Origin of the sequence: Phenylobacterium sp. (genome assembly GCF_030651185.1) — a bacterium.
Classification (GTDB): domain Bacteria; phylum Pseudomonadota; class Alphaproteobacteria; order Caulobacterales; family Caulobacteraceae; genus Phenylobacterium.
The window spans coordinates 168,728-222,919 of record NZ_JAUSCJ010000029.1; the positions used below are offsets into that span (position 1 = coordinate 168,728).

The window sequence follows — 54,192 nt, forward strand, 5'->3', positions numbered from 1 at the left end:
GGGTTCCCACCCCCACCAGCAGGCCCGCGGCGATCAGCAGCGGCGTCCCCGAGGCCGCCAGGGCGGGCGGGGCAGGGTGGCGCAGCCAGGCCGCGGCGACGCCCACCGACACCAGGCCGGCGAGGAAGGCCCAGCGCCACAGGCCGGGCCGCAGGGCCGCAGCGTTGGAGAGGATGCCGCTGATCCCGGCGATCCGGCCGTTGGTCAGCAGCAGTCCGGCGCTGGCCAGGCCGATCAGGCCGCCGCCGATCAGCGACTGGAGGAAGGGGTGCATGGTCGGTTCCGCCCTAGTGCTTCCAGCCGAAGCTCACCCCGACCACGGTCTCGCTCATCGAGAGGTCGGCGTTCCCTCCGCCGAAGGCCGGCGGGATCGAGCCCGCGCCGCGTAGGGTCTTCTCCGGCGCATACATGGCGTAGCCGCTGATCTCCAGGCCCGAGGGCCGGGTCCAGGTGGCGCCGAGGGTGAACTGGTCGGTGACCACCGCCGGGGCGACGATGTTCAACAGGGTCTGGTCGGCGGGGATCGGATTGTCGCTGTGGTCGTAGCCGGCGCGCACCTGCCACTGGTCGTCGATCTTGTAATTGACGCCCAGCTTGATGACGTCGGCGTCGCGCCAGCCGAAGCCGGGGCCGTTGTCGGCCCCGAAGGCATGGCCGGCGAACAGGCCGGCGATGGGCGTCCCCACCGACTTGACCTTGCTGAACTCGATCCGGCGCCAGTCGGCGACGAGGTCGAGCTTCGGCGTCGCCTTGAAGGCCACGCCGAGGCCGTAGGTCGAGGGCGCGTCGAAGTCGCCGCCTTCGGCGAACAGGCCGCGATACTTCTCGAAGGCGTCGAACTTGGTCTCCGACTGCCAGAAGGCGCCCAGCGACAGGCGGTCGGTCAGCTGGCCGAGATAGCCCAGGCGCAGGCCGTAGCCGAAGGCCTTGTCGACCCCCTGGTTGCTGAAGTGGGCGGGGTCCTGGGAGAAGCCGGCGAAGGGGCCCAGGCCGCGGGCGCGGAAGGTCTGGCCGGCCAGATTGACCGACAGGCCCAGGCTGTGGCCGTCTGCGAACCGGTAGGCGACCGTGGGGGAGATGAAGAGCTGCTGCAGCTCCACCCCGCCGGCGCCGGTGGCCCCGAAGCGGGCGAAGGGGTTGGTCTTGTAGTCGGTGACCATGCCGCCATTGCCGTAGGCCGCGATGCCGACGGCGAGGCGGTCGGAGACCTGCTTGACCCAGCCGGCCTCGGGGATGAAGGACACCGGATTGCCGTCGCCGTCATAGGCCCGGTCCTGGGCCGTCCCGCGGAAAGCGGCTGTGCGGGTCGGCTTGAAGACGTCGAGGCCCACGTCCCAACGGTTCCCCAAGGCCGTGGCGGCAGCCGGGTTGGTGGCCAGGGCCAGGCTGTCCTGGGGATAGGCCAGGCCCGCGCCGGCCATGCCCTTCGAGGCCGCCCCGTAGCCGTGGGCGAAATAGCCGTCCGTCGCATGGGCCGGCGCCGCGGCGAACAGCAGGGCGGCCAGGGCGGTGGCGGACAGCAGGCGCTCCGCGCGCTGGCCGGGGCGGATGAACTCGGACATTTCTATTCCCACAATTTCGATGGGGGAAAGACGCCGATATGGTCCCGCTGCGCCATGCAGTTTTTCTATGCACCCTTGCAGGATTGCGCGGCCGGGCGGGCAATCCTCGGCTTGTGCCGGGAGCCATTACACCTTTAGGTATTCTCTTGCGCCAGGGTCCTCGCCACCCCCAGGCAGATCCGCAGTTGCCCCGCGAAGTAGAGGGCCCAGACCGCCGGGCTGACCCAGGCGAGGCCGGCGAGCGGGCCGGTGCGGGCGAAGATGAAGAGGTCCGAGGCCACGAACATCAGGGCGCCGAGGCCCACGCTCATGCGGGGGAAGCGGCTGATCCAGGCGGTGGCGGCCATGGCCGCCAGGCCGGTGGAATAGAGGGCGATGCCGGGGGCGCCGGCGCGGTCGGCGGGCAGCAGGTAGGCGATGACCACCGTGGCCGGGATGATCAGGATCGCCAGCAGCAGTTGGCTGCGCTGCAGGGCCGGGCGGCGGTTGCGCAGATAGAGGGCGATGGCCACCAGGTGGCCGGCCAGGAAGGCCACGGCGCCGGTGATCAGGCCGTGGGTCTCCAGCAGCACGTCGCCGGTGGCGCCCAGCGCCATGACGGCGGTGAGCAGCCAGCCGTCGAGGGTCTTGGCGCGGGTGGCGGCATAGACCGCCAGCAGGGCGACGCCGGAGCCTTTCCAGACGATCATGGTGGTGTCGGACAAGGCGAAGCGGTTGGCGGCCAGGAAGCTGACGCCGCCGAGGATGGCCGCGGCCATGATGAGTTTGGCAGGCAGGCTGGGCCGGTCCATGTTCGTGTCTTCCCCCAAGGCCGTCATCCCGGCTCTGCGCTGCGCTTGGCCGGGATGACGCGTGTTATGCGCCACTCTAGGCAAGTTGACGCTTGGGCGCCCAGGGGCGGCGCCGAATTCGCCGGAGGGGCGAGGCGGCGGTGTGCTAGAGTCGCGGCAACGCACCACCTGATGAGGACACCGACATGGCCAAGGGTCAGAAGAAGAGCAACAAGGAAGTCCGCAAGCCCAAGGCTGAAAAGCCCAAGGACAATGCGCCGGCCGGCTGGACCCCCAACGTCCTGAAGAAGTAGGCCGCGCGTGGCCATCGAGACCGTCCACCTGGTGCAGTCCTACATCGCCGGCAAGGGCAAGGCGCTGAAGGCCGAGCCGGTGGTCATCTGCAAGTCCGCCGAAGAGGCCCGGCGCAAGGCCGACCGGCTGTCGGACACCCGGCTGGGGGTCGTGGCCTTCTCGGCCTCCGCCGACGCCGAGCTGGGCGACTATGACGAGAATCCGGTGATCCTGTTCAAGGCGGGTCAGCTGCCGCCGCCGTTTGACGAAGCCTAGGCTTCGTCAAACCAGTCTTTGCCGACGCGGGCCTGAGCCTCAGGGTTCCTCGGCCATCATCTCCGCCGTCATGACATAGGCGCCGTCCAGGAAGGCGACGATCTCCCGCGCGCCGGGATGGTCGAAGGCGGCGTAGCGGGCGCGCAGGGCCGGCAGGGCCTCGCCGAGCCGGTCGCGGCCGGTGTCGTGCAGCAGGGTCAGGTGGCCCTGGACGCGGCGGGCGAGCTCTGGCCCCAGCACCTCATTGGCGGCGGCGAGGAAGGCCTGGCCGTACTGGTAGGCGTCACCCTCGCGGTAGCTCTGGGCCAGGCTGATGGCCGGGATGCGCGACAGGATCGGCTGCAGGGCGGGGTTCACCGCGTGGGCGGCCAGGTGCGGCGCGAGGCTGGCCGGGCGGCCGGTCATGGCCCGCAGGTGCAGGTGGGGCGACATGCGCGGCCCGTCATTGACCGGATAATTGTCCCAGAGGAACGGCTTGCGGCCCAGCTGCCGGGTGACGCGGGCCAGGTGGCCCGGGGTGTATTCCCGCGAGCAGACCTCCTCACCGGTCCAGAAGACCTCGATGGCCGGGTCCAGCAGCCGCCCGAAATCTTCCAGATAGTCGGCGGGGCGGGCGCCGAAGGCCCGGTCGAGGCCGGGGTCGTCGGAATAGTAGGTGGGGCAGGCGACGATGCGGGTCGCCGTGGTGCGCTGGGCGATCCAGTGCAGGATCTCAACCTGGGTGGCGGCCAGGTCGGGCAGGTCGCCGCGCATGTCGTCGAACAGGATGCCCAGGTCCTGGACGCCCAGAACCTCGAAGAAGGCGAGCTTTCGCGCCAGGGCGGCCTGGGCGTCGGCGTTGAAGTCGCGGTAGAGCTCGAAGGGGCTGAGGCCCACCCCGAAGCGGACGCCATGGTCGGCGCAGACGTCGGCCAGCGCGATCAGCTCGGCGCCCATCTCCGCCGGATGCTCCTGCTGCCAGGCGCGGCGCAGGTAAGGGTCGGCCTTGGGGGCGTACATGTAAAAGCCGTAGCCGTGGGGGGCCAGGGCGGCGACCTGGTCGCGGCGGTCCTGCCAGCTCCAAGGATGGCCGTAATAGCCCTCGATGATGCCCAGCTCGATGGTCATGGCGGGATCCTTGAGCTTGGCGACGGGCTGGCTCGGGATGCCGGCGCCGCAAGCTGGCGGAAATCGGCCCGGCTTGTCCAGGCCTCCCTGTCGAGCAAGCCTCCGAGCCCGGCGCGCGGCCGGGCTCGGAGCGCCGGACTATCCCTTCACGGGCGGGGGCGGGGCGCAGCGCCCGGCGCGGGCCTGGACGACGAAGAACAGGGCGCGGGAGTCGGCGAAGTTGCGGTGTTCGACGATGGCGCTGGTGGGTTCGCCGGTCACCAGGCTGATGGCGTCGGCGGGGCCGGCGGGGCCCGAGAGCGAGGCCTGGTTCCACCTGGAGATCGCCGAGCTGCAGGCCGCGACGGCGGCGTCGGCCACCACGTCGGCGGTGTCGTCGGCGCCGGCCAGGCTGTAGGCCCATCGATGCAGGCAGTCCTCCACGGGCCCCGCGCCATCGACCACGGCGACCGGCGCCAGGGCCGGAACGCCGGCGGTGGTCGGCGTGGCGGCCGGGGCCGCGGCGAAGGGCGTGCAGATGCCCTTGGCCACCCGAGGTCCGTCGTTGTCGCTACAGGCGGTGAGCGACAGGGCGGCCAGGATCGCCAGGCTCACGGTTTTCATGCCGGGGGTCACTGGCCGCACACGCGAGTCTGATAGTAGCTGACCTGGCCGCGGTCGTCATAATAGGGCTTGCTGACCATGCGGCAGGCGTTGGAGGCCTGGCGGTAGTCGGAATTGCGCGACGTGGCGCGGTTGCTGGCGCGGGTGTAGGTCCGGCCGGTGTCGCACTTGGTGCGGGCCAGCTGGTTGCCCACCACCGCGCCGCCGATCCCGCCGATGACGGCGCCTTTGCCGTCGCCGACGGCGTTGCCGATCAGGGCGCCGCCGACCGCGCCCAGCACGGTGCCGGTCACCTTTCGGTCGTGTGCGCGCTGGTCACAGGCGCTGCGCGCGCTGGCCAGGGTGGGTGCGGCGGCGGCAGCCGCCACCAAACTGCAAATCAAAAGCGTACGACGCATAGCCAAGCCTCCAGAATCCTTAAGTCCCTCAGCCGACACAACGCCTCGCGCGTTGGATGGATGCGCCGGCCTTGCTGACGCCTTGATTGGCCTCAAGAAGCGCCGCCCCGAACCGATGCGGAGAGACGCGCGTGCATAGAGTCTGGATCCTGGCGGCCGCCGCCGTGCTGGCGAGCTGCAGCCCCAAGGCCAAGAGCGGCGCCGAGGCCAAGTATGATGGCCTGGACGGGGCGATCCTGGCCTGGCGCCAGGAGATCTTGAAGACCGACAAGGCCTGCCTGGCCAAGGCCGAGGGCTGCCAGGCCTTCGAGGTGCGGTGCAAGGGCGAGCGGGAGATCACCGCCACCGATCAGGCCAAGGGCGTCACCGCCAAGCTGGTGGTGGCGATGAGCTGGGAGGGCTGGGAGGCCGTGCGCAGCGAGTACAGGCCTCAGTCGGGGTTCTCGGAGTTCACCAAGGTCGATGGCGACTGGCTCCGCGCGGCCGCCGGGCCGGTCAATATGAGCACCTGCGTGAGCTCCTAGCGGCGCCGTTCTCGGAACCTCACCGAAATCCAGGCGTAATCCGGCCATGTTTGCTATCAGACTTTTCCGCCAGACCCAGGCGCAGAAACGGAAGCTGAGCCGGTGATCGAGGCGCAGAGCAAAGACGCGCGGATCCGGTCGCTGACCGCCACCGGTATCCTCGACACCGAGGCCGAGACCGCCTTCGACGATGTCGTGCGGATGGCGGCGCTGGTCTGCAAGACCCCGATCGCGGTGGTCAGTTTCGTCGACGCCGATCGCCAGTGGTTCAAGGCCAAGATCGGGCTGGAGGTCAGCGAGACCCCGGTGGAGATGGCGATCTGCCGGCATGTGCTGGTCTGCGACGATATCGAGGTCTTCCCCGACCTTACGATGGACGCCCGGACCGCGGACAATGCCCTGGTGACGGGGCCCCCGTCGCTGCGGTTCTACGCCGGGGCGCGGGTCGACAGCCCCGATGGCGCCCCGATCGGATCGGTGGCGGTGATCGACACGGTGGCGCGGCCGCAGGGCTTGACCGCCGAGCAGACCGAAACCCTGCTGGCCCTGGCCCGCCAGGTCATGGCGCAACTGGCCCTGCGCGCCCAGGCCGCGCGCCTGAAGGACGGGGAAAGCCGGTTCCAGGCCATCGCCGATTCCATGCCGCAGATGGTCTGGTCGACCCAGCCGGACGGCCATCACGACTACTATAACGCCCGCTGGTACGAGTTCACGGGCATGGAGCCCGGCTCCACCGACGGCGAGGCCTGGAACGGCATGTTCCACCCCGAGGACCGGGATCGGGCCAGGGCGCTGTGGAGCCTCAGCCTGCAGACCGGCGCGCCCTATGAGATCGAGTACCGGCTGCGGCGCCATGACGGGGTCTATCGCTGGACCCTGGGACGGGCCCTGCCGATCCGCGACGCCGCCGGCCAGATCACCCGCTGGTTCGGCACCTGCACCGACATCGACGACGCCAAGCGGCTGGCCGAGGAGCGGGAACTGGTGAGCCAGGAGCTGAGCCACCGGATCAAGAACATCTTCGCGGTGATCTCGGGCCTGATCTCACTGTCGGCGCGGACCCATCCGGAGTCCAAGGGCTATGCCCTGGCGCTGCGCGACCGGGTGATGGCGCTGGGCCGGGCCCATGACTTCGTGCGGCCCCACAGCAGGGTCTCGCAGCCCAATGCGCGGGCGGCGACGGTCTTCGCCCTGCTGGCGGAGCTGTTTGCGCCCTATGACGGGGCGGGTGGCCTTCGGATCAGCCTGGCGGGGGATGACATCGCCATCGACGACCGGGCGGCCACGCCCCTGGCGCTGATCTTCCACGAACTGGCCACCAACGCGGCCAAGTACGGCGCGCTGTCGGTCGCCGGCGGCCATGTCGCAATTACCGCGGCGCTGGTGGGGGACGACTACCAGGTGGTCTGGCGGGAGACCGGTGGCCCGGTGGTGGCGGGCCCGCCCGCCGTGGAGGGGTTTGGCTCGACGCTCTCGAAGGTGTCGGTGGAGGGGCAGCTGGGCGGGACCCTGATCCGCGAATGGGCGCCCGAGGGGCTGCTGGTGACGATGACCGCGCCGGCCAAGTCCTACACGCGGCCAAGCCGGGCGAACTGAATCCCGGCCTGCGGCAGAAGGTTGTTATCTAGGCAAAGAGCCGCAGCTCGCCCGGAGGCGAGAGCATGGGGCTGCGGGCGCCGGCGTACTCGACGACGTCGGCGACGGCCTTGCGGGAGGCGGGCTTGGGCAGGACGCCGATCGTGCCGGCGACGCCATCACGCAGCATGGCAGGATTGGCGGTGATGAAGACCACGGCGGCGCGGCGATCGGCCAGGGCGCGACCGATATCGACACCGGTGGCGCCATCCCTCAGGTTCAGGTCCACGAGGGCGACGTCGATGTGTTCGGCGGCGAAGGCGTCGAAACTGCGGCGGTCCGGCGCGATGCCCACGACGGTATGGCCCAGGTCGCTGAGGGTTTCCTCAAGCTCCATGGCGACCAAGATCTCGTCTTCGACAATCAGCACCCGCACAATTCAGCTCCGCAGTCCGGCGTTCTCGCCGTGCAGGGAGAATGCGGTCAGTCGCCGTTGGTTGCGCCCAAAGTGTCAGATACCCGACTTTTGGTTCCATGTGGATTTCGCGGCACAGTAAGGGTTTGGCGGGAGGCCGGGATGCCTGACGAGAGCAAGCCCCACTGGGATGGGCCGCCCCTGGAGGCGTGGGATGCGTGGACGCCGGAGCAGGTCAGCGCGCGGTTGGCCGGCGTCGATGCGCCCTGGTGCGTGGTGGGGGGATGGGCGCTGGATGTGTGGCTGGGCCGTGAGAGCCGGGTCCACGAGGACCTGGAGATCGCCGTCCCCAAGCCGTTCCTCCCGCAGATGCGGGCGCAACTGGCGGCGTTCGATCTCTATTCGGTGGGGGACGGCGAGGTTCTCACCCTGATGCGCGGGGCTGACCCGCCCGAAGACAAACACCAGATCTGGGTGGCGGAGGGTGGCGCCTGGCGTCTGGACGTCATGGCCGAGCCGGGTGACGCCGCGACCTGGGTTTTCCGGAGCGACGAGAGCGTGACAGCCCCAAGGGCGCAGATGATGGGGCTGTCGCCGACAGGCGTGCCCTATCTGAAGCCGCAGGGCGCACTGCTGTACAAGGCCGCCAAGCGCCGGCCGAAGGACGAGGCGGACTTCACGCTGTTCGCGCCGTTGCTGGACCCGGCCGCCAAGGTCTGGCTGCGGGGCGTCATGTCCCGACTGTATCCGGGCCACCCCTGGCTGGGGCGGCTGGCGGCATAGAAAAGGGCTCCGGTCGGCTGGAGAGACAACCGGAGCCCGATCTGGAAACCCTCGTCGGTCGCCGTGAGGCGTCCGCCGTCAGGTCTTACTTCTTGGTCGGCTCAGCGGCGGCGTCGACCTTGGCTTCGGTCGAGGCGGCGGCGGCGTCGCCGGCGGCCTGCATGGCGTCGCCGGCCTTGTCGCCGGCTTCCTTGGCGGCGTCGGTGGCGGTGTCGGCGGCGTCAATCGCGACGTCGGCGGCCTGGTCGGCGGCGGCGGCGGCCTGGTCGGCGGTGGCGTCAGCGGCGACCGGGGCCGGAACTTCTTCCTTCTTGGTGCAGGCGGCGGCGGCGAGGCCCAGGGCGGCAACGGTCATCAGGGTGGCAAAACGCATGGTGGTCTCCGAATTTGGGGGGATATGGCTTGGGCTGCACACCACCCCCGCGTGGCGTTCAGCGCTCCCGCCAAGGCCGGAGCAACACCAAAACGCAGCCATCACGATCGCGTTCCCGGTTCCATCACATATTCGTGCCGAGGCTGTGGATAAGGCACGTCGGACACTCAGGGTCTGAAGGCGAGCCCCGCGTCCTCCAGCCGCGCCCGCAAGACCTGCAAGGCCTTGGGACCCATGCCATGCAGGCTGGCGACCTCGGACTCGGCGACCTTGGCGAGGTCGGCGAGGGACATGTAACCGGCGGCGGCCAGGGCGCGGCGGGCCGGGGCGGAGAGGCTGTCGAAGTCGTTGCTCATGAGTTCCTCCAGGATGCGGTCCTAGGACGAAGAGGGCCGCCGCCTTCCGACAGGCGTGGTAGGCATGGCGTTTACAGCGCCGGGAACAGCCATGCATATCGACGACACCCCCCGGATCGCGGTGCTGGCCGCCATGGCGAGCGAGCTGACGGCCCTGCGCAAGGCGCTCACCGAGCCCGCCGAGCATGGGGTGGCCGGCGCGGCCTTCACCACCGGCATGCTGGCCGGCAAGGCGGTGGTGCTGGCGGGCTGCGGAGTGTCGATGGTCAATGCGGCCATGACGGCCCAGCGCACCCTGGACCTGTTTAACGTGACCCATCTGGTGGTGAGCGGCTGCGCGGGCGGGGTCGATCCGGACCTGAAGGTGGGCGACGTCTTCGTGGCCAGCCAGTGGGGCCAGTACCTGGAGGTGGTGATGGGCCGCGAAGGCCCCTCAGGCTACGAGCCGGCCTCGGGCATCCCCAGCGGCTACGGCAATTTTGGCATGATGTTCCCCAAGCCGGTGACGGTGACGGGGCCGGACGGCGAGACCGAGCGGCGGTTCTGGTTCCCCGCGGCGCCGGCCATGCTGGCGGCGGCGCGCAAGCTTTCGGCGGCGGTGGTGCTGTCAAAGGGCGCTGGCGCGGCGCAGTTGGACAAGGCGCCCAAGGTGGTGGTGGGCGGCAATGGCGTGTCCGGCGCGGCCTTCGTCAACAACACCGAGCTGCGGGACTACGTCTTCGCCACCTTCGAGGCGGGCGTGCTGGACTGCGAGAGCGCGGCGGTGGCCCATGTCGCGTGGTGCAACGCCAAGCCGTTCGTGGCGGTCCGTGGGTTGTCGAGCCTGGCCGGCGCGGGGGACGGAGACAAGCTCTATACCGCCTTCAACCAGCTGGCCTCAGACAACGCGGCCCTGGTGACGATGGGGATCCTGCGGGCGCTATAGTCGCGCTAAAGAGGAGACGCCGATGATCAAGCTGACCTTCGCCCTGGTGCGCCTGCCGAGCCTGAGCCGGGAGGACTTCCAGGACTATTGGCTTAGGACCCACGCGCCTCTGGTGGCCAGCGTGCGCGAGGTGCTGGGCATCCAGCGCTATGTGCAGATGCACAGCCTGCCCGACGAGATGTCCGAGCCCTTGAGGACCAGCCGCGACGCGCCGGCTCCTTATGATGGGGTGGCGCAGCTCTGGTACGAGAGCCTGGAGGCCCTGGGCGAGTTGATGGTGACGCCCGAGGCGCAGGCGGCGGGCAAGCTGCTGTTGGAGGACGAGCGGAAATTCATCGACCACGCCCGCTCGCCGCTCTGGTGGGGCCAGGAGCGGGTGATCTTCTAGGCGGCGACGTCGAACCGCGCGTTGGTGGCGTCGGCGTCGGCGAGTCGATCCTGCGAAAGGTGAGCTCCCCGGCAATCGGCGAAGCGCAGCTGCGCGCCGGACAGGTCGGTGGGGGTGCTGCGGGGCCCGATCACCAGGTCCTGCAGGAGAGCGCCGCGCAGGTCGGCCCGGACGAGATTCGCGCCGCCGAGCCGCGCGCCGCGAAGGTCGGCGCCGCGCAGGTCGGCCGATCTAAGGTCCGCCCCTTCGAGATTGGCCGCCTGCAGGTCGGCGCCCTGGAGGTTGAGCCGGATGAGGATCGCGCCGGGCGCCTGCAGGCCGGTTAGCTGGGCCTTCAGCAGGGCGTCGCCCACCACCCGCAGGTCCGCGCCGGCCAACTGGGCGGCGTCGCCCTGCTTGCCCGCGGTGAGGCACCAGACCTGGTGGCCGGCCAGGGCCTCCATCAGGGCCGGGCGACGGGCCATGGCCTCGGCGTCCGGCGCCTTGAGAGCCCCGGTCAGGCAGGCGTCGGTGAGGATCGAGCCCGTCAGCTGCGCGCCCTCCATCACGGCGCCGCTGAGGTCGGCGCCCTCCAGATTGACGTCGCGAAAATCGGCGTCCTCCAGAAGGGCGCCGCGCAGTATGGCGGACTTGAGCTTCGCGCCCCGCAGATTGGCGCCGCGCATGGAGCAGTCGGAGAAGTCGGCGGCGAAGGCCGAGGCCTCCTCGAACCGGGCCCGGTTGAGATTGGCGCCGGCCAGGTTGGCGCCGTCGGCCACGGTCGCCCGCTTCTGGCGGCGGGTGGAGGAGGAGGCGAAGCCGTCGACGGTATGGACGGCCAGCTGGCCCGGACGCAGGTCGGCGTCCTGTAGATCGGCGCCCGAGAGGTCGGCGCCGCTGAGCACCACGCCGCGCAGGTCGGCCCGCCTCAGTACGGCCTTGGTGAGGATCGCCCCGGTGAGGTCGCAGCCGAACAGAATCGCCCGGTCCAACCGCGCACCGGCGAGATTGCAGTTGGTGAGGTTGGAGCCGCTAAGGTCGGCGTCGGCGAGATCGCGCTCGGGGGCGGCAAGGCCCGACAGGTCGGCGAAGCGCAGGATCAGCCGGACCCCGCCGGCCTTCCGGGCGATGAACATCTCGTGGGCGACGATCCGCTTGGCGAACTCGGCCTGGGTCAGGGACTGGGAATTGACGGCCATCTTGCTCACCGTCCGAGCCGCGCGCTCAGGAATGCTGAAGCATGTCGACGGTCGATCAATCAAAGATGAATTCAATGGCAGTATAGATGGGGCGTATTGTCGCAGAGCAGGTGTCGGTGTCAGGATCCCAGAGTCGAGTACAATGAAGAGTTGTGTAGCGTAGCCTCTATTATTTGGCTTCGTCTTGCCGAGTCCCGTCGCCGTATTGGCGACTCGCTGAAGTCTGGCCTCAGGCGGCCCGGTCGAAGCGGGCTTCGGCGGCGTCGGCGAGGTCGAGCTGGCCGGGGGAGAGTTGGGCGCCGCGGCAGTCGGCGTAGCTGAAGCGGGCGCCGGTGAGGTCGGTGGCGGTGGTGCGGCCGCCGATCTCCATGTTCGTCAGGATCGCGCCGCGCAGGTCGGCCCGGGCGAGGTTGGCCCCGGCCAGGCGGGCGCCGCGCAGGTCCGCGCCACGCAGATTGGCCCCGCGCAGGTCGGCGCCCTCGAGATTGGCGGCCTGCAGGAAGGCGCCCTCCAGATTGAGCCGCACGAAGCAGGCGCCGGTGGCCTGCAGGCCGGTGAGCTGGCCGGCGGCCAGCGCGTCGCCGACCACGCGGAGGTCCGCGCCCTCGACCTGGGCCGCGCCGCCCTGTTTGCCGTTGGTGAGGCACCAGACCTGGTGGCCGGCGAGCGCCTCCAGCAGGGCCGGGCGCCGCGCGAGCGCCTCGGCCGAGGGGGCGTGGACCACGCGGTCCATGATGGCGTCGTGGGTGGTGGAGCCCATCAGCTGGACGCCGGACATCACCGTATTGGTGAAGTCGGCGTTCTCCAGGTTGGCGCTGGTGAAGTCGGCCTCCTCCAGCAGGGCGTTGGTGAAGTTTGCGGACTTCATCTTGGCGCCGTTCATCCGGGCGCCGCGCAGGGTGGCGTCGGAAAAGTCCGTCGCGTAGGCGGTGTTCACGTCGGCGCGGATGCGGCTGGAGATGCCGTCTGCCATGCCGGCCCGCTGGCGCTGGGAGACCGAGATGAAGCCCTGGGCCGAGTGGGCGGCGATCTGGCCGGGGCGGAAGTCGGCGTCCTGCAGGTCGGCGTCGGAGAGGTCCGCGCCGCAGAGCACCGCGCCGCGCAGGTCGGCGCGGCTGAGGCTGGCGCCGACCAGGTTGGAGCCGCGCAGGTCGCTGCCGAACAGCATGGCGCGGTCGAGGATGGTCCCGGACAGGTCGCAGCCGCGCATGCTGGCGCCGCTGAGGTCGGCGTCGGCGAGGTTACGGCGCGGCATGGCCAGGCCGGTGAGATCGGCCATGGGCAGGATCATCCGGCGCCCGCCCAGACTGCCGGCCAGGAACTTCTCATGGCTGAGCACGTGGCCCACCAGCTCGGCCTGGGTGAATCGTTCTACGGCTTTCTGCACCAAGACCCCACGCGCGTTCGGCCATTCGGGCCGTTCGTGATGAAACCTCACGTTGCGGGCAGAAGATGAAAAAAACTGAACGGGACTTGGTGAAGAACCTGGGACGGATTGACGCACCAAGGCCGGGCTTTGAGGCTCAGGCGGCCTGGCCGGCGCACCAGCCCGACGACCAGGCCCATTGGAAGTTGTATCCGCCGAGCCATCCGGTGACGTCCACCACCTCGCCGATGAAGTAGAGGCCGGGCACGGCGTTCGCCTCCATGGTGCCGGGGTTCAGGGCCTGGGTGTCCACGCCGCCAAGCGTAACCTCGGCGGTGCGATAGCCCTCCGAGCCCACCGGCTTGACGGTCCAGCGGTTCACCGCCGCATCAACGCGGGTCAGCACCTTGTCGGGCAGGTCGGCGATGTTTCCCAGCGCGCCCTCTTCCTCGGCGATCATCTGAGCCAGGCGCTTGGGGAGGTGGTCGGCGAGCACGGTGGCGGTGGCCTGCCGGCCCCGGGTGGTCTTGGCCAGCTTCATGGCCGCCATCAGGTCGACGCCGGGCGCCATGCTGAGCGTGATCTCCTGGCCCTCGCGCCAGTAGGAGGAAATCTGCAGGATCGCCGGACCGGAGAGGCCGCGGTGGGTGAAGAGCATGGCCTCGGAGAACTTCGTCTTGCCGCAGGCCACGACGGCGTCGACCGCCACCCCCGCCAGGGGCTTCAGCCGTTCCAGGGCGCCGATCTCGAAGGTCAGGGGGACGAGGGCGGGGCGGGTTTCAATGAGGGGCAGGCCGAACTGGGCGGCGATCTCGTAGCCCCAGCCGGTGGCGCCCATCTTCGGGATCGACTTGCCGCCGCTGGCCACCACCAGGGACGAACAGGCCACGGTCCCGCCGGGCAGGGCGAGCTCGAAGCCGGTGGCGGTCTTGCTGACCTTGGCGACGGCGGTCCCCAGGCGGAGTTGGACGCCGGCAGCCTTCATCTCCGCCAGCAGCAGGTTGATGATGTCCTTGGCGCTGTCGTCGCAGAACAGCTGGCCCAGGGTCTTTTCGTGCCAGGCGATCCCGTAGCGGTCCACGAGGGCGATGAAGTCTCTGGCCGAATAGCGGCGCAGCGGCCCCTTGGCGAAGCGGGGGTTGGCGGAGATGAAGTTGTTGGGGTTGGCGCCCAGGTTGGTGAAGTTGCAGCGGCCGCCGCCGGAGATGCGGATCTTCTCGCCGGCCGCCTTGGCGTGATCGATCACCAGGACCGAGCGGCCGCGCTTGCCCGCCTCGATGGCGCACATCATCCCGGCGGCGCCGGCGCCCACCACCACGACGTCGAAGGTTTCCATGGCTAGTTGAGCGGTCCGGAGAGCCAGGCTTCCAGCATCGGCACCACGGCGCTTCCCGGCTGGTAGCCGCGGGTGACGACGCCATAGGCGCCGGCCTCGGTGGGGCCGGCGATCAGGGTCGGGAAGCCGGTGACCCCGGCCTGCTGCGAGGTCCCGTAGTCGCGCCAGGTCTCGTGCTTGAGGTCGTCGGTGTCGAAGATGTCGAGGAACCGCTGGCCGTCCATGTCGCGCTCGGTGATCAGGGCGGCCAGGACCTCGGGGTCGGTGATGTTGCGGTTCTGCGCATAGAAGGCCGCCTGCAGGTCGGCGAGGAAGGTCAGGGCCAGCTCGGTGTCGTGGCGGCGGACGAAGACCACGGCGCGGGCCGCCGGGTCGCTGTCGTAGAGGAAGCCTGGGGTGTCGAGGACGGCGGGATCGAAGGGCAGGCCGGACGCCTCCGTCACATGATGCCAGTGGCCGGCCAGTTCAGTCTTGGCCTTGTCGGTCATGGGCGTGTCGGTCCCCGGACGCAGGCCGCCCATGATCAGCTGGATCGGCAGGGCGCGGCCGAAGGTCCTGCGGATGTCGGCGATCACCGGTGAGAAGCCGTAGCACCATGAGCACATGGCGTCGGCGAAGTAGATCAGGTGCGGCGTTTCCATGGTGGGTGAGTGTAACACCAGGGGCGGGGGCGTCGTGAGGGGGTTTGTGCGGCGCGATCCTTCTCCCCTTGCGGGAGAAGGTGGCCGGTCGGAGACCGGTCGGATGAGGGGTCACGCTCCCCTCTCCGCGCGAACTGCAACGCCCTAACCCGAGAGGCCTATCAACCCCTCATCCGACCCTGCTCCGCAGGGCCACCTTCTCCCGCAAGGGGAGAAGGAAACTCAATTGGGATGCGCGCCCGCAGCCTTGGCGAGCTTGAGGGCCTCGTCGAGGGCCTGGTCGGTGGGAACGGCGACGTCGGGGGTGACGCCCTTGCCCTCCCAGTCCCAGCCGGTGTCCTGATCATAGGTGCGGCCGATCGGGATGAAGGCGGCGAAGCGGGTGTCGAGGTTGATGGTCCCGCCGTAGTGGCCAGCGCCCCGGGTGGTCTCGCCCACCAGGGTGGCGCGGTGGGTGCGCTTGAAGGCCAGGGCCAGGTGCTCGGCGGCCGAGGCCGAACGGCGGGAGGTCAGGTAGTAGACCGGGACCTTCTGCAGGCGGGTCTCGGTGGTGTCGGGAATGACGACGTGGTCCTGGGCGACCACGGTGGAGGCCGAGGGCTGGCGGACCAGGGTGGGGCCTTCCTCCAGGGTCCCGCCGTCGTCGACGCCGGCGCGGGTCTCCATGCGCACGAGATGGGTGGTCCTGGCGTAGAGCAGGGGCAGGATGGCGTTCATCTCGTCCAGGCCGCCGCCCCGGTGGGGGCGGGCGTCGATGATCACCGCGCGCGCGTCGGCATGGGCCAGCAGGAAGCTCCGCGCGCCCTGGACGCTGGCGGGTTCGCCGGTGAACTGGTTGAAGCGCAGATAGGCCACGTCGCCGATCATTCGGGTCTCCTCCAGGCCGGGCGGGCCGGAAGGCCGGGCGCTCATCGGCACGTCGGCGGGGGGCGGTCGGCGGGTCTGGAAGGCGCTCTCCAGGGCCAGGCGCAGGTGGCCGTCCGGGGAGACGGCCTGGAGGTCGGCGGTGACCTTGTCGCCGAAGGCGACGGGATCGGTGAGCTGGTCATAGGCGCCGGCGGCCTGGTTGGCGCGCAGCATGGCGGCGTAGCGGGCGCCGACCTCGGGGAAGACGAAGATCTGGTCCAACTCGTAGGCCAGCTTCTCGATCACCCGGGCGCGCTCGGCCGCGTCCATGGCGGGCGGCGGTGAGGGCGGGATGGCCAGCAGGGCCTGCATGAGGGGCGGCAGGGTGGAGGTGTCCTGGGCGGCGGCGCCCGTGGCCACCAGAAGGGCCGCGCTGGCGGCCAGCAGAAGATGACGCATGACGGAATCCCTATCTCCCTGGCGGCTTAGAGGCGCCTGGGGCGGCGAGCAAATTAAGCTCCGGTAAGCTTGGCCGAGCCCGGTTTCCCCTTGATCGCGCGGGCGTGACGGCCACACTCCGCGCCTTGAGTTTGGAGAGTGATCGAATGCGCACGATGAGGGTTGCGATGGCGGCCGTGGCCGCCCTGCTGGTTGGCGCCGGTCCGGCCCTGGCGGCGGGCAAGGACGCCAAGGTGTGGGCGGCCGCCGAGGCGGGGCGCGCGGGTCAGCTGGAGCTGCTGAAGCAGGTGGTGAACATCGACAGCGGCACCGGCGACATTGAGGGCGGGCGCAAGGTCGCCGCCGTGCTGATCCCCCGGCTGAAGGCGCTGGGCATGACCATCGAGAGCGTGCCGGCGGAAATCCCCGGCCTGCCGGAGAACACGGTCGCCACCCTGACCGGAACCGGCAAGGCCAAGATCCTGATGATCGGCCACATCGACACGGTGTTCGGGCCCGGCACGGTGGCCAAGTGGCCATACTCGGTGGAGGGCGACCACGCGCGCGGCCCCGGCGTCGCCGACGAGAAGGGCGGGGTGGTGGAGGGGCTCTATGCGCTGCAGATCCTGCACGACCTGGGGTTCAAGGACTTCGCCAAGATCACCTACCTGATCGAGACCAGCGAAGAGCGGGGCTCGCCGGGGACGCGGGCGCTGATCGACAGGCTGGTGCGGGCCCACGACGTGGAGCTCAACCTGGAGCCCGGCGACGCGCCCGATGTGATCACGGTGTGGCGCAAGGGCTCCTCGACCATGAACATCGACGTCAAGGGCCGCGCGGCCCATGCGGGCGTGGCCCCGCAGGACGGCCGCAACGCCGCCGTCGAACTGGTGAACCAGCTGGCCACGGTGGAGAAGTTCCCCCACTCCGGCGACGGATTGACGGTGAACCTGACCATCATCAACGCCGGCTCGCGCTACAACATCATCCCCGAGGACGCCCGCGCCCAGATCAATATCCGCGCCCGCCAGAAGAGCGACTTCGACAAGGTCGAGGCGACGCTCAAGGAGAGCGCCGCAAAGACGGTGGTGCCCGACACGGTGGTCACGATCACGCGGGAGAATTCCTTCCCGCCCCTGGCCAACAACCCGGCGACCGACGCCCTGGCCGTGCGGGCCCAGGCGATCTATGCGGGCCTGGGGCTGAAACTGGCCACCGGCGGCAATGGCGGGGCCTCGCAGTCGGCGCTCGCCTATGAGGCCGGGACGCCGGCCCTGGACGGGCTGGGTCCGGTGGGCGGCGGCTTCCACTCCGAGAAGGAATATATGGACCTCAAGTCGGTGACGCCGCGGCTCTACCTGCTGACCAAGCTGATCATGGACCTGAGCGCCAACCCGCCGAAGAAATAGCGCGCTTTCCCTCGCGCGCGGGCGTCGCTAGCCTGCCCTGATGATGATCGGTTTCGTCGCGGTCTGACCGCGCCTGCAGTTGGTTCGACCTGATCCCGCGTGGCCCCCTGGGTCGCGCCAGAGCGCCTGTGCGCGCATCATCTGAAAGACGAAAACATGGACCTGATCATCCGCGGGGCCGCGAACCCTGACGACGCCTACATGCCTATCTGGGCGCCCCTGCTGGCCTTCAACCAGAAGACGGTGGGGGACGCGCAGGGGCTGCCCTTCGCCTTGACCATCAACCAACCCGACAGCGAGGAAGTGCTGGGCGGGCTCTGGGCGCTGTCGCTGTGGGGCTCGTTCTATATCGGCCTGGTGGTGACGCCGGAGGGCGGGCGCGGCGAGGGGCTGGGAACCGAGCTGATGGCCCGGGCGGAGGCCGAGGCGGTCGCCCGAGGCTGCCGCAACATGTGGCTCGACACCTACGCCTTCCAGGCGCGGGCCTTCTATGAACGGCTGGGGTTTGCGGTGTTTGGCCAGATCGACGGGCCGGCGCCGATGTTCCCCAGGTACTTCATGCGTAAGGACCTTTAGCAGTCAAAAAGAAGGGCGGCGTCCTTGGACGCCGCCCTTTGAGTCAAGTTCTCGAGGGGGAAGAACCTCTAGAACTTTTTGGTGACGCCCAGCTTGAAGTAGCGGCCGAGCGGATTGGCGGTGAAGGGGTCGTAGCTGAGGTCCAGCCGCGCGAAGGACGGGTCAGCGTCGAAGACGTTGATCACCGAGGCCGTCAGCGTGGTCTCCCAGGGCAGGAAGACCCGGTAGCTGAGGTCGTTGGTGATGAAGGCGTCGATCTTCTGGCCCAGCGGGCTGGCGGCCGTGAAGGTCGAGGTGCCAACGCGGGTGTCGATCATCCCGTCGATGTAGCGCAGGGTCCAACGGAGGTTGTGGTCGCCGTTGGTGTATTCGCTGAAGACCGTGGCCTTCCACTGCGGCTGCGAGCCGTAGCCGAGATAGTCCATCGTGCCGGCATAGTCGCGGGCCGGCTTGACGGTGACGCCCTCGATGACCGTGGGGGCGACCTCGTACTTGAGCACGTAGGTCATATCCAGGCCGAAGGAGAGGTCGCCGCCGGCCAGCACGTCGCGGGCCTTGTAGCTGGCCGCGAAGTCGATGCCGCTGGTCTTCAGGTCGGGGCCGTTGACGACGTTCAGACGGGTCCGGTTGATCGCCGAAGGCAGGCAGTCCGGGGTTCCGTCGGAGTTGATGTCGTTGAAGGTGACCCGGTTGCGCAGGCCGGCATAGGAGGCCACCAGGCAGTTGTTCGGCAGGCTCGTCGACGTGCCGTTCGGGAACAGCGCGTTGATGATGCCCGAGCCGCTCTCGTTGTCGATCGGGCCGGCGAAGTCGAAGGACCAGTAGTCGAGGGTGGCGTTGAAGTCGCCGACCTCCAGGATGGCGCCGACGTTCAGGGTGTTGGCCTTTTCCGGCTCCAGGTTCGGATTGCCGTAGACGTCATAGGCCCGGTAGCCGGCCGCCGCGGTGGTGTAGGCCAGCGAGGTGGTGACGGAGGGGGCGATCTGGGTCTGCGGCGGGGCGCGGAAGGTCGAGCCGGCCGAGGCGCGGAAGGCCAGCCAGTCGGTGGCCTGCCACTTCACGGCGACCTTGGGGTTGGTGGTGGCGCCGATGTTTCCGCCGTAGTCCTCGTAGCGCACGGCCAGCGTGGCGGTGAGGCTGTCGAAGATCGGAACCTGCAGCTCGCCGAAGCCGGCGATGACGCCGTAGTCGAGGTTGTAGTCGGTCAGCGGGCCGAAGAACGAGAAGCCGCCGTACCGGTTCACGCAGGTCGCCGCCGGGTTCACCGGAGAGTCGGTGCAGGGGGTGACGGCGATGTTGGTATAGTCGCTGGTCTGACGCTCGATGGAGCTCCAGCGGTATTGCGTGCCCGCGGCCCAGGCCAGGGCGCCGGCGCCGAAGTCGATCGGCAGTTCGCCGTTGAAGACCAGGTCGGCGGCGAACAGCTTGGTGCGGGTCTCGTAGGAATAGTCCTCGAACAGGTAGTCCAGGATCGCCTTGTTGTTGGCGGTCGAGGCCACGTAGTTCGGGTTGGTCCGGTCATCCAGGACGTTGCCCGTCGTGCCGGTGGAGAAGGGGTTGAAGTAGGCGCAGGCGCCGACGCCGGCGACGCCGGTGGAGGGATTGCAGCCCGCGCCGCCCAGGCCGCGCAGGGCGAGCTGGAGACGGGAGATCAGGATGTCCGGAGTGGCGATGTCGCTCCAGTCTTCCATGTAGGTCAGGCCGGCGTCCCAGCCGATGCCGTTCTCGAACTTGCCCTTCAGACCCGACGACAGGCGATAGGCGGTGAACTTGCGCTTATCTTCCTTGCCTCCGTACTCGTAGAGGCCGTTGCCGCCCACGCCGATCGGACGCCAGGCGATAGAGGTGAACAGGCCGGCGGTGGCGGCCGAGGCCGGGGCCAGGCCCTTGGCGATCAGGGCCTGCAGGCTGGGGTTGGACGCCGGGATGAAGAAGCCGTTCCCCTGGGCCTTGGTGGTCAGGCCCGAGGTCGGGAAGTTGTTCGGCGGATAGGACGGCGAGGAGTTCTCTTCCGGCACGTCGTGGCCGGCATAGAGAGCTTCCATGTGGAAGGTGGTGGTGTCGGTCAGCTCGAAGTTGATCTCACCGTAGAGCTGATAGTGCTCTTCGCGTTCCGTCAGGTTGTCGAAGCCGATGTAGTTGAAGTTGCAGCTCGCCGCCGTGCCGGGGCCGGAGATCGCGTTGCAGGACGGGTCGACATAGGGGGTGGTGTAGCTCAGCCCGCCGTTGGAGCTGGACAGGTACAGGCCCGGGTTGCCGAAGCTGGACCAGCCGCCCTGCGGGTTCTCGGTGATGGAGCGAACGGTGTAGTCGCGCTCCAGGGCGTTGAGCTCGGAGCGGTGACGGTAGCCGGCGGTCAGCAGGATGTTGCCGCGATCGCCGCGCCAGCCATAGGCGACGGACGTGCCGTAGTCGCCGTCGGACCCGTCGATCAGCGAGTAGTCGCCGCGGACCTCGAAGCCGTCGAGGTTGGTGCGGGTGATGAAGTTGACCACGCCGCCGATGGCGTCGGAGCCGTAGGTGGCGGCGGCGCCGTCCTTCAGGACTTCCAGGCGGCCGATGGCCGCCGTGGGGATCAGGTTGGTGTCGACCGAGGTCCCGCCGGGGGAGACGGCCATGCGGCGGCCGTTCATCAGCACCAGGGTGCGGGTCGCGCCAAGGCCGCGCAGGTTGATGTTGCCCGAGCCGGTGGTCTGGCCGGCGCCGAACTGGTTGGATTCGCCGATGGCGCCGCTGACCGCGGGGATCGACTTGATCAGGTCTACCGTCGAGGGGGCGCCCTGCTTCTGCATTTCATCGGCGCCGATGACGTTCACCGGCAGGGCGGCGTCTTCCGGGGACCCGGCGATGAAGGAGCCGGTGACCACGACTTCGGAGACTTCGACGTCGTCCTGCGCGAAGGCCTGGCCAGCGGAGAGGGTGATGAGGGTGGCCAGCGCGATAGACGAGGCCCCTGCAAGGTATCTGGTGTTAAGCACGCGTTTCCCCTGTTTCAATATAACTGCGTTATCTGTCTGAATGATGACAGATCGCATCGGGGGTAAGACCGGCAACAGTTGTAAAACTCAAGTCTCTTTTCTGTACGACTTGACGATGTTGGAAGTTATCCCTGACCGTTATGTCAATACTAGTTGAATCTCGCGGTTCAATTTTCGACGTTACGTCAAAAGCGTACTCAAGTTTCGAAAAGGTCATGGAAAAGACGTTTAAAAACAGTCCAGCCGGTCGGTAAAAAGTTGACGCAGGGGCCGAAAGGCCAGGCTGTCGTTTTTTCGCAACAGGGACGCGCAAAACCGCCCCCGGAGTCGGTTCGACAGCCGGGGCGGTTCGCTTACAGCGTCAGAAAATCGAGCGGTGTCGGGTTACCGAGTCGGGGCGTCGGCGCCGGAGGTCTCCGGGGCGGGCTCGACAGGGGTGGGTTCGGGCGCCGGCGTGGGCTCCAGCTCGGCGGGGTCGGTGTTCACCTGGAAGGTCTTGCCCATCAGCTTGGCGCGGTCTTCCAGGGCGTGGGCCGTGGGGACGCAGCGGACCGGCAGGGTCCAGCCCATCCAGTTCTGGGCGACCTGGCGCTTGGGCATGGAACTGGCGGCGTTCCAGGTGGCGTGGCCCTTCTTCACCGCGGCGGCGCCGACGATGTTGATGGGCTTCAGACTGGCGCGCTCGGCGGCCTCCATGGAGCGGGCGAACAGCTTCATGTCCTTCTGGGCCTGGGCCTGGATGGTGGCGTAGGCCGCCAGCTTCTGGGCCAGAGTCGTGTCGGGGTTCACCGGCGGAGCTTTCTCGATCTCGGTGACGTCGGGCATCATCTGGTCGTGCAGATCGACGTAGCCGCGCAGGGCGCCGTAGCACCAGCCCACCAGGCCGTAGTCGTCGCGGGGCGCGCCGGCGGGATAGGGCATGTCCTCGGTGAGCGCCCGGTCGTTGTAGGCGGGGGCGGAGCCAGCGGCGGGCTCGGCGGCGGCGAACAGGGTGAGGGCGGCGATGAGTGCGGACATGGAGCCTTGGAACCTTGAAACTGTGTCGATCAGGAGGCGGGGCGTGATCCGAACCCTCCGCCCCCCGGGGTTTTGATCTCGATCACGTCGCCAAGCTGGACCGTAACGGAGAAACAGCCCGGCAGTTCCTTTACCGCGCCGTCGGATGTGATCAAACGCTGCTCGCCCATCAGGGCCGGGCCGCCGCCGGCGATCCCCTGGGGCGCGTTCTCGCGACGGGTGGAGAGCAGGGCGGCCTCCATGGGCGCCAGGAAGCGGATACGGCGCACGGCGCCGTCGCCCCCCCTGTGTGCGCCGTCGCCGCCGGATCCCCGGCGGATGGCGTAGGTCTCGACGCGGACCGGGAAGCGGCGCTCGAGGATCTCCGGGTCGGTGAGCCTGCTGTTGGTCATGTGGGTGTGGACGGCGCTGGCCCCGTCCGCCTGGGCCGTCGCGCCGGCCCCGCCGCAGAGGGTCTCGTAGTACTGGCGGGTCTCGTCGCCGAAGGTGAAGTTGTTCATCGACCCCTGCGCGTTCGCCATCACGCCGAGCGCCGCATAGAGGGCGTCCACCACATGCTGGCTGGTCTCCACATTGCCGGCCACCACGGCGGCGGGCGGGGCGGGGGCCAGCATGGAGCCGGGCCGGGTCAGGATGTTCAGCGGCGCCAGGCAGCCGGAATTGAGCGGGATGTCGTCGTCCACCAGGGTGCGGAAGACATAGAGGGCGGCCGCATCGACGATGGCCGAGGGGGCGTTGAAGTTGGAGGGCAGCTGGTCGGCGGACTGGCGGAAATCCAGGGTCGCCTCGCCGCCGGCGGCGTCCACCGTGGTGACCACGACGATCTGGCCGCCGCCGTCCATGGGCACGCGGGCCTCGCCGTTGGAGAGTTTGCCGATGGCGCGGCGCACCGAGGCGGTGGCGTTGGCCTGCACGAAGGTCATGTAGGCGGCCACCACCGCGCCGCCAAAGCCGTCGATCATCCCGGCGACCGCCGCCGCCCCCGCCTGGCAGGCGGCGATCTGGGCCTTGAGGTCGGCGATGTTGCGGTCCGGGGCGCGGGAGGGCCAGGGCCCGGTCGCCAGGGCCGCGCGGGTCTCGGCCTCCAGGAAGCCGCCGCCCCGCATGATCGGGATGGCGTCCAGCATCACGCCCTCCTCGTCGATGGTCCTGGAGAAGGGCGGCATGGAGCCCGGCTGCACCCCGCCGACATCGGCGTGGTGGCCGCGGGCGGCGACATAGAAGGCCGCGCTCGCCGCGCCCGGCATGAAGACCGGCATGACCACGGTGATGTCGGGCAGGTGGGTGCCGCCGGCATAGGGGTTGTTCAGGGCGAAGGCGTCGCCGGGCCGCAGGGTCGGGTGGCGGTCGCGGACCGCGCGGACGCTGGCGCCCATGGAGCCCAGGTGAACCGGCATGTGCGGGGCGTTGGCCACCAGGCCGCCGTCCGCGTCGAACAGGGCGCAGGAGAAGTCCAGGCGCTCCTTGATGTTCACCGAATGGGCGGTGCGCTCCAGGGCCGCGCCCATGGCCTCGGCGACGCCCATGAAGCGGCGGTTGAACAGCTCGAGCGTGATGGGGTCGGGGCGGTCGAGGGCGATGGCGCGGGCCTTGGCTGCGCCGGCGCGGGTGAGGCGGATCAGGCCGTCCGCCTGCGCCGTGGCGCGCCAGCCGAGGGGCAGGGCGATCTGGGTGTCGGAGCGGACGATGAGGGCCGGGCCGTCGAGGCTGGTGAGGGCGTCCGCGGCGACGATGGGGGCGGTGACGGTTTGCCCGTGGGCGAACATGCGCACCTCTCCCTCCCCGACCTGGGGAGGCGCAGATCGCGAAGCGATCGGGGTGGGGGAGTGTGGCGGTATTCCCCACCCGTCCGGAGCTTCGCTTCGTCCACCCTCCCCATGAAGGGGAGGGAGGGCGACAGCCTCGGCCTCCACGCTGGCGATCACGATCGTCCGGTCGGGCTCCACGAAGCCGAACAGGCGGCGGTGGGCGGTTTCGAAGGCGGCCCTGACGTCGGCGACCGGGCCCGGCGTGGTGGGGAGTTCGGCGTCGGCGCCGTCGTAGCGCAGGCGCAAGGTGCGGGTGAGCGCGCCGTCGTCGGCGCCCTGATCGGCCAGGGCCTGGCGGGCCTGCGCCTCGACGCCGTCCAGCAGGGCGGCGGCGCGGGTCAGCCCGGTGTCGTCGAGGGCCGCGTCGAGACCCGCCTGCTTCAGGGCGGTCACCCGCGCCTGGCCGATGCCCCAGGCCGACAGCACGCTGCCGTAGCGGGGGCAGAGGACCTCGTCGACGCCCAACGCCTGCGCCACCTGGCAGCCGACCTGGCCCGCCGCGCCGCCGAAGGCCACCAGGGCGTGGCCGCGGGGATCGAAGCCGCGCTCGGTGGAGATGCGGCGCACGGCCTGGGCGGTCTGTTCGACGGCGATGGCGACGAAGCCCTCGGCGGCCGCCTCGACGCTGGCCGCGCCCATGGCCTTGGCGAGCTCTGCGAGGCGCGCGCGGGCGGCCTCGACGTCCAGGGGCGCATCGCCGGCGGGGCCGAAGATGGCGGGGAAGAAGCGCGGATCGAGCCGGCCCAGCACCAGGTTGGCGTCGGTGACCGTGGCGGGACCACCCCGACCATAGGCGGCGGGGCCGGGATCGGCGCCGGCGCTGTGCGGGCCGACCCGGGCGCGCAGGCCGTCGAAGAACAGGATCGAGCCGCCGCCGGCCGCCACGGTCTCGACGTCGAGCATGGGGCTGCGCAGCTTCACCCCGGCGATGGTCGCTGTGTCCCGGCGCTCTAGCCGTCCGGCATAGCGGCAGACGTCGGTGGAGGTGCCGCCCATGTCGAAGCCCAGGGCCTGTTCGGCGTGGGCCGCCCGGGCGGTCTCGGCCACCCCGACCACGCCGCCCGCCGGGCCCGAGACCACGGCGTCGCGGCCCCGGAAGGCTGAGGCCCGCACCAGGCCGCCGGCCGAAGTCATGAAGTAGAGCGGGGCGCCCGCGACGGCCCCGGCCACCTTGTCCACATAGGCGCGCAGCACCGGGGTCAGATAGGCGTCGGCGACGGTGGTCTCGGCGCGGGGGATGTAGCGGGGCAGGGGGGAGACCTCGTGGCTCAGGGCCACGAACTCGAAGCCGGCGGCCCGCGCCAGTTCCCCGGCGGCGATCTCGTGGGCCGGGTTGAGGTCGGCGTGCAGGAAGGCGATGGCGGCGGCGGTGTAGCCCTCGGCGACGGCGGCCTTCAGCTTGGCCGCGAGGTCGTCGTGGTCGAGGTCCGTCACCAGTGCGCCGTCGGCCGCGAGGCGTTCCTGGGCCTCCACGACACCCGAATAGAGCGGTTCGGGGCGGACGATGTTGAGGGCGAACAGGTCGGGCCGCGACTGGTCGCCGATGATGAGCGCATCGGCGAAGCCCTGGGTGGCCACGAACAGGGTCCTGGCGCCGCGCCGCTCCAGCAGGGCGTTGGTGGCGACGGTCGTGCCCATCTTGATGGCCTCCACGCGGTCAGCGGGGAAGGGGGCTCCGGGGCCTGCGCCAAGCACCCGGCGCATGGCCTCGACGGCGGCGTCCTCATAGGCCGGAGAGCTGGACAGCAGCTTCAGCGAGACCTCTTCGCCGTCGTCGGCCTGGCCGATGACGTCGGTGAAGGTGCCGCCCCGATCAATCCAGAAACTCCAGAGTCTGTCCAAAACTTAACCTGCCTGCGGGATGATGCGCGTTGTGTTTGCCGCACTGCGGAACTAGGCTTGTCGATACTCCCATGAGTTTCTGGCGCAACATTGCTGGGCTCGCCGTCCGCCGCCCAGATGGTTGCGAAGACTGCGACGAGTGTCCTCCGGGCCTGCCCGGCGAGGACCCCACCTTCACGACTGCCGTCACGGCCCTGGGCGCCAAGCTCGCCAAGGCCGACGGCCGCGCCAGCGTCGGCGAGTTCGACGCCTTCGCCCAGGTGTTCCAGACCGACGCGGCGTCGGAGCGCAACATCCACCGCCTGTACGATCTCGCCCGCCAGACGACGCGGGGCTACGAGAGCTACGCGATCCGGCTGGCCAAGCGCTACCGCAATTGCCCGACCCTGCTGGAGGACGTGCTGGACGGCCTGTTCCACATCGCCGGCTCCGACGGGGCGGTGAGCGCCGACGAGTTGGTCTATCTGGAACACGTGGCGGTGCTGTTCGGCTTTTCGCCCCTGGTGTTCCGCCGGCTGAAGGCCACCCATCTGGGGCTCAGCGCCGAGGATCCCTATGGCGTGCTGGGGGTGCCCCATGACGCGCCCGACGACGAGGTCCGCAGCGCCTGGAAGGGCGCCTTGATCGTTTCCCACCCGGACCGCGCCCGGGCGCGCGGCCTGCCCTCGGAATTCATCGAGGTGGCGGAATCCAAGGCCGCCTCCATCAATGCCGCCTTCGACACCATCATGCGCGAGCGCCGGGAATTGGCGCTCGAAGGGGTGGCATAACACTGGTTTCGTTGTTTTTTACGTTTTGAAGCGTTGACGACGGGCGCCGCCCGAACAACATAATCGTGCAGCTGCCGGAAGAGGCGGCGCCAGAGGAAGCCATGGTCAGGGAATTCGCCCGCAAACACGGTTCAGCGCTCCGCAGCTTTGCGGTGCTGGGCGGCGCTCTGGCCACCACGGCGGCGGTTGTCATCGCCGCGGCCCTGGCCCTGTTCGCCGCCGCCACGGTGGTGGTGATCGCGGTGATGTCCTCGGCCCTGCTGGCCTTGGCCGGCCTGGCCCTGCGCGCCAAGCGCACGGCCCACGCGCGCCGCGACGACGGGATCATCGAAGCCCGCAACCTGGGCGGCCATCACTGGGTCGCCTACGGCTGGAACGAGCGGCGGTAAGTTAAAACCGCTCATCCCGGCGACGGCCGGGACTCAGATACATCCACCGCATTCCGGATTCCTGGCACAGGCCATGACCTACGACCTGGATCCCGGCCGTCGCCGGGACGCGCGGGGAGGGGAGTGGCCGTCCTCTCAAGCTGACGCTGCGTAGGGCTTGCGGCTCTGAACCACCCCCTCTACCGTCGCTTCAAACAAGCGTTGGGAGAGAACGAGATGATTGGTGTGATCGCGGTCCTGAAGGTCGCCGAGGGCAAGAACGCCGAGTTCGAAGCCATCTTCACCGACCTGGCCAAGCAGGTGCGGGCCAATGAGCCCGGCAACATCGCTTACCAGCTCACCAAGAGCCGCACCGATCCCCAGATCTACAAGGTGCTGGAACTCTATGCCGACCAGGACGCCCTGACCGCCCACGGCGGCACCGACTACTTCAAGGCCGCCGGCGCCAAGATGGGCCCCTGCATGGGCGGCCGTCCCGAGATCGAATACCTCGACGGCGTGTAGGGGAGGGCGCAATGGACCTCGACTTCTCGCAGGGTGACCTCGCCTTCCGCGACGAGGTCCGCGCCTTCATCGCCCAGGCCTTCGACGACGACATGCGGGCCCATATGGGTCAGTCGAAGAACGCCCATATCGACAAGACCGGCCAGGTCCGTTGGTGGAAACGCCTGAACGAGAAGGGCTGGATGGCGCCCGACTGGCCCGCCGAGTACGGCGGGACCGGTTGGACCCATGCCCAGAAGTACATCTTCGACATGGAGATGGCGCTCGCCGGCGCGCCCGACACCTCCAACATGGGGGTGCGGATGTGCGCGCCCGTGGTGATGGCCTTCGGGACCGACGCGCAGAAGACGCAGCACCTGCCGAAGATCCTCGCGAGCGAGGTCTGGTGGTGCCAGGGCTATTCCGAACCGGGCTCCGGATCAGACCTCGCCTCGCTCTCCATGAGGGCCGAGCGGGACGGCGATCATTATGTACTGAGCGGTTCGAAAATCTGGACGACCTATGCCCAGCACGCCGACTGGATGTTCTGCCTGGTGCGGACCTCCAACGAGGCGATCAAGCAGATGGGGATCTCCTTCCTGCTGTTGGACATGAAGACGCCCGGGATTTCCATCGTGCCGCTGCCGACGCTGGACGGGCCGCCGGACGGCGAGCAGGAGATCAACCAGGTGTTCTTCGAGAACGTCCGGGTCCCGGTGGCCAACCGGATCGGCGAGGAAGGCCAGGGCTGGACCTACGCCAAGTATCTGCTGCAGTTCGAGCGCGGCAACGCCTATGCGCCGGGCCTGACCAACATGCTGGCGCGGGTCAAGATGATCGCCGGGGCCGAGCGGTCCGATGGCGGCCAGCGGATGCTGGATGACAGCGATTTCCGCCGCAAGCTGACCGAGACCCAGATCAAGGTCGATGCGCTCAACGCCACCGAGCTGCGGATGTTCGCAGCAAGGACGGCGGGCGAGGCGATGGGGGCGGCGTCGTCGATGTTCAAGCTGGAGGGCAGCCAGGCTCAGCAGGCGATCACCGAACTGGCCCTGGAGGCGGCGGGGATCTACGCCCAGCCCTTCGTGCGCGACACCTTCGCCGAGATCCGCGGCGAGCGGAACGAGCCCCGCGCGGGCCCCGACTACGCGGCGACGGTGGCGCCGATGTACTTCAACTACCGCAAGACCTCGATCTATGCGGGCTCCAACGAGATCCAGCACAACATCATCGCCAAGATGGTGCTGGGGCTGTGAGCTTCGGGGCCTTCGAAGCGGCGCTCGCCAAGTCCGTCGCCGAGGGCAAGATCGCCGGGGCCGTGGCCCTGGTGACCGACCGGAACGGCGTGACCTACGAACACGCGGCCGGCGTCCGCGCGGCGGGGCAGCCGGCGGCGATGGACGCCGCCACCGTGTTCTGGATCGCCTCGATGACCAAGGCGGTGGTGTCGGTGGCGGCCCTGCAGCTGGTGGAGCGGGGCAAGCTGACCCTGGACGGCGACCTGGGCGAGCTGTGCCCGGATTTGAAGGACCTCCAGGTGCTTGAGGGCGTGGCCGACGGCAAGGCCAAGCTGCGACCCGCCAAGGGATTCGTGACCCTGCGCCAGCTGCTGAGCCACACCTCGGGCTTCGCCTATAGCTTCACCCACCCGGAATTCCTCGCCTACTCGCAGACCGAGGGGGCGCTGGATCCCAACTCGGGCAGCCGGGCGGCCCACCGCCAGCCGCTGATGTTCGATCCCGGCCAGGGCTGGATCTACGGCATTGGGATCGACTGGGCCGGGATCGTCATCGAGGCGGCCAGCGGCCAACGCCTGGACGCCTATCTGACGGAGAACATCTTTGGTCCCCTGGCGATGTTCGACACCGGCTTTGCGCTGTCCGAGGGGCAGGCGCCCCGCAAGGCCAGTGTGCATGTGCGCGGACCCGACGGCGCGCTGATCCCCATTCCGTTCGGCATGCCGGCCAATCCTGAGGTGCTGTCGGGGGGCGGCGGGCTCTATTCGACGGCGGAGGACTACGGCAAGTTCCTGCGGATGCTGCTGGGGGAGGGCGGCGGCGTGCTCTCGGCCAAGACCCTGCGCGGCCTGTCGGAGAGCCACAGCGGGAGCCACAAGGCCGGCTTCATCAAGTCGGCGATGGCGGCGATGACCAACGACTTCGACCTCTATCCGCACATGGCCACCGGCCACGGCCTGGCCACCATGATCACGCCGGAGCCCACCGGCGACGGGCGCGGCGCCGGCAGCCTGGCCTGGGCGGGTCTGGCCAACACCTACTACTGGGCCGATCCGGAGGCCGGGCAGGGCGGGGTGCTGATGACCCAGCTGCTGCCCTTCGCCGACCCGGAGGTGCTGACCCTGCTGCGGGCGCTGGAGCGCGGGGCGTACGGGCTGGACTAAGTTCCTCCCCCAGCGCGCGGCGCGGCCTGGGGGAGGTGGATCGCTGGCGAAGCCAGCGAGACGGAGGGGGCTTGGGCCTTGCCGTCTGCGCCGCCCTAACCCCCTCCACCGCTTCGCGGTCCCCCTCCCCCGACGGGGGAGGAATTAGGAGCGCGCGATCAACCCCGCCAGCCGCCGCACCCCGTCCTCGATCTCCGCGTCGGAGGGCAGGGAGTAGCTGAGGCGGATGGCGTTGGACGTCGGGACTTCGGCGAAGAAGGGTTCACCGGGCACGAAGGCGACGCGTTCCTCGGCCAGCGAGCGTTCCAGCAGGACCTTGCCGTCCATCCCCTGCGGCAGCCACAGCCAGACGAACATGCCGCCCTCGGGCCGCGACCAGGTGACGCCGGCCGGCATGTGGCGCTCCAGGGCGGCGAGGGTGGCGGCGGCCTTTGCGCCATAGGCGGTGCGCAGGGATCCCAGGTGCTGCTCGTAGCCCTCCGACACCGTGGCGTGCAGGGCCATCTGGTTGATGGTGGAGACGTGCAGGTCGCAGCCCTGCTTCAGCAAAACCAGCTTTTCGATCACCGCCTTGGGACCGCAGACCCAGCCGATGCGCAGGGCCGGCGAAATGGTCTTGGAGAAGGTGCCGCAGAAGAGGGTGCGGGCGTCCTCGATGGAGCCGCAACGGGCGATGTCGAGGGCCAGCAGGGTTGGCAGGGCTTCGCCGTCGAAACGCAACTCGCGATAGGCGGCGTCCTCGATCAGGGTCATGTCCAGTTCGGCGGCCAGGTCCAGCAGGGCCTCGCGTTCGGGCAGGGTCAGGCTCTCGCCGGTGGGGTTGGCGAAGTCGGGGACGAAGTAGCCCAGCGGGTTGGGCTCGCGGCCGTCCATCAGCCCTTGCGCGTCCACGCCGGTCTTCAACGCCCCTTCCGGCAGGTCGAGATAGGCGGGCTCGTAGGCGTTGAAGGCCTGCAGGGCGCCGAGATAGGTGGGCCGGGCCACCATCACCGTGTCGCCGCGGGTCAGGAACAGCTTGCCGATCAGGTCCAGGGCCTGCTGTGAGCCGGCGGTGAGGATGATGTTGTGTTCATCGCAGGCCACGCCATCGAGGGCCATGCGCTCGGCGATCCAGCGGCGCAGGGGCAGGTAGCCCTCGCTCACCGAGTACTGCAGGGCGGCGCGGGACTGCTCCGGGTCGGCCAGGATCGCGTCATAGGCGGCCTGGATCCGGTGGGCGGGGAACAGGCCCGGATCGGGGATGCCGCCGGCGAAGGACAGGATGTCGGGCTGATCCAGCAGCTTCAGCAGCTCGCGGATCTCGCTGGCGCGGACGCGGGTCATCCGCTGCGAAAAGCGCGCGGCCCAGTCGGGGGTGGGGGTGGTCATGAGCTTGGTCTCTGTCTCGTCTGCCGAGGCCGGGGCCTCTGTTGGCCACGCAGGCGCGCGGCGTCTCACCTGATCAGCTCAGGGGCGTCATACGAGGGGGTGCGAGATCGGGCTCATGCGGGAAAGCTTAGTTTGGCCGGTGCGGAATGGAAACCCTCACGTCATCCCGGCCGAAGCGCAGCGGAGAGCCGGGACCCAGGGGCGGAGCACTCGGCCCCTGGGTCCCGGATCGCCTATCGGCGTCCGGGATGACGGTGGTCAGTTCTTCGAGGGGATGATCACCGTCATGCTCTCGTAGCCCTTCACGAAGGCCGAGGGCACGCGCTTGGGTTCTTCCACCACCTTGAGGGTGGGGAAGCGGGCCAGGATCTCTTCCCAGAGGAACTTCAGCTGCAGCTCGGCCAGGCGGTTGCCCACGCAGCGGTGGATGCCGAAGCCGAAGGAGAGGTGCTGGCGGGGGCGTTCGCGGTCGATGATGTAGGCGTTCGGGTTCTCGATCACCTCTTCGTCCCGGTTGCCCGAGGCGTACCACATGATGACCTTGTCGCCCTTCTTGATGGTCTTGCCGCCCAGCTCGACATCCCGCGTGGCGGTGCGGCGCATGTGGGCCAGCGGGGTCTGCCAGCGGATGGTCTCGGAGACCATGGAGGGCACCAGCTCGGGATTGGCGCGCAGCTTGTCGTACTGGTCAGGGTTCTGGTTCAGGGCCAGGACCGAGCCGGTCATGGAATTGCGGGTGGTGTCATTGCCGCCGACGATCAGCAGGATCAGGTTGCCCAGATACTCCATGCGATCCATGTCCTTGGTGGCCTCGCCGTGGGCCAGCATGGAGATGAGGTCGCCCTTGGGCGGCTGGGCGATGCGCTCAGCCCAGAGGCGGCTGAAATAGTCGACGCATTCGAAAAGCTCCATCTTCCGCTCGGCCTCGACGATCTCGGGGTCATCGGAACTGAACAGGCCCGACTCCGGGCCCGCGGTGGCCACATCGGACCAGCGCGTCAGCTTGCGGCGGTCTTCCCAGGGGAAGTCGAACAGGGTCGCGAGCATCTGGGTGGTGAGCTCGATGGAGACGCGGTCGACCCAGTCGAAAGGCTCATTGATCGGCAGGCCGTCCAGGGTGTTCTGGATCCGCTCGCGGATCAGCGGCTCGAGGATCTGCAGATTGTGCGGCGAGACGATGGGGCTGACGGTCTTGCGCTGCACGTCGTGCTTGGGCGGGTCCATCGCGATGAACATCGGAAGGGTGAAGTCTTCCTTGGGGTCGAAGATCGTGATCGACGGTTCCGAAGAGAAGGCTTCGTGGTTGGTGTCCACGGCCATGATGTCGTTGTACTTGGTCACCGACCAGAAGGCGCCGTCCTCGTGGTGCTCGGCGGGGTGCAGGTGGACCGGGTCCTCCTTCCGAAGGCGCTCGAAGTAGGGCCACATGGTCTCAGTGCGCCAAAGCTCGATGTCGGTGGGGTTTATGTCCTCCAGCGGCATGGAATAGGCCCGGGCGCGCGCTTCCGCCTTCAGGTCAATGTTACCGTCGCTCATCAGGTGTCCTCCGAAGCCGTCTGGAGCGGCTATCTTATCACTGTTCAGACAAGAATGCTTGAGGCTGAGCCGCAAGGCAAGTGGGTGACGTAGAGGACCGCCGCGGGTCCGCAGAAAATCTATACAGACGAAAGCGCACGACCGTGCTGTAACGGGGGCTTCTCGAACAAACGTTTGACCCCGGAGCGCCCATGGCCGCCGACGCCCTCTTCAAGCCTTTCGACTACAAGGGCCTGCACCTCAAGAACCGCATCGTGATGGCGCCCATGACGCGCTCGTTCTCGCCAGGCGGGGTCGTGACTGACGACGTGGTGGCCTATTACCGCCGCCGCGCGGAGAACGAGGTGGGCCTGATCGTGTCCGAAGGCACGGGCGTGGACCGTCCGATCTCGGTGAACGACGCCAATGTGCCGCGTTTCCACGGCGACAAGGCCCTGGCCGGCTGGCAGCGGGTGATCGACGCGGTGCACGAGGCCGGCGGCGCGATGGCGCCCCAGCTCTGGCACGTCGGCGCCGTGCGCGCCCGCGATCCGGAGTTCCTGCCGGCGGGGCCCTATGACAGCCCGTCTGGCCTGTCGCGCCCGGAGAAGCAGTTCGGCGAGGGGATGACCGAGGAAGCGGTGGCCGACACCATCGCCGCCTTCGCCACCGCCGCCGCCGAGGCCAAGCGGCTCGGCTTCGAGGCCGTCGAGCTGCACGGCGCCCACGGCTATCTGATCGACCAGTTCTTCTGGGACGGCACCAATGTCCGCGAGGACGCTTACGGTTCAAAAGAGCTGACGGGACGCGCGCGCTTCGCCGCCGACATCCTCAAGGCGGTGCGCAAGGCGGTCGGCCCCGACTATCCGATCATCATCCGCATCAGCCAGTGGAAGCAGCAGGACTACGCCGTGAAGCTGGCCCACGACCCCAAGGCCCTGGAAAACTGGCTGGGCGCCCTGGTCGACGCCGGCGCCGACATCCTGCACTGCTCGCAGCGCCGCATCTGGGAGCCGGAGTTCGAAGGCTCGGACCTCAACTTCGCCGGCTGGGCCAAGAAGCTGACCGGCGTGCCGACCATTTCGGTGGGTTCGGTGGGCCTGTCGGGCGAGTTCATCGCCGCCTATGGCGGGGAAGCCTCGCAGCCGGCTTCGCTGGACGAGCTGGAACGCCGCATGGACCGCGGCGACTTCGACCTCGTGGCCGTCGGCCGCGCCCTGCTGCAGGACCCCGAGTGGGTTCTGAAGATCAAGGAAGGCCGCAACGACGAGCTGAAGAGCTTCGAGCGCTCGGCCATGGGGGTGTTGTACTAGACCCCACTCCACGGTTTCCTTCTTCCCTCGCGGGAGAAGGAGAAGGTGGCCGGTCGGATGAGGTGTCACGCTCCGTCCTCAGAATAACAACTCCCGTCATCCCGGGCGACCCGCAGGGGAGACCCGGGACCCAGGGGGATTGGTTGCGGCCCCTGGGTCCCGGCTCTTCGCTTCGCTGCGGCCGGGATGACGTTTGAGATTTTCCGGATAGGATAATCGACCCCTTTTCCGCCCCTGCTCCACAGGGCCACCTTCCCCGCAAGGGGAGAAGGAAGCCCGTTAAAGTTCGTCGTTACGCCATCGCCGCTTCGGCGACCGCCTTGGCGGTCGGGTAGTCGGCCTTGCCGTTGCTGGCGCGCAGGATCTCGGTGGTGGCGACGATGCGCTTGGGGGTCTTGTAGCCGGCCAGGGCCATGCGAACGTGGGCCCGCAGCAGGTCCTCATCCAGGCTGGCGCCTTCCGACAGGCGGACCACGCCGGTGACGGCCTGACCCCACTTCTCGTCGGGGAGACCGATGACCAGGGCGTCCTCAACGGAGGGGTGGGTCTTCAGGGCCTCCTCGACCTCTTCGGGGAAGACCTTCTCGCCGGCGGTGTTGATGCAGGCGCTGCCGCGGCCCAGCAGGGTGAGCGTGCCGTCGGCCTCCACCAGGCACCAGTCGCCGGGGATCGAATAGCGCTCGCCGTCGATGACCCGGAAGGTGCGGGCGGTCTTCTCGTCGTCCTTATAGTAGCCGAGCGGGTTCGGCCCCTTGATGGCGATCATGCCCGACACGCCGGAGCCCGGCTCGACCGGCTGGTCGTTCTCGTCGAACACCTTGCAGCGGCCGCCCAGCATGAACTTGGCGGTGGGCGCCTCGACGCCCTTCATCATCACCGAGGCGCCCATGCCGAGCGCTTCGGAGGAGGAGAAGGCGTCGTTGAGCATGGCGCCGGGCATGTGCTCCAGCAGGCCCTGCTTGACCTCCAGGCTCCACATCACGCCTGACGAAACCACCACGGCGACGCTGGAGACGTCATACTTGCCCGGGTCGGCGTTCAGGGTGTTGAGCAGGGGCTTGGCGAAGCTGTCGCCCACCAGGACCAGGGTCTGGGGCTTGTGACGGTCGATGACCTGCAGGAGCTCGACGGGATCGAAGCTCGGCGCCTCCAGGGTGATGACGCAGCCGCCCGACATCATCACGCCCATGCCGGTCAGGAGACCGGTGCCATGCATCAGGGGCGGAGCGGGCAGGGCGCGCGCCCCGGGGCCGGCCGCGCGGGTGGCGGCGGCCAGTTCCTCCAGGGTCTCGGGGATCGGGCCCATCATGCGGGCGGGCGCCAAGGTGATCTCGCGCAGGTCGTGGTGGGTCCAGATCACGCCCTTGGGCATGCCGGTGGTGCCGCCGGTATAGATGAAGAACTGGTCGTCGCCGGAGCGCTCGATCTCCAGGGGGCCGCCATTGCCCTCCGCGCCCAGGGTGGCGAAGTTCTCGGCGAAGGGGGCGACCTTGCCGTCCTCACTGACCTCGATCCAGGTTTTCACCTTGGGCAGGCGCGGCCGGATCTCGGTGACGGCGTCACGGAATTCCGACGAATAGACCACGGTCTGGGCGTCGGAATTGTCGAAGATGTACCAGACCTCCTGGGGCGTATAGCGGTAGTTGACGTTGACGTGGGTCAGGCGCGCCTTCCATCCGGCGGCGACGGCCAGCAGGTATTCCGGCCGGTTGCGCATGTAGATCGCGATCTTGTCGCCGGGCTGGGAGCCGCGGGCGATCATGGCCCGGGCCAGGCTGTTGGTGATCTGGTTGGCCTGCCCCCAGCTTATCTCCCGTTCCCCATGGATGAAGGCCGGCGCCTCGGGGGGCACCGCGCCGCCGACCGCGTCCAGGATGTCTCCGAAATTCCAGCCCATCTTGTCTCTCCCTTGTCGCTCCGACGCTCACGGCGCCGGATGTCGAATTGTCGTCGGTCGCCGGATCAGGCGTTGAAATTCAGCTTCAGGCCGGGCCGCGGCCAGCGCGCCTTGAACAGCTTGCCGGTGGCCGAGCAGGTCACCCAGGCGTCGCGCAGGTCCGCGCCGCCGAAGCAGATGTTGGTGACGATCAGGTCGGGGAAGGCGAAGTGCTCGCAGCTGCCGTCGGGGTCGATGGCGGTGATCCCGCCGTTGATGATGGTGGCCACGCAGACCTTGCCCGAGGCCTCCACCGCCAGGCTGTCGAACAGCTGGTAGCCCGGCATGTTGGCGATGACGCGGCCCGGCGCGAAGCCGGGAGCCGGGCCGAGCACGCCGGTCTCGGCGACGTCGAAGGCCCAGAGCCGGCCGAGGTTGGTGTCGGCGAGATAGACCACCTTCTCGTCCGGCGAGAGGCCGACCCCGTTGGGGGAGATCAGGTGGTCGCGCTGGCGGCTGATGTGGCTGCCGTCGATCTTCGCGTAGTAGAGCGCGCCGAACTTGCGGCCCTCGGGCGTCGAGCAGCCGTGGTCGGAGAACCAGAAGCCGCCCGACTTGTCGAAGACGAGGTCGTTGGGGCCGATCAGCTTCCTGCCGTCGCAGGTGTCGTAGAGGGTGGTGAGCTTGCCGGTGGCGAGGTCAAAGCGCTGGATCGAGCCGCCGGTGTGGCTGGCGGGCGTGGGCCCGGGGATGGTCAGGCCGCCATTGTCCAGCCACTCGAAGGCGCCGCCGTTGTTGGTGATGTAGATGGCGCCGTCCGGGCCGATGGCCGCGCCGTTGGGGCCGCCGCCGGTCTCGACCACGGTGGTCTTCTTGCCGTCCGGGGTGACGCGGGTCAGGCGCTGGGCCTTGATCTCGGTGAGGATCACCGAGCCGTCGTTCATGGCGATGGGACCTTCGGGGAACTGAAATCCCTCGGCGACCAGCTGCATGTCCATGTTTCGTCTCCCCAACGAATTTTCGGACACTATGGGTTGGTTCCGCCGCGTGAGGCCAGCCCCCAAACTCAGCGGCGTTCGAGCACCCGGATGGTGAAGGGATACTCGTCATCCTCGCCGGCCGGGTGGTCCGTGGCGCTGACTTCCTTCCACTGGCTTTCGTCGAACCCCTTGAGGAAGACGTCGCCCTCGACGTCCGCATGGACCTCGGTGAGGTAGATGCGCTTGGCCCGCGGCAGGACCAGCTCGAACAGCGAGGCGCCGCCGATGACGCAGTATTCCTCCTGGCCATCCTCCTCGGCCTGCTCGCGGGCGATGGAGAGGGCTTCGGACAGTTCCTCGCAGACCAGGCCGCCCTTGGCCTCGAAGGAGCCGTCCCGGGAGACCACGATATTGGTGCGGCCGGGCAGGGGCGCCTTGGGCAGGCTCTGCCAGGTCTTGCGGCCCATGATCACCGGCTTGCCCAGGGTCACGGCGCGGAAATTGGCGAGATCGGTCTTCAGCCGCCAGGGCAACTCGCCGCCCCGGCCGATGACGCCGTTGGAGGCGCGTGCGATGGGGCCGGCGGTGAGGATCGGGGTCATGGGGCTAGGTTAGCGTGACTCACGCCAACACCCCAAGGATCGTCAGACCGCGATCGGCGCGGCGATCTTCTCGTGGGCCTTGTAGCCGCGCAGTTTGAAGTCCTCGTAGTCGTAGGCGAACAGGTCGGCCTTGTCGGCGATCTCCAGGCGCGGCAGGGGCAGGGGATCGCGGGTGAGTTGCTCGCGGGCCTGGTCCAGGTGGTTCAGGTAGAGGTGGGCGTCGCCGAGGGTGTGGACGAACTCGCCGGGCTCCAGGCCCGTGACCTTGGCCATCATCATGGTCAGCAGGGCGTAGCTGGCGATGTTGTAGGGCACCCCCAGGAAGACGTCGGCCGAGCGCTGGTAGAGCTGGCAGGACAGCTTGCCGTCGGCGACGAAGAACTGGAACAGGCAGTGGCAGGGCGGCAGGGCCATGTCCTCGATCTCGGCCGGGTTCCAGGCCGAGACGATGTGGCGGCGGCTGTCGGGGTTGGTCTTCAGGCTGTGCACGACGGCGGCCATCTGGTCGATGACCCGGCCGTCCGGGGCGGTCCAGGAGCGCCACTGCTTGCCGTAGACGGGACCGAGCTCGCCGTCCGCCGCCGCCCATTCATCCCAGATGGAGACGCCGCGTTCCTGCAGCCAGCGGACGTTCGTATCGCCGCGCAGGAACCACAGCAGCTCCACGAAGATCGACTTGCGGTGCAGCTTCTTGGTGGTGAGCAGGGGGAAGCCCTGGGAGAGATCAAACCGCATCTGGCGGCCGAAGACGCCGAGCGTGCCGGTGCCGGTGCGGTCGCCGCGCTGGACGCCGTTCTCCAGGATGTCAGCCAGCAGGTCGAGATACTGCCGCTCCGGGTGTTCCGGGGCGGTGACGGCTTGCGGCAGGCGGAGGGCGGACAGGGCGTTCATCAGGATCAGCCGGTGGAAACGGTCGAGGGTGATTCGCCGGTGAGTCGCGACCGACCTCAATGCGCGATTCTGTCATCCCAGTTGCGAAGCGCGTGTGAACATAGAAAACTGTGTGCAAATCCTGTTTGGGGCTGAAGATGATCCTTGCTCTCCTGATGTCCGCCGCGCTCGGCGGCGCCGAGCCGCCGGCGGGCGAGACCGCCGCCACCGAGAAAGTTCCTGTCTCCGCGCCCCTGCAAAAGGGCCAGCAGCGGGTGAAGATGATCTGCCGCGAAGACGCGCCCACCGGCTCGCGGCTGTCCAAGCGCACCTGCATGTCCCTGGATGAGTGGAAGCGCCGCGCGGAAGAAGACCAGGAAGCCATGCGGCAGATGGCGATGAAGTCGGCCTTTTCCGACGTCCGCGGCCGCTAGGCCGCGGATTTTTCTTGGAGCGCGCCGGGCGGGTTCACCGGTCTCCATCAACCCTGACGCGATCTAGCCGGCGAACCCGCCCTCGTCGAGGAATTGCTGCTCCTCGGCGGTGGTCGTGCGGCCGAGGCAGATGTTGCGGTGTGGGAAGCGGCCGTAGCGCGCGATGATGTCGCGGTGAAGCTCGGCGTATTTCAACGTCTCGGGATCGCCCAGCGCCGTGCAGAGGCGCACCGCCTCGTTCTGGTCGTCCATGTCTTCCGAGTGCTCGAAGGGCAGGTAGACGAAGGGCCGCAGCAGGGGCTCGATCTCCAGGTCCTGGCCGGTCGCCACCGCGTGCCGGGCGATCAGGCGGGCCTTGCCGTCGGTGGCGAAGGCGTGGCCGGTGCCCCGCCACAGGTTGCGCGGGAACTGGTCCAGCAGGATCAGCAGGGCCAGCGACCCCTCGGCGGTCTCCATCCATTTGTCGTGGCGCCCCAGGGCGGCCATGTAGTGGACCGGCTCGAACTTCAGCTGGATGGCTGAGTCGAAGTTGGGGTTCTTGGCGAACCACCGCTTCGCGCCGGCGGTGCGCCAGAAGCCGGTGATGTCGTGCGGTGTGGCGGGCATCGCGCTCTCCCAGGGTGAGCCCCCTTGTCGGATCACCGGGGATTCCGTTCAAGCGCGGTTCACACAGGGCCCGGCATTAACCTTGGCTAAAGGGACATCCATCGGCCGTGTGCGGCCAGGGGACAGTGACATGAAGACGGTTATGACGGGCGCCCTGGCGCTGGTGCTGCTGGCCTCGACGGCCCAGGTGGCGCTCGCTCAGGACAATGGCGGCGAGCGTCGGCGCGAGAGCCGCGGGGACGGGAGCTACAATCCGGCCATGCGGGCCAGCTCGCGCAATGTGCCGCCGTCGCTGCAGGAGCGCCAGCCCGCGCCCCAGGCGCAAGCGCCGCAATCCCCGCCTCAGGCCCAGGCCCCGCAATCCCCGCCCCAGGCCCAGGCTCAGCCCCAGGGCCAGGGTCCGTCGCAAGGCCGGCAGGGTGGCCGTCGGGGCGACTCCAACTGGCAGTCGCGCCAGGGCCAGCAACAGCCGCCGCAGAACGGCGGTCAGCGCTGGAACAACGGCCAGGGCGGACGCCAGGGCGGCCAGTCCTGGCAGGGCCAGCACGATCAAGGTCCGCGCTCCGACCGCAACAATGACCGGCGCGACGACCGTCATCCGGGCTGGAACAACAACGGCTCGAACAACAACAATGGCTGGAACAACAACGGCCGGGACTGGCGCCCCGACCGCAATCAGCAGCGGCCCCGCTTCGACCGCCGCCGCCATGGCCAGAATTATCACAGCCAGCAGCGCTACCGCGGCTACGCCTACCGGCCGCCGTCGGGGTTCTACATCCGCAGCTGGAGCTATGGCGACCTGCTGCCGCGCTCATGGTGGAGCAACCAGTACCAGTTGAACGACTGGTGGTCCTACGGCCTGCCGATCCCGCCCATCGGCTATGAATATGTCCGGGTCGGCGACGACGTGCTGCTGGTGGACATGTACTCGGGCCGCGTGGTCCAGGTGATCCGCGACGTCTTCTGGTGATGAGATCACCCCCTCCCTGCCCGGGGGAGGGGGGCTCTCACGGGACGAATTGTCCTGTAAGCGCCCGTTCGGCTTGACCTTCGCGCAAAATTCCGCTGCAAAGCCCCGCCTTTGCTGCGGCGCCGTTGCGCGACGTCGTGGCGACCTTCGTCTTCAGGAGAATGACCATGCGCGTCTACTACGACCGCGACGCCGACCTCGCCCGCATCCTGGACAAGAAGATCGCCATCGTAGGCTATGGCAGCCAGGGGCGCGCGCACGCGCTGAACCTGTCGGAATCCGGCGTGAAGAACGTCGTGGTGGCGCTCCGCCCCGACTCGGCCACCGCCAAGAAGGTGGAAGCCGACGGCCTGAAGGTCATGACGGTCGCCGAAGCCTCCAAGTGGGCCGACGCCATCATGGTGCTGGCGCCCGACGAACTGCAGCGCGGCATCTATAACGAAGAGATCGCCCCCAACATCCGCGACGGCGCGGCCCTGCTGTTCGCCCACGGCCTGAACGTGCACTTCAACCTCATCGAGCCGAAAGCCTCGATCGACGTGCTGATGATCGCCCCCAAGGGTCCCGGCCACACCGTGCGTGGCGAGTACCAGAAGGGCGGCGGCGTGCCCTGCCTGATCGCCATCCACCAGAACGCCACGGGCAATGCCCATGACCTGGGCCTGGCCTATGCCTCGGCCATCGGCGGCGGCCGTTCAGGCGTCATCGAGACCACCTTCCGCGAGGAATGCGAAACCGACCTGTTCGGCGAGCAGGCCGTGCTGTGCGGTGGCCTGGTGGAGCTGATCCGCGCCGGCTTCGAAACCCTGGTCGAGGCGGGCTACGCCCCCGAGATGGCCTATTTCGAATGCCTGCACGAGGTGAAGCTGATCGTGGACCTGATCTACGAAGGCGGCATCGCCAACATGAACTACTCGATCTCCAACACCGCCGAGTACGGCGAGTACGTGACCGGCCCGCGCATCGTGACGCCGGACACCAAGGCCGAGATGAAGCGCGTGCTGGAAGACATCCAGTCGGGCCGTTTCGTGCGCGACTTCATGCAGGAGAACGCGGTCGGCGCGCCGAGCTTCAAGGCCACCCGCCGTCGCGGTTCCGAGCATCAGATCGAGGAAGTCGGGGCCCGCCTGCGCGCCATGATGCCCTGGATCACAAAGAACAAGCTGGTGGACACCGCGCGCAACTAGTCGCGGCGACCTTCAGAGTGACAGGAGGGGTCGGACCGAAAGGTCCGGCCCCTTTTTCTATGCGCGGTAGTCGCCGATCTGCACCTCGGCGCCGTAGTCGGCGAAGTCGCCGTCGGCGCGGCGGCGGCGGAACTCGCCCCAGGGCAGGTCGCGGTAGCGGGCCGGAGACTGCAGCGGGGCGATGACGGCGGCGTAGGCCGGGTTGAAGAAGTAGGCGAGGCTGAACCGCTCGCCGTCCTCCATGGCCAGGACCTGGTGCAGCGGGGCCTGATAGGCGTCGTTGGACCAGACCTGGACCATGTCCCCCAGATTGACGATCAGGCCGCCGGGGACCGGGTCGACGGGGCGCCAGACGCCGTCCTTGCGCACCTGCAGGCCGGGCACGCCGTCGGTCAGCAGGACGGTGATCGCCCCGGCGTCGGTGTGGTGGTGGATGCCCAGGCCCGGGGGCTCGGTCGCCTCGTCGCCCATCGGGTCACGGGTGGGATAGTGGTTGAGCCGCAGGAAGCTGGTGTGGACGCCCTCGAAGGCCGGGGCGAGCGCCTCGGCGGGGGCGCCGAGACCCAGTGAGATCTCCCGCAGCAGCGTGAAGCACAGGCTTTCGCAGGCGGCGGCATAGGCCCGCGCGGTCGGCTCGAAGGCCTCGCGCCAGGCGGGGAACGGCGTCGCGCCGGAGAAGGCGTCGTCGCTGGGCGCCAGGCCCGCCACGTCCGGCCCGATATCGAAGATCTCCTTCTTGTCGCGCCGGTTCTTGGTCAGTTCGCGGTCGTAATAGCCCCAGGGGTTGTCGCGGCTGCGGCTGAGCGCGCGCTTGTCGGCCGCCGGCGCCGCGAACAGCCCGCGCGCCTCGGCCATCACCGCGGCCAGCAGAGCGGGGTTGAGGCCGTGGCCAACGAGATGGAAGAACCCCCAGTCGGCGCAGGCCCGGGCCAGTTGATCGCGAACCTGGGCCGGCGGGGCCGCCAGGTCGATGACCGGCACGGTCTGGTCGGCGTCCATGGCGGGAGGCTCCTGCGGCGTCATGAGACCGCTCCTCTAGCAGCTGCCCCCCGAAACACGAGCCCGGCTATGGCAGGGAAACCCCCGTCACCATGGCGGCGGCGGTCCGGTACAGTGGGATGCCCAGGATCAGGTTGAAGGGGAAGGCGACCCCCAGGGCGAGACTGAGATAGACCGCCGGCCGGGCTTGCGGGACCGCCAAGCTCATCGCGGCCGGCACAGCGATATAGGAGGCCGAGGCCGCCAGCAGGGTCAGCAGGGTCGCGTCCCCCACCCCAAGGCCCGCCAGCCAGGCCGCGCCCAGGCCCAGCGCCGCGCCCGTCAGGGGGAGCAGAACCCCAAGCGCGAGGAGGGGCGCGGGCAACCGCGCGCCGAGTCCCAGGTTGCGGGCGGCCGTCAGCCCCATCTCCAGCAGGAACAGACACAGGACCCCCTGGAACAGCGGATTGACGAACAGGTCGAGCTTGGCGAGGCCCCGCTCCCCGGTCAGCGCCCCGATCAGGAAGCTTCCGGCCAGTACGAGGGCGGGCCCGCCCAGCAGCACCTCCCGCAGGACAGAGGCGCGCTTGACGCCCGCGCCGCCCACCCGCGCCAGCAGCAGGCCCGTCAGGATGGCCGGCGCCTCCATCAGGGCCAGGACCGCGGCCATGTAGCCGCCAAAGGCCTGCCCCTGGGCCCTCAGGAAGTCCGAACCGGCGGCGAAGGTCACCACCGAGACCGACCCGAAGGCCGCCGCCGTCGCCGCGGCGGTCGCCCGGTCCAGCCGCCCCAGCCGGCGCAGCAGGGCGAAGGCCAGGACCGGGAAGGTCAGGCTGAGGACGACGCCCGCCAGGCCGGCGCGCAGGAAGTCCGGGGTCAACCCTGCCCGGGCGGCCTCCACCCCGCCCTTGAATCCGATGCAGAGCATCAGATAGAGGGCGAAGGTCTTCACCGAGGCCTCCGGCAGCGCCAGATCGGAGCGGGCGATCCCGGCGGTCATGCCGAGGATGAAGAACAGCACGGCTGGCGTGATCAGATTCTGCAGGCCGAGATGCCCGGCGGCGGTCAGTGCTTCCATTGTGGTGGTCCCCATCAGCGTCGGCGCCGTCGCCCACCCCGGTGGGAGGCGCTCATAGGCGCCCGCGCGACATTCGGCGCGTTGAAAGGCGTCATCCTCATCATTAAGATGGGAAATGATGGAGTGAGATATGACCCGGCTTGTAAATCTTGATCTGGATCTGGTGCGCGCCTTCGTCACCGTGGCCGAGGCGCGGAGCTTCACCCGCGCCGGCGAGCGGTTGGGCCGCAGCCAGTCGGCGGTCAGCCTGCAGATGCAGCGGCTGGAGGACAGGCTCGGGGTGGCGCTCCTCTCGCGCGATCCCCGCCATGTGACCCTGACCCCGGGGGGAGAGGCCTTCCTGCCCCAGGCCCGCCGGCTGCTGAGGGTCAATGACGAGATCGTCGCCGATCTGAGGGGGGACGACCTGGAGGGGGAGGTGAGGCTGGGGGCTCCGGAGGATTTCGCCACCGTCCACCTGCCCGAGATCCTCGGGGAGTTCGCCCGGGCCCATCCTCGGGTCGCCCTGTCGGTGACCTGTGACCTGACCCTCAACCTGCTCGACCGCCTGCGGGACGGCGCCCTGGACATCGCCCTGGTGAAGCGCGAGCCCCTGGGCCCGGATCTGGGGGTGCGGGTCTGGCGCGAGCCTCTGGTGTGGGCGGCGGCCGACGCCGCAGTGCTTAGACCCGATGAAGCCGCGCCGCTCGTGGTGGCGCCGGCCCCCTGCGTCTACCGCAAACGGGCGGTGGCCGCCCTCGACGCCCAGGGCCGCAGTTGGCGGGCGGCCTATACAAGTCCCTCCCTGGCTGGACAGCATGCCGCCCTGCGCGCCGGGCTTGGCTTGACCGTGCTGCCCCGGGACATGATTCCACCCGACCTCAAGGTGCTGGGCGCCGCCGAGGGCCTGCCGCAACTGGAGGACGCCGAGATCGCCCTGCTCAAGGCGCGCACCGCTATTCCGGTGGCGGCTGATCGCCTGGCGCAGTTCATACTGGACGCCCTGGACCGTCGCCATGCCCTGCCCGAGGGGCCGTGGTCGGGCCTCCGGCCGGCGCCGGCCTGATCGTCAGTTTCGGCCCACCAGGTAAAGCCTGTCGTCCTTGACCTGGAAGGACTCCAGCCGGCGCAGGAAGGTCATGCCCAGCAGGGAACTGCTCATCGGCGCCTGGTTGATCATGATCGGGACGTCCTTGAAGGTGATGGTTCCCACCGACAGGCTGTCGGCCTGGAAGGCCGCGCCATAGCCCACGCCGTTGGCGGTCTCGGACGGCCGGTCGAACCTCAGCGCGGCGGTATCGATCCCCACGCGCCGGGCGTCGGCCGGGCTCAAGACGGTGTCGCTGGCGCCGGTGTCCACCAGGAAGCGGACGCGTTCGCCGTTGACCTTGCCCACCACCAGAAAGTGGCCGCCCTCGCCGGCGGTGACCACCAGTTCGCGCGGGCCGGTGGCGACGGGATAGGAGGGCGACAGGGTCATGCGCACCCGTTGCGCCACCCCGGCGAGTTCGGCGCGGTAGCTGACCCCCAGGATCAGCACCGTCACGATAGCTCCCCAGAGGGCGGCGTGGCGCGCCTTCTCCCCCCAGCGGATGGCGCCCCCGCCGAGGATCGCGCTGGAGAACAGCGCCATCATGAACACGCCCCAGGCCACCCAGCCCCAGTCCTCTGGTGAGCTGACGGCGCCCGGAAACGCCTCGATCAGCAGCCAGACGCCGGCGACGACGGCCGCCAGTGCGGCGAGCCAGATGAGCAGGCGAACAGACGCCCCGCCGCGAGGGACAGGCTCGGTCTCGTCAGGCTCCCAGGGTCCGGCCACGCGCGCTCCGATTGCGACTTCCGCGGGTGCGAGGTTAGACGGCGCGCGGCGCGGCCCGCCAGGGGGCGATCAAAAAAAGACGCCGCCGACCCTTTCCAAACCGGCGGTGGCTCCCTAGCTCAGGGTCGCAGGCCGGGCCCCTCTGGCGATCCACAGCTCTCCTCCCCGAGCGGATCGTGATGTCGGACTGCATCGGGTGCGCTCGATGCTGGGTCCTTGTAGGTTTGGCCCCCCAGTCCTCGGCCCGGTCTTCGGGCGCACCCGTCCCTCGAAACGGATGTCATGGAGCGCCCCATCCGATGCCTCTGCTGCTTTGTCCCAACTGCAACACCTCCATGTCCGCCGTCAGCCGCCAGGCCGTGGAGTTCGACATGTGCCCCGCCTGCCGCGGCGTTTGGCTGGACCGGGGAGAGCTTGAGAAGCTGATCGCCGCCGGACGGGGTGACGCCCCGGCCCAGGAGTCCTCGGCGCCGCGCATGTGGCGCGAACCCGAGCGGCCGCGCCGCGACTATGACGACGACGACCATCATCCCGCCCACCGGCGCAAGAAGAAGTTCGATCTGTTCGATATCTTCGACTAGGCCCAGGCCAGCCCGGCCTCGCCCCGCAGGATCGCCTCGGCCTCGACCGTGTGCTTGGCGCCCTCGCGGGGGTGCAGCACCAGGGGCGGCAGCAGGGCCAGAGGCCCCTTGCCTGTCTTGACCGCGCGGACCAGCACCCGCTTGGCCGGCGCGTCGGCATGGGGGTGGATCGGCCGGATCTGGAAGGAGCCCGCCTTGGGCGCCAGCAGGGCCAGGATGTCGGCCAGGCGGTCGGCGCGATGGATCAGGGTGATGCTCCCGCCTTCGCGCACCGCCTTCAGCAGGAAACTTGTCCAGGCCGCCAGCCCGCCATCGGCCATCCAGGCGCCCTGCTTGGCCGGCGCGGGCGCGCGCAGGACGCCGGGATCGTCGAAGAACGGCGGATTGGCCATCACCGCATCGAAGGGCGGCAAGCCTAGGGTCTTGAAGGCCACGCCGACATCGCCCTCCAGGATTTCGACGCGATCCTGCATGCCGTTCAGCGCAACGTTCTCGCGGGCCAGGGCGGCGGCGGCGGGATCACGCTCCATCCCCAGGAACAGGGTCGCCGGCCGTCGGGCCGCGGCGGCCAGCAGGGCGCCGCCCACGCCGCAGCCCACGTCCAGCACCCGGTCCCCGTCAGGCGCGTCGCAGGCCGCCGCCAGCAGGGCCGCGTCCATGCCGGCGCGGTAGCCTTTCGGCGCCTGCCGCAGGCGCACGCGGCCGTCCAGCAGGCGGTCTTCCGGTGTTGCGTCCATGTCGGGTTGAGGACTCGTAATCGCCATGTGGGGGCTGTGGGGCGTTGTGCTCTCCTTGACCGTGCCTTATCGCGTCACCATTGTCCCCGCAAACGGCGTCACCCCCGTCTCGCCGTTCCCCAGACCAGGAGTCCTCGTGGACGCAGTCAGCGCCCCGGTCACCCGAAAGCCCGTGTCCATCGACGGCCTTCTGGACCTCGCGCGGCCCGACATGGCCGGTGTCGACGCCCTGATCCGCGACCGGATGCAGAGCCCTGTGGCGGTGATCCCGGCCCTGGCCGAACACCTGATCGGCGGATCAGCCAAGCGGCTGCGGCCCCTGCTGACCATCGCCGCGGCGCGCCTGTCGGGCGCCCAGGACGATTCTTGCCTCAAGCTGGCGGCGGCGGTGGAGTTCATCCACACCGCCACCCTGCTGCACGACGACGTGGTGGATTCCTCGGAACTGCGGCGCGGCAAGGTCGCCGCCCACCTGATCTGGGGCGCGCCGGCCAGCGTCCTGGTGGGGGACTTCCTGTTCGCTCGCGCCTTTGAACTGATGGTCGAGGCCGGCTCCATGCAGGCGCTTGAGATCCTGGCCCGCGCCAGCCGGGTGATCGCCGAGGGCGAGGTGCTGCAGCTGACCCGCGCCCACGACCTGAACCTGCACCAGGACATGTACCTGGAGATCATCAAGGCCAAGACCGCCGAGCTGTTCGCCGCCGCCGCCGAGGCCGGCGCCGTCTCCGCCGGGGCCAGCCCCGAGCAGTGCCTGGCCCTGCGCAAATACGGCCAGGACCTGGGCGTCGCCTTCCAGCTGGTGGACGACAGCCTGGACTACAGCGGCGTCAGCAAGGACCTGGGCAAGAACCCCGGCGATGACTTCCGCGAAGGCAAGGCGACCCTGCCCCTGCTGCTGGCCATCGCGCGCACCGGCGCGGCGGAGAAGGCTTTCTGGGACCGGGCCGTGGCGCGGCTGGAACAGGCCGACGGCGATTTCGAGCGGGCCCGCGACCTCATCGTGGGGGTCGGCGCCCTGGACACCACCATCGACCTGGCGGCCGACTATGCCGGCAAGGCCAAGGGGGAGCTGGCCGAGTTCTCCGCCAGCAACAGTTGGCGTCCGGCCCTGGAAGACCTCGCCGACTTCGCGGTCAGCCGCCTGCGCTGACCACGCCACCGAACGGTGGTATGCTGGCTCTGTCGGCCATTGGGCTTAGGAACCAGGCCGCGCTTCGAACGCTCCTACTGTCCGAGTTAGGGAGAGTGTTTCGTGTTTGGTGGTGAACGACTGTCGCGCCTGGGCGCCTTCAATCCGCAATTTCCGGACGCCGAGACCCTGCACAAGGGACTGGCCCACTGGAACCATCGCCGGCTGGCGGTGGCGACGCCGTCCGACGACTGGCGCGCCGAGGTGGCGCAAGAGGCGCGGATGAAGCATTTCGAGGGCGCGTTCATCGAGGCCTTCCGCGAGCACATCGCGCCCCTGGTGGCGGGCGTGCCCGCCGACCCTGACGGCTTCATCGCCTGGTTCGAGGATTTGAAGACCTCCGGGCCCGGCCAATGGGACCCGCTGTTCGCCTGGCTGGAAAACGAGGCCAGCATCCACGACATGCGCTGGTTCCTGACCCAGGAAGCCGCCGGCGAGGCGGGCTTCGACGACCTGGTGGCGATGACCCAGGTCAAGCTTCCGGCCCGGCCGAAGCTGGAACTGGCCCGCAACTATTGGGACGAGATGGGCCGCGGCAGCTATGGCGGCATGCACGGGCCGATGCTGGAACGCACGACCGAGGGGTTGGAGCTTTCGCCGACCATCGACTCCACCCTGTGGCAGTCCCTGTGCCTGGCCAATGTGATGACCGCCTTCGCCACCACCCGACGATATACCTACCAGTCAATCGGCGCCCTGGGCGTCGTGGAGCTGACCGCGCCGACCCGCGTCGGCGCGGTGGACGCGGGCCTGAAGCGCCTGGGGGTCAGTCCCGAGGGCCGCAAGTACTTCGCCCTGCACGCCCACCTGGACGTGGAGCATTCCAGGGCCTGGAACGCCGAGGCCCTGGTTCCCCTGGTGACCGAGACGCCGGAGTGCGCCCGCCACATCGCCGAGGGTGCGGTCATGCGCCTGATCTGCGGCGAACAGTGCTTCGAAACCTACCGCGCCCATCTGTGGGCCCACGCCCACCCGCTGGTCTACGCGGCGGAGTAGGGCTCAGAAGCCAGTGAAGAGGCGGTCGAGCGCGCGGCGGAAGTCGTCTTCGTAGTCGCGTAAGTCGCCTGACGCCCTGGTGAGTACCCGCGTATCGATCGCCGCCATTTCGGCGACCAGGACGACATAGTCGCTCTCTTCAAAACTCACGGTGACGCTGATCTGCGTGAAGGCCGACCGGCCATCCTGCCGGAGCATCGGCGCCACCAACGTCGTGTGCGATGCGGCCAGCAGATGGGACTGCATCACCACAACATAGGGGTAGCTTGAGCGAGATTGCTCGGCCGGATTGGGGTGTATCTCGAACTGGCGCACCTACCAGGTCCGCAAATCCTCGCCGAACACACCGTGAGCATCAATCCGTTCACGCTGGGCTTTGAGGGCTTCGGCGTTTTCTTCGGCCCAAAGGCGGGCCTTCTCGTCATCGGAGAGAGAGGTGAGCCGCGCACGAACGGCGTCCTCGGCTATGGCTTCAACCGCAAGGCCAGCCGCCTTCGCCCTGGCCAGCAGGTCGGCGTCGATCTCGATCCTGAGTTCGGTCTTGCCCATGAATTGAGCGTAACGCTGATTTGTGTCTGTCGCCAGCCTCACCCCGGGTGGATCATGTTCTCCGGGCGCACGACCTCGTCGAACTCCTCGTTGGTGACGTAGCCGCCGCCGACGGCTTCCTCGCGCAGGGTGGTGCCGTTCTTGTGGGCGGTCTTGGCGATCTTGGCGGCGGCGTCATAGCCGATCTTGGGGGCCAGGGCGGTCACCAGCATCAGGGAGCGGTCGAGGGCGGCCTTGATGTTGTCCTCGCGGGCCTCGATGCCCACCACGCAGTTGTCGGTGAAGCTGATGGCGGCGTCGGCCAGCAGGCGGCAGGACTGCAGGAAGTTGTAGGCCATGACCGGGTTGAAGACGTTCAGCTCGAAGTGGCCAGAGGCGCCGGCGAAGGTCATGGTGGCGTTGTTGCCGAACACCTGGGTGCAGACCATGGTCAGGGCCTCGCACTGGGTCGGATTGACCTTGCCCGGCATGATCGACGAGCCGGGCTCGTTCTCCGGCAGGGAGAGCTCGCCGAGGCCCGAACGGGGGCCGGAGCCGAGGAAGCGGATGTCGTTGGCGATCTTGAACAGGCTGCCGGCCATGGTGTTGAGCGCGCCGTGGCTGAAGACCATGGCGTCGTGGGCGGCGAGCGCCTCGAACTTGTTGGGGGCGGTGATGAAGGGCAGGCGGGTGATGGCCGCGATCTTTGCCGCCACCAGCTCGGCGAAGCCCACCGGCGCGTTCAGGCCGGTGCCGACGGCGGTGCCGCCCTGGGCCAGTTCATAGAGGCCGGCCAAGGTGTCCTTGATGCGCCGCACGCCATTGGCCACCTGCTGGGTGTAGCCGGAGAACTCCTGACCCAGCGTCAGGGGGGTGGCGTCCTGGGTGTGGGTGCGGCCGATCTTGATGATGTGGTCGAAGGCCTTGGTCTTGGCCTTCAGGGCGGCATGCAGGTGCTCGAGCGCCGGCATGACCTCCTTGGCCAGCTGCTCGGCGCAGGCGATGTGCATGGCGGTCGGATAGGTGTCGTTGGACGACTGGCTCATATTGACGTGGTCGTTGGGGTGGACCGGGCTCTTGGAGCCCATGACGCCGCCCAGCATCTCGATGGCGCGGTTCGAGATCACCTCGTTGGCGTTCATGTTGGACTGGGTGCCCGAGCCGGTCTGCCAGACCGAGAGCGGGAAGTGGTGGTCCAGCTTGCCGTCGATCACTTCCTGGGCGGCGGCGATGATGGCGGCGCCGATCTTGGGGTCCAGGCGGCCCAGCTCCATATTGGCCTCGGCGGCGGCGCGCTTGACGATGCCCAGCGCCCGGACGACGGGCTGGGGCTGCTTCTCCCAGCCGATCTTGAAGTTCTGGATGCTGCGCTGGGCCTGGGCGCCCCAATAGACGTCGGAGGCGACCTCAACGGGGCCGAAGGTGTCGGTTTCGGTGCGGGTCGCGGTCATGGTCTGGCCTCCTGTCAGGTCGATGCGCCGGTTTAAACGGGCGAGACGGGAGCGCAAGGGTTCTGGCGCCGCCTAAAGCTGTCTAAGAGGGGCTGTATGGACGACGGCTGGACCCATCACGCCAAGGTGCGCGCCCGCGAGAGCGAGGGGATGATGGAGGTCATGGTCGATGGCCTCTCGACCCAGGCCAAGGTCTACAAGCCGCTGATCCACGAGTTCTTCCGCAAGGCCTGGCGCGGGTCACGGCCGACCTGGGGCGAGTTCGCCGTGGAGATCATCATGGAGTATGTGGGCGATCCGCCCTGGATGGACCTCGACAACCTGGCCAAGGCGATCCTGGACGCCATCAAGGGCTACGCCTTCCATGACGACGCCCAGGTGGCCCGCCTGCTGGTGGAGCGCCGCGCGGGCGAGCGGGAGCGGATCACCGTGACGATCCGCAAGCTGTCGGACCTCAGCCCCTGGCCGAAGCCCGCCTAGGTTTGGGCTCGAGAGCCTGGACCATCATCAGGGCGTAGCTGACCAGGACCAGGGCGATATAGCGGCCGTGGCTCTCGGGCGGCAGTTGCGGCAGGAGCGCGCTGAAGTTCAGGCCCAGCAGCATCGATCCCACCAGGCCCGGCGCGGCGAAAATCAGGGCCGCGAGCCTGCGCTGACGCCGAGGCGTGGCCAGGAACCGCGCGGTGATGTGGAAGAACAGGCCCAGCGCCATGGCCACCAGGGCGGCGTTGACGACGTAGAACCAGAAGGCGTGCTCGATCACCCCCTTGGCGAACACCACGTAGAAGAGCGTCGCCGCCCCCCAGACCAGGGCGCCCGCCAGCGCGAACCACATTCCGTCCTGTTTCGACACGCCCGACCCCTCCAACGGCTTCGTTGAAGCAGAGCTGTGCGCAAGTCATGCCATCGCATAACCGGGTTCCAGAACGGGTGCGGCCGCCCCGATTGCTCGGGGCGGCCGCATCGCGAACGTCAATCTGGGGGGAGTTGAGTTCAGCGATACTGTTGCAGACGCGTGGTCCGCAGGCCCGCCAAACCATGGCGGTCGATCGATTTCTGCCAGGCGAGGAATTCCTCGTTGGTCAGAGAGTAACGTTCACAGGCCTCGTCGAGCGTCAGCAGCCCGCCGCGAACCGCAGCGACCACCTCGGCCTTCCGCCGGATAACCCAGCGCCCGGTGTCCACCGGAGGCAGATCGGCGATCGTCAGGGGAACCCCCGTCGGACCGATCACATAGGGCTCGCCGCGGCTGTTCGTCCGGGTCTGCTGTTGTTGTTGCAACATGGCTTTACGCCTTTCCCACCATCACAATTCGGAGGGACTATACGACGCAGGCCATAACAGCCGGTGAATCGCAATAGTAAAGAAAGACCTAATCATTCACTCCCCCATGTACTAAAACGGTACAGTCTAAGATGTCATCACCAGTTAAAGCTGATTAACGCCAAGACTTATCGCTTAATGTTGATGAGTTCTTCTAGCATCTGGTCAGCGGTGGTGATGATCTTCGAGGAGGCGGAGTAAGCTTTCTGCGTTGAGATCAGTCCTGTGAACTCCGCCGACAAGTCGACAGTGGAGGCTTCCAGGGTAGAGGCGGCGATCTGACCGGCCCCGGCCACCGTCGGCTCTTTCAGAACGAACTCGCCGCTCTGGATGGTCGGACGATAGGCGTTGCCGCTGACCGGGGTCAGGCCATCGGGGTTCGGGAAGGTGGCGAGCGCGATCTTGGCGACCTGGCGGATCTCGGAGTTGTCGAAGATGGCCGAGACGACGCCGTTCTCATCGACCTCGACGCCCACCACGTTGCCGACGCTGGCGCCGTCGGAATTCACCTGGGTCACCGAGGAGGTCTCGGGACGCGAGGCCAGGCGGGAGAAGTCGAAGTCGATGGTCTGGCCGGTGATGCCCAGGTTGGTGGCCCAGGCCGGGCTGGCGCCGGCGTCGGAGTCGCCCAGCACGATCTGCGGGTCGGCGCCCAGGGAGCCGAAGACGGTGGAGTTGTCCTTGTCGAACGCGCCGGTGGCGGTGAACCGAACGGTGCCGGAGCTGATGAGGCCCGAGGTGGAGCCGTCGTCGATCTCGTCGCCCGGAATGGTGTAGATTTCCGCCCGGAACTCGTTGGTCACGCTCGGGTCGTGGATGAACGACATGGCGATCTTGTGCGAGCCGCCGGTGGAGTCGATCACGTTCATCTCGATCGTGAAGTCGGGCTTGTAGATGGTGTTCTGGTCATCGGCGTAGCCGGCCATGCTGGTGGCCTGGGCGGTGGGATCATAGGCGGTGAGGTCCACCTGGGCCGTGGGCAGGCGCTTGTCGACGTTGGCGTTGATCACGACGTTGGCGGTGGGACGCACCGCGGCGCCCAGGTTCTTGACGTTGATCGGCTTGAGCTTGGTGAGGTCCGACGGGTTGACGTCGATGGTGCCGTCATCCTCGACCGGCCAGCCCTGAAGATAGAGCTTGGCGTCGTTGACCATGAAGCCGTCGGCGTCGACGTTGAACGAACCCGAGCGGGTGAAGGCGCGGTTGTCGGCCGAGGTGAGGCCGTTGGCCTTCTGGGTGACCACGAAGAAGCCGTCGCCGGAGATGCCGAGGTCGGTGGGCGACGAGGCGCTGGTGATCAGGCCCTGCTGGCCGACGAACTGGCGGGTCACCGCCTGCACGCCGCCGGCCGAATAGCGGCCCTTCACGGCCTGGGCGGTCACCACGTTGGCGAAGTTCACCTGGTTGCGCTTGTAGGCGGTGGTGTTGACGTTGGCGATGTTGTCGGAGATGGCGGCCAGGGCCGACGAGTTCGACACCAGGCCCGAGACGCCGGCGAGCATTGCACTGTTGATGCTCATGGTTGTTGCCTTCTTTCGTTCTGCGGGGGCCGCAAAGGGTTGGGGAGCCAGGCCGCCTTAGGCGGCCGCTTCGATGTCCGGGATGGTGTTGTCGTTCTTGTTGGCCGTGGTCGTGGCCGGGACCTCGTTGATCGAGGTCACGGTCTCCCAGGGAATCTTCGCGCCGTTGATGGTGATCAGGGTCTTGCCGTCGACCTGCTCAACGCCGGTCACCACACCCTGGATGTTGATCTTGGAGATGACGCCGGTCCCGGCGCTATCCTTGGCGGTGACCTTCAGAGTGTAGGGGCCGCCGTCGTCCAGCTGCTTGCCGCTGGCGTCCTTGCCGTTCCAGTTGAAGGCGTGGTCGCCGGCCTTCATGTCGGCGGGGGCTTCGCTGTAGACGGTGCGGCCCTTGGAATCGACGACCTCGAGCTTCAGGTCGTCGGCGGCGCGGTTGAGGTTGTAGTTCCAGGTCGCCTTGCC

General features: G+C 68.6%; 58 protein-coding genes (2 of these 58 only partly in view). 23 read left to right on the forward strand and 35 right to left on the reverse strand.

Going from position 1 to position 54,192, the window contains the following annotated elements:
- The 3 genes from Q7J39_RS14025 to Q7J39_RS14035 form a co-directional block, all read right to left on the reverse strand.
- Positions 1-274, reverse strand: the 5' portion of a protein-coding gene (locus Q7J39_RS14025) for a YeeE/YedE family protein (RefSeq protein ID WP_304826122.1). Its footprint begins 158 nt before the window's first position; 274 of the gene's 432 nt are visible here — the first part of the coding sequence; it begins with the start codon at positions 272-274; the stop codon falls past the left edge of the window.
- 13 nt (positions 275-287) lie between these two features.
- Positions 288-1,562, reverse strand: coding sequence for an OmpP1/FadL family transporter (locus tag Q7J39_RS14030; protein ID WP_304826125.1), 1,275 nt, complete (start codon positions 1,560-1,562; stop codon positions 288-290).
- A 134-nt stretch (positions 1,563-1,696) separates the two neighbouring features.
- The gene (locus tag Q7J39_RS14035; RefSeq protein ID WP_304826128.1) at positions 1,697-2,353 is read right to left on the reverse strand and encodes a lysoplasmalogenase family protein; all 657 of its coding nucleotides are present in this window, start codon (positions 2,351-2,353) and stop codon (positions 1,697-1,699) included.
- Positions 2,354-2,538: 185 nt separating this feature from the next.
- On the opposite strand from Q7J39_RS14035, the gene Q7J39_RS14040 reads away from it, so the two are divergent.
- Both Q7J39_RS14040 and Q7J39_RS14045 read left to right on the forward strand, forming a co-directional pair.
- Complete coding sequence (locus Q7J39_RS14040; RefSeq protein WP_304698916.1) at positions 2,539-2,646, forward strand: hypothetical protein; 108 nt, start codon at positions 2,539-2,541, stop codon at positions 2,644-2,646.
- A gap of 7 nt (positions 2,647-2,653) precedes the next feature.
- Positions 2,654-2,902 (forward strand): hypothetical protein, encoded by a 249-nt coding sequence (locus Q7J39_RS14045; RefSeq protein WP_293495182.1) that lies wholly within the window; start codon positions 2,654-2,656, stop codon positions 2,900-2,902.
- Positions 2,903-2,941: 39 nt separating this feature from the next.
- Here Q7J39_RS14045 and Q7J39_RS14050 read toward each other — a convergent pair whose 3' ends face one another.
- The 3 genes from Q7J39_RS14050 to Q7J39_RS14060 all read right to left on the reverse strand — a co-directional run bounded on the left by Q7J39_RS14050 (position 2,942) and on the right by Q7J39_RS14060 (position 4,980).
- Complete coding sequence (locus tag Q7J39_RS14050) at positions 2,942-4,009, reverse strand: beta-N-acetylglucosaminidase domain-containing protein (RefSeq protein WP_304826135.1); 1,068 nt, start codon at positions 4,007-4,009, stop codon at positions 2,942-2,944.
- Between the two features lie 138 nt (positions 4,010-4,147).
- A complete protein-coding gene (locus Q7J39_RS14055) occupies positions 4,148-4,612 on the reverse strand; it encodes a hypothetical protein (RefSeq protein ID WP_304826138.1) in 465 nt (154 codons plus the stop codon).
- Positions 4,613-4,620: 8 nt separating this feature from the next.
- Entirely contained in the window at positions 4,621-4,980 is a 360-nt protein-coding gene (locus tag Q7J39_RS14060) for a YMGG-like glycine zipper-containing protein (protein ID WP_304826140.1), read from the reverse strand.
- Between the two features lie 161 nt (positions 4,981-5,141).
- Here Q7J39_RS14060 and Q7J39_RS14065 point away from each other — a divergent pair, with 161 nt between their 5' ends.
- Positions 5,142-5,534 carry a hypothetical protein gene (locus Q7J39_RS14065; RefSeq protein WP_304826143.1) on the forward strand — a complete coding sequence of 131 codons (393 nt, stop codon included), beginning with the start codon at positions 5,142-5,144 and terminating at the stop codon, positions 5,532-5,534.
- Positions 5,535-5,636: 102 nt separating this feature from the next.
- Positions 5,637-7,130 carry a sensor histidine kinase gene (locus Q7J39_RS14070; RefSeq protein ID WP_304826146.1) on the forward strand — a complete coding sequence of 498 codons (1,494 nt, stop codon included), beginning with the start codon at positions 5,637-5,639 and terminating at the stop codon, positions 7,128-7,130.
- Between the two features lie 28 nt (positions 7,131-7,158).
- On the opposite strand, the gene Q7J39_RS14075 is transcribed toward Q7J39_RS14070, so the two are convergent.
- Positions 7,159-7,545, reverse strand: a complete 387-nt coding sequence (locus Q7J39_RS14075; protein ID WP_304826149.1) for a response regulator — start codon at positions 7,543-7,545, stop codon at positions 7,159-7,161.
- Positions 7,546-7,686: 141 nt separating this feature from the next.
- Here Q7J39_RS14075 and Q7J39_RS14080 point away from each other — a divergent pair, with 141 nt between their 5' ends.
- The gene (locus Q7J39_RS14080; protein WP_304826152.1) at positions 7,687-8,307 is read left to right on the forward strand and encodes a hypothetical protein; all 621 of its coding nucleotides are present in this window, start codon (positions 7,687-7,689) and stop codon (positions 8,305-8,307) included.
- 85 nt (positions 8,308-8,392) lie between these two features.
- Here Q7J39_RS14080 and Q7J39_RS14085 read toward each other — a convergent pair whose 3' ends face one another.
- Together Q7J39_RS14085 and Q7J39_RS14090 are read right to left on the reverse strand one after the other, a co-directional pair.
- Complete coding sequence (locus Q7J39_RS14085; protein ID WP_304826155.1) at positions 8,393-8,680, reverse strand: hypothetical protein; 288 nt, start codon at positions 8,678-8,680, stop codon at positions 8,393-8,395.
- Positions 8,681-8,847: 167 nt separating this feature from the next.
- A complete protein-coding gene (locus tag Q7J39_RS14090) occupies positions 8,848-9,036 on the reverse strand; it encodes a hypothetical protein (RefSeq protein WP_304826158.1) in 189 nt (62 codons plus the stop codon).
- Positions 9,037-9,127: 91 nt separating this feature from the next.
- Between Q7J39_RS14090 and Q7J39_RS14095 the strand changes: the two genes are divergently transcribed.
- On the forward strand, positions 9,128-9,961 hold the full coding sequence (locus Q7J39_RS14095) for a 5'-methylthioadenosine/S-adenosylhomocysteine nucleosidase (RefSeq protein ID WP_304826161.1): 834 nt from the start codon (positions 9,128-9,130) through the stop codon (positions 9,959-9,961).
- Between the two features lie 22 nt (positions 9,962-9,983).
- Positions 9,984-10,349, forward strand: a complete 366-nt coding sequence (locus Q7J39_RS14100; RefSeq protein ID WP_304826164.1) for an EthD domain-containing protein — start codon at positions 9,984-9,986, stop codon at positions 10,347-10,349.
- On the opposite strand, the gene Q7J39_RS14105 is transcribed toward Q7J39_RS14100, so the two are convergent.
- The 5 genes from Q7J39_RS14105 to Q7J39_RS14125 form a co-directional block, all read right to left on the reverse strand.
- Positions 10,346-11,527 carry a pentapeptide repeat-containing protein gene (locus tag Q7J39_RS14105; protein WP_304826167.1) on the reverse strand — a complete coding sequence of 394 codons (1,182 nt, stop codon included), beginning with the start codon at positions 11,525-11,527 and terminating at the stop codon, positions 10,346-10,348. The two genes, Q7J39_RS14100 and Q7J39_RS14105, sit on opposite strands and share 4 nt — an antisense overlap.
- 229 nt (positions 11,528-11,756) lie before the next feature.
- Positions 11,757-12,914, reverse strand: coding sequence for a pentapeptide repeat-containing protein (locus Q7J39_RS14110; RefSeq protein WP_304826170.1), 1,158 nt, complete (start codon positions 12,912-12,914; stop codon positions 11,757-11,759).
- 136 nt (positions 12,915-13,050) lie between these two features.
- Positions 13,051-14,229, reverse strand: coding sequence for an NAD(P)/FAD-dependent oxidoreductase (locus tag Q7J39_RS14115; protein ID WP_304826173.1), 1,179 nt, complete (start codon positions 14,227-14,229; stop codon positions 13,051-13,053).
- A gap of 2 nt (positions 14,230-14,231) precedes the next feature.
- Entirely contained in the window at positions 14,232-14,870 is a 639-nt protein-coding gene (locus Q7J39_RS14120; RefSeq protein WP_304826176.1) for a DsbA family protein, read from the reverse strand.
- 222 nt (positions 14,871-15,092) lie between these two features.
- Positions 15,093-16,175 carry a S41 family peptidase gene (locus Q7J39_RS14125; RefSeq protein ID WP_304826179.1) on the reverse strand — a complete coding sequence of 361 codons (1,083 nt, stop codon included), beginning with the start codon at positions 16,173-16,175 and terminating at the stop codon, positions 15,093-15,095.
- Positions 16,176-16,321: 146 nt separating this feature from the next.
- Here Q7J39_RS14125 and Q7J39_RS14130 point away from each other — a divergent pair, with 146 nt between their 5' ends.
- Together Q7J39_RS14130 and Q7J39_RS14135 are read left to right on the forward strand one after the other, a co-directional pair.
- Positions 16,322-17,563 (forward strand): glutamate carboxypeptidase, encoded by a 1,242-nt coding sequence (locus tag Q7J39_RS14130; RefSeq protein ID WP_304826182.1) that lies wholly within the window; start codon positions 16,322-16,324, stop codon positions 17,561-17,563.
- Positions 17,564-17,719: 156 nt separating this feature from the next.
- Complete coding sequence (locus Q7J39_RS14135; protein ID WP_304826185.1) at positions 17,720-18,139, forward strand: N-acetyltransferase; 420 nt, start codon at positions 17,720-17,722, stop codon at positions 18,137-18,139.
- A gap of 68 nt (positions 18,140-18,207) precedes the next feature.
- Here the strand turns inward: Q7J39_RS14135 and Q7J39_RS14140 are convergent, their stop codons facing one another.
- The 3 genes from Q7J39_RS14140 to Q7J39_RS14150 all read right to left on the reverse strand — a co-directional run bounded on the left by Q7J39_RS14140 (position 18,208) and on the right by Q7J39_RS14150 (position 25,784).
- Positions 18,208-21,117 carry a TonB-dependent receptor domain-containing protein gene (locus Q7J39_RS14140; RefSeq protein ID WP_304826188.1) on the reverse strand — a complete coding sequence of 970 codons (2,910 nt, stop codon included), beginning with the start codon at positions 21,115-21,117 and terminating at the stop codon, positions 18,208-18,210.
- Between the two features lie 384 nt (positions 21,118-21,501).
- The gene (locus Q7J39_RS14145; protein ID WP_304826192.1) at positions 21,502-22,134 is read right to left on the reverse strand and encodes a hypothetical protein; all 633 of its coding nucleotides are present in this window, start codon (positions 22,132-22,134) and stop codon (positions 21,502-21,504) included.
- Positions 22,135-22,163: 29 nt separating this feature from the next.
- Positions 22,164-25,784 carry a hydantoinase B/oxoprolinase family protein gene (locus Q7J39_RS14150; RefSeq protein ID WP_304826195.1) on the reverse strand — a complete coding sequence of 1,207 codons (3,621 nt, stop codon included), beginning with the start codon at positions 25,782-25,784 and terminating at the stop codon, positions 22,164-22,166.
- A 71-nt stretch (positions 25,785-25,855) separates the two neighbouring features.
- Between Q7J39_RS14150 and Q7J39_RS14155 the strand changes: the two genes are divergently transcribed.
- The 5 genes from Q7J39_RS14155 to Q7J39_RS14175 all read left to right on the forward strand — a co-directional run bounded on the left by Q7J39_RS14155 (position 25,856) and on the right by Q7J39_RS14175 (position 29,827).
- A complete protein-coding gene (locus Q7J39_RS14155) occupies positions 25,856-26,554 on the forward strand; it encodes a DnaJ family molecular chaperone (protein ID WP_304826198.1) in 699 nt (232 codons plus the stop codon).
- Between the two features lie 101 nt (positions 26,555-26,655).
- Positions 26,656-26,943, forward strand: coding sequence for a hypothetical protein (locus Q7J39_RS14160; protein WP_304826201.1), 288 nt, complete (start codon positions 26,656-26,658; stop codon positions 26,941-26,943).
- 216 nt (positions 26,944-27,159) lie between these two features.
- Positions 27,160-27,447, forward strand: coding sequence for a putative quinol monooxygenase (locus Q7J39_RS14165; RefSeq protein ID WP_304826204.1), 288 nt, complete (start codon positions 27,160-27,162; stop codon positions 27,445-27,447).
- Between the two features lie 11 nt (positions 27,448-27,458).
- Entirely contained in the window at positions 27,459-28,682 is a 1,224-nt protein-coding gene (locus Q7J39_RS14170; RefSeq protein WP_304826207.1) for an acyl-CoA dehydrogenase family protein, read from the forward strand.
- Positions 28,679-29,827, forward strand: coding sequence for a serine hydrolase (locus Q7J39_RS14175; protein ID WP_304826210.1), 1,149 nt, complete (start codon positions 28,679-28,681; stop codon positions 29,825-29,827). Before Q7J39_RS14170 ends, Q7J39_RS14175 begins: the two co-directional genes overlap by 4 nt.
- Positions 29,828-29,971: 144 nt before the next feature.
- Here Q7J39_RS14175 and Q7J39_RS14180 read toward each other — a convergent pair whose 3' ends face one another.
- Complete coding sequence (locus tag Q7J39_RS14180; RefSeq protein ID WP_304826214.1) at positions 29,972-31,195, reverse strand: PLP-dependent aminotransferase family protein; 1,224 nt, start codon at positions 31,193-31,195, stop codon at positions 29,972-29,974.
- Positions 31,196-31,453: 258 nt separating this feature from the next.
- The gene (locus Q7J39_RS14185; RefSeq protein ID WP_304826217.1) at positions 31,454-32,731 is read right to left on the reverse strand and encodes a cytochrome P450; all 1,278 of its coding nucleotides are present in this window, start codon (positions 32,729-32,731) and stop codon (positions 31,454-31,456) included.
- Positions 32,732-32,922: 191 nt separating this feature from the next.
- Between Q7J39_RS14185 and Q7J39_RS14190 the strand changes: the two genes are divergently transcribed.
- Positions 32,923-34,023: an NADH:flavin oxidoreductase gene (locus Q7J39_RS14190; RefSeq protein WP_304826220.1), complete on the forward strand. Its 1,101-nt coding sequence runs from the start codon at positions 32,923-32,925 to the stop codon at positions 34,021-34,023.
- Positions 34,024-34,315: 292 nt separating this feature from the next.
- Here the strand turns inward: Q7J39_RS14190 and Q7J39_RS14195 are convergent, their stop codons facing one another.
- The 4 genes from Q7J39_RS14195 to Q7J39_RS14210 form a co-directional block, all read right to left on the reverse strand.
- Positions 34,316-35,920: an acyl-CoA synthetase gene (locus tag Q7J39_RS14195; RefSeq protein WP_304826223.1), complete on the reverse strand. Its 1,605-nt coding sequence runs from the start codon at positions 35,918-35,920 to the stop codon at positions 34,316-34,318.
- A 65-nt stretch (positions 35,921-35,985) separates the two neighbouring features.
- Entirely contained in the window at positions 35,986-36,897 is a 912-nt protein-coding gene (locus tag Q7J39_RS14200) for an SMP-30/gluconolactonase/LRE family protein (protein WP_304826226.1), read from the reverse strand.
- Positions 36,898-36,965: 68 nt separating this feature from the next.
- A complete protein-coding gene (locus Q7J39_RS14205) occupies positions 36,966-37,481 on the reverse strand; it encodes a dihydrofolate reductase (RefSeq protein ID WP_304826229.1) in 516 nt (171 codons plus the stop codon).
- Positions 37,482-37,523: 42 nt separating this feature from the next.
- Complete coding sequence (locus tag Q7J39_RS14210; RefSeq protein WP_304826232.1) at positions 37,524-38,372, reverse strand: thymidylate synthase; 849 nt, start codon at positions 38,370-38,372, stop codon at positions 37,524-37,526.
- A 137-nt stretch (positions 38,373-38,509) separates the two neighbouring features.
- Between Q7J39_RS14210 and Q7J39_RS14215 the strand changes: the two genes are divergently transcribed.
- A complete protein-coding gene (locus Q7J39_RS14215) occupies positions 38,510-38,785 on the forward strand; it encodes a hypothetical protein (RefSeq protein ID WP_304826235.1) in 276 nt (91 codons plus the stop codon).
- Positions 38,786-38,848: 63 nt separating this feature from the next.
- On the opposite strand, the gene Q7J39_RS14220 is transcribed toward Q7J39_RS14215, so the two are convergent.
- Positions 38,849-39,391 (reverse strand): DUF924 family protein, encoded by a 543-nt coding sequence (locus Q7J39_RS14220; protein WP_304826237.1) that lies wholly within the window; start codon positions 39,389-39,391, stop codon positions 38,849-38,851.
- 130 nt (positions 39,392-39,521) lie between these two features.
- Between Q7J39_RS14220 and Q7J39_RS14225 the strand changes: the two genes are divergently transcribed.
- A complete protein-coding gene (locus Q7J39_RS14225; RefSeq protein WP_304826240.1) occupies positions 39,522-40,361 on the forward strand; it encodes an RcnB family protein in 840 nt (279 codons plus the stop codon).
- Positions 40,362-40,528: 167 nt separating this feature from the next.
- Positions 40,529-41,548 carry a ketol-acid reductoisomerase gene (ilvC, locus tag Q7J39_RS14230; protein ID WP_304826244.1) on the forward strand — a complete coding sequence of 340 codons (1,020 nt, stop codon included), beginning with the start codon at positions 40,529-40,531 and terminating at the stop codon, positions 41,546-41,548.
- Positions 41,549-41,605: 57 nt separating this feature from the next.
- Here ilvC and Q7J39_RS14235 read toward each other — a convergent pair whose 3' ends face one another.
- Together Q7J39_RS14235 and Q7J39_RS14240 are read right to left on the reverse strand one after the other, a co-directional pair.
- Entirely contained in the window at positions 41,606-42,571 is a 966-nt protein-coding gene (locus tag Q7J39_RS14235; protein ID WP_304826246.1) for an isopenicillin N synthase family oxygenase, read from the reverse strand.
- Positions 42,572-42,614: 43 nt separating this feature from the next.
- Positions 42,615-43,604: a sodium-dependent bicarbonate transport family permease gene (locus tag Q7J39_RS14240; protein WP_304826249.1), complete on the reverse strand. Its 990-nt coding sequence runs from the start codon at positions 43,602-43,604 to the stop codon at positions 42,615-42,617.
- A 130-nt stretch (positions 43,605-43,734) separates the two neighbouring features.
- Between Q7J39_RS14240 and Q7J39_RS14245 the strand changes: the two genes are divergently transcribed.
- Positions 43,735-44,649: a LysR substrate-binding domain-containing protein gene (locus Q7J39_RS14245; protein WP_304826252.1), complete on the forward strand. Its 915-nt coding sequence runs from the start codon at positions 43,735-43,737 to the stop codon at positions 44,647-44,649.
- Positions 44,650-44,652: 3 nt separating this feature from the next.
- Here the strand turns inward: Q7J39_RS14245 and Q7J39_RS14250 are convergent, their stop codons facing one another.
- A complete protein-coding gene (locus Q7J39_RS14250) occupies positions 44,653-45,402 on the reverse strand; it encodes a TIGR02281 family clan AA aspartic protease (protein ID WP_304826255.1) in 750 nt (249 codons plus the stop codon).
- 299 nt (positions 45,403-45,701) lie between these two features.
- Between Q7J39_RS14250 and Q7J39_RS14255 the strand changes: the two genes are divergently transcribed.
- Entirely contained in the window at positions 45,702-45,983 is a 282-nt protein-coding gene (locus tag Q7J39_RS14255) for a zf-TFIIB domain-containing protein (protein WP_304826259.1), read from the forward strand.
- Here the strand turns inward: Q7J39_RS14255 and Q7J39_RS14260 are convergent.
- Positions 45,980-46,720 carry a tRNA1(Val) (adenine(37)-N6)-methyltransferase gene (locus tag Q7J39_RS14260; RefSeq protein WP_370690071.1) on the reverse strand — a complete coding sequence of 247 codons (741 nt, stop codon included), beginning with the start codon at positions 46,718-46,720 and terminating at the stop codon, positions 45,980-45,982. The genes Q7J39_RS14255 and Q7J39_RS14260 overlap by 4 nt on opposite strands.
- A 178-nt stretch (positions 46,721-46,898) precedes the next feature.
- Between Q7J39_RS14260 and Q7J39_RS14265 the strand changes: the two genes are divergently transcribed.
- Complete coding sequence (locus Q7J39_RS14265; protein ID WP_304826614.1) at positions 46,899-47,870, forward strand: polyprenyl synthetase family protein; 972 nt, start codon at positions 46,899-46,901, stop codon at positions 47,868-47,870.
- Between the two features lie 102 nt (positions 47,871-47,972).
- Positions 47,973-48,905: an iron-containing redox enzyme family protein gene (locus Q7J39_RS14270; RefSeq protein ID WP_304826265.1), complete on the forward strand. Its 933-nt coding sequence runs from the start codon at positions 47,973-47,975 to the stop codon at positions 48,903-48,905.
- A gap of 3 nt (positions 48,906-48,908) precedes the next feature.
- Here Q7J39_RS14270 and Q7J39_RS14275 read toward each other — a convergent pair whose 3' ends face one another.
- The 3 genes from Q7J39_RS14275 to fumC are packed head-to-tail and all read right to left on the reverse strand — an operon-like array spanning position 48,909 to position 50,884.
- Positions 48,909-49,220 (reverse strand): CcdB family protein, encoded by a 312-nt coding sequence (locus Q7J39_RS14275; RefSeq protein ID WP_304826268.1) that lies wholly within the window; start codon positions 49,218-49,220, stop codon positions 48,909-48,911.
- Complete coding sequence (locus tag Q7J39_RS14280) at positions 49,221-49,454, reverse strand: type II toxin-antitoxin system CcdA family antitoxin (protein ID WP_304826271.1); 234 nt, start codon at positions 49,452-49,454, stop codon at positions 49,221-49,223.
- A 38-nt stretch (positions 49,455-49,492) separates the two neighbouring features.
- Positions 49,493-50,884, reverse strand: a complete 1,392-nt coding sequence (gene fumC / locus Q7J39_RS14285; protein WP_304826274.1) for a class II fumarate hydratase — start codon at positions 50,882-50,884, stop codon at positions 49,493-49,495.
- A 96-nt stretch (positions 50,885-50,980) separates the two neighbouring features.
- On the opposite strand from fumC, the gene Q7J39_RS14290 reads away from it, so the two are divergent.
- Complete coding sequence (locus Q7J39_RS14290) at positions 50,981-51,364, forward strand: RusA family crossover junction endodeoxyribonuclease (protein WP_304826277.1); 384 nt, start codon at positions 50,981-50,983, stop codon at positions 51,362-51,364.
- On the opposite strand, the gene Q7J39_RS14295 is transcribed toward Q7J39_RS14290, so the two are convergent.
- The 4 genes from Q7J39_RS14295 to Q7J39_RS14310 all read right to left on the reverse strand — a co-directional run.
- Entirely contained in the window at positions 51,339-51,737 is a 399-nt protein-coding gene (locus Q7J39_RS14295; RefSeq protein WP_304826280.1) for a DUF5367 family protein, read from the reverse strand. The genes Q7J39_RS14290 and Q7J39_RS14295 overlap by 26 nt on opposite strands.
- Before the next feature lie 140 nt (positions 51,738-51,877).
- Positions 51,878-52,168 (reverse strand): DUF1153 domain-containing protein, encoded by a 291-nt coding sequence (locus Q7J39_RS14300; RefSeq protein WP_215341474.1) that lies wholly within the window; start codon positions 52,166-52,168, stop codon positions 51,878-51,880.
- 167 nt (positions 52,169-52,335) lie between these two features.
- Entirely contained in the window at positions 52,336-53,727 is a 1,392-nt protein-coding gene (locus tag Q7J39_RS14305; RefSeq protein WP_304826283.1) for a flagellar hook protein FlgE, read from the reverse strand.
- 57 nt (positions 53,728-53,784) lie between these two features.
- On the reverse strand, positions 53,785-54,192 hold the 3' portion of the coding sequence (locus Q7J39_RS14310; RefSeq protein ID WP_304826286.1) for a flagellar hook assembly protein FlgD. 309 nt of this gene lie beyond the right edge of the window; 408 of the gene's 717 nt are visible here — the last part of the coding sequence; its start codon lies off the right edge, out of view; the stop codon is at positions 53,785-53,787.

Bases quoted from the DNA above. Each gene is read 5' to 3' on its own strand.
- Q7J39_RS14080 (WP_304826152.1), top strand. From the start codon at position 7,687: ATGCCTGACGAGAGCAAGCCCCACTGGGATGGGCCGCCCCTGGAGGCG.
- Q7J39_RS14225 (WP_304826240.1), top strand. From the start codon at position 39,522: ATGAAGACGGTTATGACGGGCGCCCTGGCGCTGGTGCTGCTGGCCTCG.
- Q7J39_RS14050 (WP_304826135.1), bottom strand. From the start codon at position 4,009: ATGACCATCGAGCTGGGCATCATCGAGGGCTATTACGGCCATCCTTGG.
- Q7J39_RS14255 (WP_304826259.1), top strand. From the start codon at position 45,702: ATGCCTCTGCTGCTTTGTCCCAACTGCAACACCTCCATGTCCGCCGTC.
- Q7J39_RS14195 (WP_304826223.1), bottom strand. From the start codon at position 35,920: ATGGGCTGGAATTTCGGAGACATCCTGGACGCGGTCGGCGGCGCGGTG.
- Q7J39_RS14125 (WP_304826179.1), bottom strand. From the start codon at position 16,175: ATGCGTCATCTTCTGCTGGCCGCCAGCGCGGCCCTTCTGGTGGCCACG.
- Q7J39_RS14100 (WP_304826164.1), top strand. From the start codon at position 9,984: ATGATCAAGCTGACCTTCGCCCTGGTGCGCCTGCCGAGCCTGAGCCGG.
- ilvC (WP_304826244.1), top strand. From the start codon at position 40,529: ATGCGCGTCTACTACGACCGCGACGCCGACCTCGCCCGCATCCTGGAC.
- Q7J39_RS14215 (WP_304826235.1), top strand. From the start codon at position 38,510: ATGATCCTTGCTCTCCTGATGTCCGCCGCGCTCGGCGGCGCCGAGCCG.
- Q7J39_RS14260 (WP_370690071.1), bottom strand. From the start codon at position 46,720: ATGGACGCAACACCGGAAGACCGCCTGCTGGACGGCCGCGTGCGCCTG.
- fumC (WP_304826274.1), bottom strand. From the start codon at position 50,884: ATGACCGCGACCCGCACCGAAACCGACACCTTCGGCCCCGTTGAGGTC.
- Q7J39_RS14210 (WP_304826232.1), bottom strand. From the start codon at position 38,372: ATGAACGCCCTGTCCGCCCTCCGCCTGCCGCAAGCCGTCACCGCCCCG.
- Q7J39_RS14160 (WP_304826201.1), top strand. From the start codon at position 26,656: ATGGTCAGGGAATTCGCCCGCAAACACGGTTCAGCGCTCCGCAGCTTT.
- Q7J39_RS14185 (WP_304826217.1), bottom strand. From the start codon at position 32,731: ATGAGCGACGGTAACATTGACCTGAAGGCGGAAGCGCGCGCCCGGGCC.
- Q7J39_RS14245 (WP_304826252.1), top strand. From the start codon at position 43,735: ATGACCCGGCTTGTAAATCTTGATCTGGATCTGGTGCGCGCCTTCGTC.
- Q7J39_RS14145 (WP_304826192.1), bottom strand. From the start codon at position 22,134: ATGTCCGCACTCATCGCCGCCCTCACCCTGTTCGCCGCCGCCGAGCCC.
- Q7J39_RS14190 (WP_304826220.1), top strand. From the start codon at position 32,923: ATGGCCGCCGACGCCCTCTTCAAGCCTTTCGACTACAAGGGCCTGCAC.
- Q7J39_RS14090 (WP_304826158.1), bottom strand. From the start codon at position 9,036: ATGAGCAACGACTTCGACAGCCTCTCCGCCCCGGCCCGCCGCGCCCTG.
- Q7J39_RS14055 (WP_304826138.1), bottom strand. From the start codon at position 4,612: ATGAAAACCGTGAGCCTGGCGATCCTGGCCGCCCTGTCGCTCACCGCC.
- Q7J39_RS14305 (WP_304826283.1), bottom strand. From the start codon at position 53,727: ATGAGCATCAACAGTGCAATGCTCGCCGGCGTCTCGGGCCTGGTGTCG.
- Q7J39_RS14235 (WP_304826246.1), bottom strand. From the start codon at position 42,571: ATGACGCCGCAGGAGCCTCCCGCCATGGACGCCGACCAGACCGTGCCG.
- Q7J39_RS14290 (WP_304826277.1), top strand. From the start codon at position 50,981: ATGGACGACGGCTGGACCCATCACGCCAAGGTGCGCGCCCGCGAGAGC.
- Q7J39_RS14035 (WP_304826128.1), bottom strand. From the start codon at position 2,353: ATGGACCGGCCCAGCCTGCCTGCCAAACTCATCATGGCCGCGGCCATC.
- Q7J39_RS14155 (WP_304826198.1), top strand. From the start codon at position 25,856: ATGAGTTTCTGGCGCAACATTGCTGGGCTCGCCGTCCGCCGCCCAGAT.
- Q7J39_RS14240 (WP_304826249.1), bottom strand. From the start codon at position 43,604: ATGGAAGCACTGACCGCCGCCGGGCATCTCGGCCTGCAGAATCTGATC.
- Q7J39_RS14300 (WP_215341474.1), bottom strand. From the start codon at position 52,168: ATGTTGCAACAACAACAGCAGACCCGGACGAACAGCCGCGGCGAGCCC.
- Q7J39_RS14130 (WP_304826182.1), top strand. From the start codon at position 16,322: ATGCGCACGATGAGGGTTGCGATGGCGGCCGTGGCCGCCCTGCTGGTT.
- Q7J39_RS14280 (WP_304826271.1), bottom strand. From the start codon at position 49,454: ATGGGCAAGACCGAACTCAGGATCGAGATCGACGCCGACCTGCTGGCC.
- Q7J39_RS14170 (WP_304826207.1), top strand. From the start codon at position 27,459: ATGGACCTCGACTTCTCGCAGGGTGACCTCGCCTTCCGCGACGAGGTC.
- Q7J39_RS14105 (WP_304826167.1), bottom strand. From the start codon at position 11,527: ATGGCCGTCAATTCCCAGTCCCTGACCCAGGCCGAGTTCGCCAAGCGG.
- Q7J39_RS14205 (WP_304826229.1), bottom strand. From the start codon at position 37,481: ATGACCCCGATCCTCACCGCCGGCCCCATCGCACGCGCCTCCAACGGC.
- Q7J39_RS14165 (WP_304826204.1), top strand. From the start codon at position 27,160: ATGATTGGTGTGATCGCGGTCCTGAAGGTCGCCGAGGGCAAGAACGCC.
- Q7J39_RS14200 (WP_304826226.1), bottom strand. From the start codon at position 36,897: ATGGACATGCAGCTGGTCGCCGAGGGATTTCAGTTCCCCGAAGGTCCC.
- Q7J39_RS14040 (WP_304698916.1), top strand. From the start codon at position 2,539: ATGGCCAAGGGTCAGAAGAAGAGCAACAAGGAAGTCCGCAAGCCCAAG.
- Q7J39_RS14085 (WP_304826155.1), bottom strand. From the start codon at position 8,680: ATGCGTTTTGCCACCCTGATGACCGTTGCCGCCCTGGGCCTCGCCGCC.
- Q7J39_RS14220 (WP_304826237.1), bottom strand. From the start codon at position 39,391: ATGCCCGCCACACCGCACGACATCACCGGCTTCTGGCGCACCGCCGGC.
- Q7J39_RS14120 (WP_304826176.1), bottom strand. From the start codon at position 14,870: ATGGAAACGCCGCACCTGATCTACTTCGCCGACGCCATGTGCTCATGG.
- Q7J39_RS14135 (WP_304826185.1), top strand. From the start codon at position 17,720: ATGGACCTGATCATCCGCGGGGCCGCGAACCCTGACGACGCCTACATG.
- Q7J39_RS14180 (WP_304826214.1), bottom strand. From the start codon at position 31,195: ATGACCACCCCCACCCCCGACTGGGCCGCGCGCTTTTCGCAGCGGATG.
- Q7J39_RS14095 (WP_304826161.1), top strand. From the start codon at position 9,128: ATGCATATCGACGACACCCCCCGGATCGCGGTGCTGGCCGCCATGGCG.
- Q7J39_RS14030 (WP_304826125.1), bottom strand. From the start codon at position 1,562: ATGTCCGAGTTCATCCGCCCCGGCCAGCGCGCGGAGCGCCTGCTGTCC.
- Q7J39_RS14115 (WP_304826173.1), bottom strand. From the start codon at position 14,229: ATGGAAACCTTCGACGTCGTGGTGGTGGGCGCCGGCGCCGCCGGGATG.